Origin of the sequence: Pseudomonas bharatica CSV86, from assembly GCF_000319305.2 — a bacterium.
In the GTDB taxonomy this organism is placed as follows: domain Bacteria; phylum Pseudomonadota; class Gammaproteobacteria; order Pseudomonadales; family Pseudomonadaceae; genus Aquipseudomonas; species Aquipseudomonas bharatica.
The window spans coordinates 75,001-132,671 of sequence record NZ_AMWJ02000007.1; the positions used below are offsets into that span (position 1 = coordinate 75,001).

The 57,671-nt window shown below is 62.3% G+C and carries 48 protein-coding genes, 2 tRNA genes and 3 pseudogenes (2 of these 53 only partly in view); 20 read left to right on the plus strand and 33 right to left on the minus strand.

Annotation, left to right across the window (positions count from 1 at the left end):
• From msrP to mrcB, 8 genes are all read right to left on the minus strand, one after another.
• Positions 1–443: the 5' end (the start) of a protein-methionine-sulfoxide reductase catalytic subunit MsrP gene (gene msrP / locus CSV86_RS29855; protein WP_009398819.1), read on the minus strand. The gene continues 571 nt to the left of window position 1, outside the view; the window shows 443 of its 1,014 coding nt (coding positions 1–443); the start codon lies at positions 441–443; the stop codon falls past the left edge of the window.
• Between the two features lie 66 nt (positions 444–509).
• Positions 510–1,367: a CDP-diacylglycerol--serine O-phosphatidyltransferase gene (pssA, locus tag CSV86_RS29860; protein ID WP_009398818.1), complete on the minus strand. Its 858-nt coding sequence runs from the start codon at positions 1,365–1,367 to the stop codon at positions 510–512.
• Between the two features lie 147 nt (positions 1,368–1,514).
• On the minus strand, positions 1,515–2,531 hold the full coding sequence (gene ilvC / locus CSV86_RS29865; protein ID WP_009398817.1) for a ketol-acid reductoisomerase: 1,017 nt from the start codon (positions 2,529–2,531) through the stop codon (positions 1,515–1,517).
• 53 nt (positions 2,532–2,584) lie between these two features.
• Positions 2,585–3,076 (minus strand): acetolactate synthase small subunit, encoded by a 492-nt coding sequence (gene ilvN / locus CSV86_RS29870; protein WP_008096911.1) that lies wholly within the window; start codon positions 3,074–3,076, stop codon positions 2,585–2,587.
• 1 nt (position 3,077) lies between these two features.
• Positions 3,078–4,802 (minus strand): acetolactate synthase 3 large subunit, encoded by a 1,725-nt coding sequence (locus tag CSV86_RS29875; protein ID WP_009398816.1) that lies wholly within the window; start codon positions 4,800–4,802, stop codon positions 3,078–3,080.
• 412 nt (positions 4,803–5,214) lie between these two features.
• A complete protein-coding gene (locus CSV86_RS29880) occupies positions 5,215–5,544 on the minus strand; it encodes a YqcC family protein (protein ID WP_009398815.1) in 330 nt (109 codons plus the stop codon).
• Positions 5,544–6,287: a tetratricopeptide repeat protein gene (locus CSV86_RS29885; protein WP_009398813.1), complete on the minus strand. Its 744-nt coding sequence runs from the start codon at positions 6,285–6,287 to the stop codon at positions 5,544–5,546. Before CSV86_RS29885 ends, CSV86_RS29880 begins: the two co-directional genes overlap by 1 nt.
• 25 nt (positions 6,288–6,312) lie before the next feature.
• Complete coding sequence (gene mrcB, locus CSV86_RS29890; protein WP_009398810.1) at positions 6,313–8,634, minus strand: penicillin-binding protein 1B; 2,322 nt, start codon at positions 8,632–8,634, stop codon at positions 6,313–6,315.
• A 118-nt stretch (positions 8,635–8,752) separates the two neighbouring features.
• On the opposite strand from mrcB, the gene CSV86_RS29895 reads away from it, so the two are divergent.
• From CSV86_RS29895 to CSV86_RS29905, 3 genes are all read left to right on the plus strand, one after another.
• Positions 8,753–10,315 (plus strand): bifunctional aminoglycoside phosphotransferase/ATP-binding protein, encoded by a 1,563-nt coding sequence (locus CSV86_RS29895; RefSeq protein WP_009398809.1) that lies wholly within the window; start codon positions 8,753–8,755, stop codon positions 10,313–10,315.
• 119 nt (positions 10,316–10,434) lie between these two features.
• On the plus strand, positions 10,435–10,779 hold the full coding sequence (locus CSV86_RS29900) for a pentapeptide repeat-containing protein (protein ID WP_009398806.1): 345 nt from the start codon (positions 10,435–10,437) through the stop codon (positions 10,777–10,779).
• 161 nt (positions 10,780–10,940) lie between these two features.
• The gene (locus tag CSV86_RS29905; RefSeq protein WP_009398805.1) at positions 10,941–11,213 is read left to right on the plus strand and encodes a TfoX/Sxy family protein; all 273 of its coding nucleotides are present in this window, start codon (positions 10,941–10,943) and stop codon (positions 11,211–11,213) included.
• A 185-nt stretch (positions 11,214–11,398) separates the two neighbouring features.
• On the opposite strand, the gene CSV86_RS29910 is transcribed toward CSV86_RS29905, so the two are convergent.
• From CSV86_RS29910 to CSV86_RS29925, 4 genes and pseudogenes are all read right to left on the minus strand, one after another.
• A complete protein-coding gene (locus CSV86_RS29910; RefSeq protein ID WP_051032695.1) occupies positions 11,399–12,298 on the minus strand; it encodes a ChaN family lipoprotein in 900 nt (299 codons plus the stop codon).
• A gap of 9 nt (positions 12,299–12,307) precedes the next feature.
• Complete coding sequence (locus CSV86_RS29915) at positions 12,308–13,075, minus strand: heme ABC transporter ATP-binding protein (protein ID WP_009398801.1); 768 nt, start codon at positions 13,073–13,075, stop codon at positions 12,308–12,310.
• A complete protein-coding gene (locus CSV86_RS29920) occupies positions 13,075–14,058 on the minus strand; it encodes a FecCD family ABC transporter permease (RefSeq protein WP_170395333.1) in 984 nt (327 codons plus the stop codon). Before CSV86_RS29920 ends, CSV86_RS29915 begins: the two co-directional genes overlap by 1 nt.
• A gap of 50 nt (positions 14,059–14,108) precedes the next feature.
• Positions 14,109–14,986: pseudogene (locus tag CSV86_RS29925) on the minus strand (heme/hemin ABC transporter substrate-binding protein).
• A gap of 137 nt (positions 14,987–15,123) precedes the next feature.
• Between CSV86_RS29925 and CSV86_RS29930 the strand changes: the two are divergent.
• Positions 15,124–15,441, plus strand: coding sequence for a Rieske (2Fe-2S) protein (locus tag CSV86_RS29930; protein ID WP_037061568.1), 318 nt, complete (start codon positions 15,124–15,126; stop codon positions 15,439–15,441).
• Here CSV86_RS29930 and sfsA read toward each other — a convergent pair.
• Together sfsA and CSV86_RS29940 are read right to left on the minus strand one after the other, a co-directional pair.
• Entirely contained in the window at positions 15,431–16,144 is a 714-nt protein-coding gene (gene sfsA, locus CSV86_RS29935; protein ID WP_009403766.1) for a DNA/RNA nuclease SfsA, read from the minus strand. The two genes, CSV86_RS29930 and sfsA, sit on opposite strands and share 11 nt — an antisense overlap.
• Complete coding sequence (locus tag CSV86_RS29940; RefSeq protein ID WP_009403764.1) at positions 16,144–17,316, minus strand: pyridoxal phosphate-dependent aminotransferase; 1,173 nt, start codon at positions 17,314–17,316, stop codon at positions 16,144–16,146. Before CSV86_RS29940 ends, sfsA begins: the two co-directional genes overlap by 1 nt.
• A gap of 213 nt (positions 17,317–17,529) precedes the next feature.
• Between CSV86_RS29940 and dksA the strand changes: the two genes are divergently transcribed.
• The 15 genes and pseudogenes from dksA (at position 17,530) to CSV86_RS30015 (ending at position 38,840) form a co-directional block, all read left to right on the plus strand.
• Entirely contained in the window at positions 17,530–17,976 is a 447-nt protein-coding gene (gene dksA, locus CSV86_RS29945; protein ID WP_009403762.1) for an RNA polymerase-binding protein DksA, read from the plus strand.
• Between the two features lie 63 nt (positions 17,977–18,039).
• Positions 18,040–18,927: a tRNA glutamyl-Q(34) synthetase GluQRS gene (gene gluQRS / locus CSV86_RS29950; protein ID WP_009403760.1), complete on the plus strand. Its 888-nt coding sequence runs from the start codon at positions 18,040–18,042 to the stop codon at positions 18,925–18,927.
• A 152-nt stretch (positions 18,928–19,079) separates the two neighbouring features.
• Positions 19,080–19,256: a hypothetical protein gene (locus CSV86_RS29955; RefSeq protein ID WP_003250005.1), complete on the plus strand. Its 177-nt coding sequence runs from the start codon at positions 19,080–19,082 to the stop codon at positions 19,254–19,256.
• Positions 19,240–22,193 (plus strand): annotated as a pseudogene (locus CSV86_RS29960) (sensor histidine kinase). The gene CSV86_RS29955 and the pseudogene CSV86_RS29960 overlap by 17 nt, the downstream one beginning before the upstream one ends.
• Before the next feature lie 22 nt (positions 22,194–22,215).
• A complete protein-coding gene (locus CSV86_RS29965) occupies positions 22,216–23,655 on the plus strand; it encodes a sigma-54-dependent transcriptional regulator (RefSeq protein ID WP_009403753.1) in 1,440 nt (479 codons plus the stop codon).
• A 726-nt stretch (positions 23,656–24,381) separates the two neighbouring features.
• The gene (locus CSV86_RS29970) at positions 24,382–25,770 is read left to right on the plus strand and encodes a polynucleotide adenylyltransferase PcnB (RefSeq protein ID WP_009403751.1); all 1,389 of its coding nucleotides are present in this window, start codon (positions 24,382–24,384) and stop codon (positions 25,768–25,770) included.
• Positions 25,767–26,246 carry a 2-amino-4-hydroxy-6-hydroxymethyldihydropteridine diphosphokinase gene (folK, locus tag CSV86_RS29975; protein WP_009403749.1) on the plus strand — a complete coding sequence of 160 codons (480 nt, stop codon included), beginning with the start codon at positions 25,767–25,769 and terminating at the stop codon, positions 26,244–26,246. The genes CSV86_RS29970 and folK overlap by 4 nt, the downstream gene beginning before the upstream one ends.
• 605 nt (positions 26,247–26,851) lie before the next feature.
• Positions 26,852–27,652, plus strand: a complete 801-nt coding sequence (gene panB / locus CSV86_RS29980) for a 3-methyl-2-oxobutanoate hydroxymethyltransferase (protein ID WP_009404315.1) — start codon at positions 26,852–26,854, stop codon at positions 27,650–27,652.
• Entirely contained in the window at positions 27,649–28,506 is an 858-nt protein-coding gene (panC, locus tag CSV86_RS29985; protein WP_009404313.1) for a pantoate--beta-alanine ligase, read from the plus strand. The genes panB and panC overlap by 4 nt, the downstream gene beginning before the upstream one ends.
• A 166-nt stretch (positions 28,507–28,672) precedes the next feature.
• On the plus strand, positions 28,673–30,337 hold the full coding sequence (gene pgi, locus CSV86_RS29990; RefSeq protein WP_009404312.1) for a glucose-6-phosphate isomerase: 1,665 nt from the start codon (positions 28,673–28,675) through the stop codon (positions 30,335–30,337).
• A gap of 131 nt (positions 30,338–30,468) precedes the next feature.
• Positions 30,469–32,403, plus strand: coding sequence for an acetate--CoA ligase (gene acs / locus CSV86_RS29995; protein ID WP_009404311.1), 1,935 nt, complete (start codon positions 30,469–30,471; stop codon positions 32,401–32,403).
• A 58-nt stretch (positions 32,404–32,461) separates the two neighbouring features.
• On the plus strand, positions 32,462–33,334 hold the full coding sequence (locus CSV86_RS30000; protein WP_009404309.1) for an oxygenase MpaB family protein: 873 nt from the start codon (positions 32,462–32,464) through the stop codon (positions 33,332–33,334).
• Between the two features lie 205 nt (positions 33,335–33,539).
• Positions 33,540–34,718, plus strand: coding sequence for an acetyl-CoA C-acetyltransferase (locus tag CSV86_RS30005; protein WP_009404308.1), 1,179 nt, complete (start codon positions 33,540–33,542; stop codon positions 34,716–34,718).
• A gap of 78 nt (positions 34,719–34,796) precedes the next feature.
• Positions 34,797–35,813, plus strand: a complete 1,017-nt coding sequence (locus CSV86_RS30010) for a class I SAM-dependent rRNA methyltransferase (protein WP_009404307.1) — start codon at positions 34,797–34,799, stop codon at positions 35,811–35,813.
• A gap of 99 nt (positions 35,814–35,912) precedes the next feature.
• Complete coding sequence (locus CSV86_RS30015) at positions 35,913–38,840, plus strand: DUF748 domain-containing protein (protein WP_009404306.1); 2,928 nt, start codon at positions 35,913–35,915, stop codon at positions 38,838–38,840.
• Between the two features lie 112 nt (positions 38,841–38,952).
• On the opposite strand, the gene CSV86_RS30020 is transcribed toward CSV86_RS30015, so the two are convergent.
• From CSV86_RS30020 to rlmE, 16 genes and pseudogenes are all read right to left on the minus strand, one after another.
• Positions 38,953–39,306, minus strand: coding sequence for a BON domain-containing protein (locus CSV86_RS30020; RefSeq protein WP_009404305.1), 354 nt, complete (start codon positions 39,304–39,306; stop codon positions 38,953–38,955).
• A gap of 371 nt (positions 39,307–39,677) precedes the next feature.
• The gene (pnp, locus tag CSV86_RS30025) at positions 39,678–41,783 is read right to left on the minus strand and encodes a polyribonucleotide nucleotidyltransferase (RefSeq protein ID WP_009404304.1); all 2,106 of its coding nucleotides are present in this window, start codon (positions 41,781–41,783) and stop codon (positions 39,678–39,680) included.
• Positions 41,784–42,036: 253 nt separating this feature from the next.
• On the minus strand, positions 42,037–42,306 hold the full coding sequence (rpsO, locus tag CSV86_RS30030) for a 30S ribosomal protein S15 (protein WP_009404303.1): 270 nt from the start codon (positions 42,304–42,306) through the stop codon (positions 42,037–42,039).
• A gap of 148 nt (positions 42,307–42,454) precedes the next feature.
• Positions 42,455–43,372, minus strand: a complete 918-nt coding sequence (truB, locus tag CSV86_RS30035; RefSeq protein WP_009404302.1) for a tRNA pseudouridine(55) synthase TruB — start codon at positions 43,370–43,372, stop codon at positions 42,455–42,457.
• A gap of 3 nt (positions 43,373–43,375) precedes the next feature.
• A complete protein-coding gene (gene rbfA / locus CSV86_RS30040) occupies positions 43,376–43,777 on the minus strand; it encodes a 30S ribosome-binding factor RbfA (protein ID WP_009404301.1) in 402 nt (133 codons plus the stop codon).
• Positions 43,778–43,899: 122 nt separating this feature from the next.
• The gene (gene infB, locus CSV86_RS30045; RefSeq protein ID WP_009404300.1) at positions 43,900–46,419 is read right to left on the minus strand and encodes a translation initiation factor IF-2; all 2,520 of its coding nucleotides are present in this window, start codon (positions 46,417–46,419) and stop codon (positions 43,900–43,902) included.
• A gap of 26 nt (positions 46,420–46,445) precedes the next feature.
• Positions 46,446–47,927, minus strand: coding sequence for a transcription termination factor NusA (gene nusA / locus CSV86_RS30050; RefSeq protein WP_009404299.1), 1,482 nt, complete (start codon positions 47,925–47,927; stop codon positions 46,446–46,448).
• Positions 47,928–47,985: 58 nt separating this feature from the next.
• On the minus strand, positions 47,986–48,444 hold the full coding sequence (gene rimP / locus CSV86_RS30055) for a ribosome maturation factor RimP (RefSeq protein ID WP_009404298.1): 459 nt from the start codon (positions 48,442–48,444) through the stop codon (positions 47,986–47,988).
• 129 nt (positions 48,445–48,573) lie between these two features.
• Positions 48,574–48,650 (minus strand) — tRNA-Met (locus tag CSV86_RS30060).
• Between the two features lie 96 nt (positions 48,651–48,746).
• Positions 48,747–48,832, minus strand: a tRNA-Leu gene (locus CSV86_RS30065).
• A 19-nt stretch (positions 48,833–48,851) separates the two neighbouring features.
• Entirely contained in the window at positions 48,852–49,247 is a 396-nt protein-coding gene (gene secG / locus CSV86_RS30070; RefSeq protein WP_009404297.1) for a preprotein translocase subunit SecG, read from the minus strand.
• Positions 49,248–49,250: 3 nt separating this feature from the next.
• A pseudogene (tpiA, locus tag CSV86_RS30075) lies at positions 49,251–50,005 on the minus strand (triose-phosphate isomerase).
• Positions 50,006–50,071: 66 nt separating this feature from the next.
• The gene (gene glmM, locus CSV86_RS30080; protein ID WP_009404295.1) at positions 50,072–51,412 is read right to left on the minus strand and encodes a phosphoglucosamine mutase; all 1,341 of its coding nucleotides are present in this window, start codon (positions 51,410–51,412) and stop codon (positions 50,072–50,074) included.
• A 17-nt stretch (positions 51,413–51,429) separates the two neighbouring features.
• Positions 51,430–52,281, minus strand: a complete 852-nt coding sequence (folP, locus tag CSV86_RS30085; RefSeq protein ID WP_009404294.1) for a dihydropteroate synthase — start codon at positions 52,279–52,281, stop codon at positions 51,430–51,432.
• Between the two features lie 8 nt (positions 52,282–52,289).
• Entirely contained in the window at positions 52,290–54,197 is a 1,908-nt protein-coding gene (gene ftsH, locus CSV86_RS30090; RefSeq protein ID WP_009404293.1) for an ATP-dependent zinc metalloprotease FtsH, read from the minus strand.
• Between the two features lie 203 nt (positions 54,198–54,400).
• A complete protein-coding gene (gene rlmE / locus CSV86_RS30095; RefSeq protein ID WP_009404292.1) occupies positions 54,401–55,027 on the minus strand; it encodes a 23S rRNA (uridine(2552)-2'-O)-methyltransferase RlmE in 627 nt (208 codons plus the stop codon).
• 103 nt (positions 55,028–55,130) lie between these two features.
• Between rlmE and yhbY the strand changes: the two genes are divergently transcribed.
• On the plus strand, positions 55,131–55,439 hold the full coding sequence (yhbY, locus tag CSV86_RS30100) for a ribosome assembly RNA-binding protein YhbY (protein ID WP_009404291.1): 309 nt from the start codon (positions 55,131–55,133) through the stop codon (positions 55,437–55,439).
• A gap of 25 nt (positions 55,440–55,464) precedes the next feature.
• Here yhbY and CSV86_RS30105 read toward each other — a convergent pair whose 3' ends face one another.
• The 3 genes in view from CSV86_RS30105 to carB are tightly spaced (each overlapping or abutting the next) and all read right to left on the minus strand, a layout consistent with a single transcriptional unit that may run on beyond the window.
• Entirely contained in the window at positions 55,465–55,902 is a 438-nt protein-coding gene (locus CSV86_RS30105) for a hypothetical protein (RefSeq protein ID WP_051032725.1), read from the minus strand.
• Complete coding sequence (greA, locus tag CSV86_RS30110) at positions 55,880–56,362, minus strand: transcription elongation factor GreA (protein WP_037061676.1); 483 nt, start codon at positions 56,360–56,362, stop codon at positions 55,880–55,882. The genes CSV86_RS30105 and greA overlap by 23 nt, the downstream gene beginning before the upstream one ends.
• Positions 56,359–57,671, minus strand: partial view of a carbamoyl-phosphate synthase large subunit gene (gene carB, locus CSV86_RS30115; RefSeq protein ID WP_009404288.1) — the 3' portion only. Its footprint extends 1,909 nt past the window's final position; 1,313 of the gene's 3,222 nt are visible here — the last part of the coding sequence; its start codon lies beyond the right edge, outside the window; its stop codon occupies positions 56,359–56,361. The genes greA and carB overlap by 4 nt, the downstream gene beginning before the upstream one ends.

The following is a 57,671-nucleotide window of genomic DNA, read 5'->3' on the forward strand; positions in this document are numbered from 1 at the left end:
TAGATACGTTCCTCCAGTTGATATGGCTTCATGAAATCTTCGAGTGCATAGCGCCCCGGCTTGCCCACCTCGCCATCGATCACCACGGTCCAGGGCGACGTCGGAAGGCTCCCGGCGTTTTCCGCCGGATCCCCCTTGTCGGTACCGAACTCATAGAAGTTGTTGTAGTGGGTCGCATCCTTGAACGGGGTGATCGCCTCGCCCTGCACATTCACTGCCTGCCAGCGCACTCCCGGCAGCTTTTCGGTGAACCAGGCAGGCGGCGAGCCCGCCTCGACATCGGCATAGCGGGAGGCCTCGGCTGCGCGCGCCCAAGCCGGCAGCCCGGCGATCGCCAGACCGGCCATGGAGGCACCCAGAAGGGAACGACGGGAAAGGTAAAGCGACTCGGGCGTGACTTCCGACTCGGAAGAGTCGGAAGCCCGGGGGAACTTGATCAGCATGATGACTCCGCAGAACCGCTGGACAGATGCAGCAGTAGACTACGGAGTCCTGAAAATATTGCAGCCCTACTCGACGTTTTTCCGCCGACGCATACGTAACAAATATTGCGCCGGACCAGAGGCCGCATAGGCAAGGAACACCAGCAGGAGGATGCGCGGCGGATCGCTGAAGACAACCGCAAACACCAGCACCACGGCAAGGATGGCCACGAACGGCACACGCCCCTTCAGGTCCAGTTCCTTGAAGCTGTTGTACTTGATGTTGCTGACCATCAGCATGCCCGCGCCGGCTACCAGCAAGGCCACCAGGAACGAGAGCTTGGAACCCTGGATGCCGAAATCGCTGAATGCCCAGACGGTACCCGCCACCACACCTGCCGCAGCCGGGCTGGCCAGGCCGATGAAGTAGCGCTTGTCGGCCTTGCCGACCTGGGTGTTGAAGCGCGCCAGACGCAATGCTGCGCCAGCGACATAGATGAAGGCGACCATCCAGCCGACCTTGCCCATGTCACCCAGTGCCCAGCCAAAGGCCAGCAATGCCGGCGCAACGCCAAAGGCAACCATGTCGGACAGGGAGTCGTACTCGGCACCGAAAGCGCTCTGGGTATTGGTCATGCGCGCAACACGGCCATCCAGGCCATCAAGCACCATGGCCACGAAAATGGCGATGGCGGCGAAGGCGAAGTACTTGCTCGCCTCCTTCGGGTCACCGGCACTCAAGGCGCTCTGGGCGCTCATCGAGTTGATGATGGAATAGAAACCGGCGAACAGGTTCGCGGTAGTGAACAGGTTAGGCAGCAGATAGATGCCGCGGTGACGGACTTTGCGTCCTTCGGCGTCATGTCCTTCTTCGACATGCTCATCGATCGGTAGCAGGCTTTCGGCGTCAGAGGCCTTGTTCGGCTCTTCGGGACGTTCGCTCATTGAGATTACCTTGCAACGGTTTGGAAAGTTTCGACAAAGGTTCGCGGCGAGGGTTCGCCGACAAACGGATGGAAAGCTTATACCAGAAGCTGACCCCCAAAATGAAAAAACGCGGCCGAAGCCGCGTTTTCATTCGCTCGAAACCAATCAGTTCTTGGTTTTGTCGACGATCTTGTTCGCCGAGATCCAAGGCATCATCGAACGCAGTTGCTCGCCGATAATCTCGATGCCGTGGGCAGCGTTGTTGCGGCGCTTGGCGGTCATCGATGGGTAGTTGGTAGCACCTTCGGAGATGAACATCTTCGCGTACTCGCCGTCCTGGATGCGCTTCAGAGCGTTGCGCATGGCCTTGCGGGATTCTTCGTTGATGACTTCCGGACCGGTGACGTACTCACCGTACTCGGCGTTGTTGGAGATCGAGTAGTTCATGTTGGCGATACCGCCTTCGTACATGAGGTCGACGATCAGTTTCAGTTCGTGCAGGCACTCGAAGTAGGCCATTTCCGGCGCGTAGCCAGCTTCGACCAGGGTTTCGAAACCGGCCTTGACCAGCTCGACGGTACCGCCGCACAGAACGGCCTGCTCACCGAACAGGTCGGTTTCGGTCTCGTCCTTGAAGGTGGTTTCGATGATGCCGGTACGGCCGCCACCAACGCCAGCGGCGTAGGACAGGGCGACGTTCTTGGCGTTGCCCGAAGCGTCCTGGTAAACGGCGATCAGGTCAGGGATACCACCGCCCTTGACGAACTCGGAGCGAACGGTGTGGCCTGGAGCCTTCGGCGCGATCATGATCACGTCCAGGTCGGCGCGAGGAACGACCTGGTTGTAGTGGATCGAGAAGCCGTGGGAGAAGGCCAGGGTAGCGCCCTTCTTGATGTTCGGCTCGATTTCGTTCTTGTACAGGGTGCCCTGGAATTCGTCCGGGGTCAGGATCATGACCAGGTCGGCAGCGGCGACGGCGGTAGCGACGTCAGCAACTTTCAGGCCGTGGGCTTCAGCCTTGGCAACGGTAGCCGAACCCTTACGCAGACCGACGGTGACATCCACACCGGAGTCCTTCAGGTTGCACGCCTGGGCGTGACCCTGGGAGCCGTAACCGATGATGGCAACCTTCTTGCCCTGGATGATCGACAGATCGCAGTCTTTATCGTAGAAAACTTTCATGAAATACCCCTGTTATCTCGGCCTTGTTCAGGCCATTCGCTAATTTCGTAGAGTTAGATGCTCAGCACTTTGTCGCCACGGGCAATCCCGGTGACACCGCTACGCACGGTTTCCAGGATGGACGCAGTGCCGATAGCCTGAATGAAGCTGTCGAGCTTGTCGCTGGTGCCGCTCAGCTGCACGGTGTACACACTGGCGCTGACGTCGACGATCTGCCCACGGAAGATATCGGTGGTGCGCTTGATCTCGGCACGCTGGGCGCCAGTGGCCTTCACCTTGACCAGCATCAGTTCGCGCTCGATATGAGCACTTTCCGACAGGTCGACCAGCTTGACCACCTCAACCAGTTTGTTCAGGTTCTTGGTGATCTGCTCGATCACCTCATCATGGCCGACAGTGGTCAGCGTCAGACGCGACAGGGTCGGGTCTTCGGTTGGCGCCACGGTCAGGCTTTCGATGTTGTAGTTGCGTTGCGAGAACAAGCCGACGACGCGGGACAGGGCACCGGGTTCGTTTTCCAACAGCAGGGAAATAATGTGCCGCATATCAGGTCCGCTCCGTCTTGCTCAGCCACATGTCGCGCATCGAACCATCCTTGATCTGCATCGGATAGACGTGCTCGCTGTTATCGACCTGGATATCGATGAACACCAGGCGATCCTTGAGGGCAAAGGCTTCTTCGAGCTTGGGCTTGAGGTCCTTCAGGCTGGTGATGCGGATACCCACATGACCATAGGCCTCGGCCAGCTTGACGAAGTCAGGCAGCGATTCCATGTACGAATGGGAGTGACGGCTGTTGTAGGACATGTCCTGCCACTGGCGAACCATCCCCAGCACACCGTTGTTCAGGTTGACGATCTTCACCGGCAGGTCGTACTGCAGGCAGGTCGACAGCTCCTGGATGTTCATCTGGATGCTGCCTTCGCCGGTAACGCAGGCTACGTCTGCTTCCGGGAAGTTCAGCTTGACGCCCATGGCCGCCGGGAAACCGAAGCCCATGGTGCCCAGGCCGCCGGAGTTGATCCAGCGGTTCGGCTTGTTGAAGCGGTAGTACTGCGCCGCGAACATCTGGTGCTGGCCCACGTCGGAGGTGACGAAAGCATCGCCCTTGGTGACTTCGCACAGGGTCTCGATCACGGTCTGTGGCTTGATGACGCTGCCGTCGCCCTTGTCGTAAGGGAACAGGCCGCGGTCGCCGCGCCACTCTTCGATCTGTTTCCACCATGCATCCATCGCCGCCTTTTCAGGCTTCTCGCCGATCTCGCGAACTGCAGCGAGCATTTCGGTGAGGACGCTTTCCACCGGTCCAACGATAGGTACGTCGGCCTTGATCATCTTGGAGATCGAAGCCGGGTCGATATCGATGTGGATGATCTTGGCACTCGGGCAGAACTTGGCCGGGCCATTGACCACGCGGTCGTCGAAGCGTGCGCCGACAGCCAGGATCACGTCGGCATGGTGCATCGCCACGTTGGCGGTGTAGCTGCCGTGCATGCCGAGCATGCCGAGGAACTGGCGGTCGGTGCCAGGATAGCCACCGAGGCCCATCAGGGTGTTGGTAACCGGGACGTTCAGCAGTTGCGCCAGCTCGGTCAGCGCCTCGGAGCCGCCGCCAAGGATCACGCCGCCACCGGCGTAGATGATCGGGCGCTTGGCAGCGATGATCATCTCGGCAGCCTTGCGGATCTGGCCGGAGTGACCACGCACGGCAGGGCTGTAGGAACGCAGCTTGACCTTCTTCGGATAGACGTACTCGAACTTTTCAGCCGGGTTGGTCATGTCCTTCGGAATGTCCACGACCACAGGGCCGGGACGGCCGGATTGGGCCAGGTAGAAGGCTTTTTTCAGGACTTCGGGGATTTCCGAGGCGTGCTTGATCATGAAGCTGTGCTTCACGATCGGCCGGGAAATACCGATCATGTCGGTTTCCTGGAAGGCATCGGTACCGACCATGGTGCTGGGCACCTGGCCGGACAGGATGACCATCGGGATGGAGTCCATGTAGGCGGTGGCAATGCCGGTGATGGCATTGGTAGCGCCAGGGCCGGAAGTTACCAGTACCACGCCGGCCTTGCCGGTGGCACGGGCATAGCCGTCCGCCATATGGGTAGCAGCCTGCTCGTGGCGAACCAGGATGTGGTTCACTTCCGGTTCCTTGAACAGGGCATCGTAAACATGAAGGAGAGCACCGCCAGGGTACCCATAGATGTGCTTAACGCCTTCGTCACGCAAGAAGCGGACGACCATTTCAGCGCCGGATAAAAGCTCCACGTTGTTCACCTCTAAAACGCCAGAATACCGTTCGCTCCGGAACGGGTCTTAATAGGTTTACTGCCAAGCAGAGCATGAGCGACGAAAATGCCACTACGTCAGCACTGACTGAGCAAGTATTGGGAGCGCCCCAAAGTGTTGCGGGGTCTTCCCACCCAGCGCGAGGTAACGCGTTGCGGGGTGTAACAGGTCGGCGCGGGTGTGCGCCTCATGATCTGCTTAGCGGGTCTGCTTCTGGCAGTCCCCCTACAGCGGACTTCGGATTGTTGTGATTCGAACTGCGCAAGTCAAGTGACTTAGCGGTTTAAATTCCGCCGCAGCGCCTTTGCCAGCCGGGCGGAAACGTTTGCCCGGCCTTGCCTGCAACGAAACGGGGCCGCAAAAGCGGCCCCGGACGATAACGGCAGGCAAATCAGGCAGATGGATTGATCAATTGGTCAAACTCGGCCAATAGCTTGCGCAATTGACGGCTTTCTTCCGGACGGTCCACATAGACCGTCTCGGCCATGACCAGGATCCCCGACGCGTTAGGCAGCGGTAGCCCCCGCTCGAGGATCTCCTTCATGCGCGGCAGGAAGATCCACTGCAGCCACTGATCGAACGCCATGGTGTCGACCGCGAACGGCACGGTGCTGGACAGTGCTTCGACGCTGGGGGACTCATCGCTCCACCAGCCCTGCAGATGCAGTTCACGTTCGATCAACAGCAGATGGTCGGCGATATCGAGAATGCGCGGATCCATCACTGCGGCGCCTGGGCTTTCTGCCGGGCCAGGGCGGCACCCGCAGCGTCACCCTGCTTGTCGCGAGCCTGGGCGATGATGTTCCACAGCCCGGCCTGCAGGTCGGGACGACCGTTCGCATAGGTCATTGCACGACGCGCCAGTTGCTCGGACTGGGCGGCATCCCCCTGGGCCAGGCGCACCTGGGCCAGTCGATAAAGCACCTGGGGTTCACGCGGCGCGATGCGCTGGGCACGCTCCAGGCTGGACGAGGCACCGTTGTAGTCGCCACTGCCCTGCTGTTGCTGGGCAGTGGTCAGCAGCGCGAGCACCGGACCGTCCAACTGCTCGTCGGCCGACAGGCCACCCGAACTGGTATTGGCCCGCGGAATACCGGTCGGCGCCGACGGCATCGTATAGGTGCTGGTACTTCCTTGCGGAGTGTACGGCTGCGAAGTCGACGGCCCCGGGACGATCGGCCCGGTGCTGATTCCGGCCGGCGCGGTGGACGCCGGGAAGGTCTGGATAGGCGCCGCGCCGCTGCCTTGCGGGATCATCACGGTCACGCCGCTGTCCTGCGGCACCGACTGGGCCTGGCTGGTACCGCTGCGCACAGGCGCGGTGTTGCCGCGGTTGGCCTGGACACGCTCGCTATTGGATACCCGGGTACCGGAATCCACCACCGGGATCGAACCACGCTGCACGGTGGCGCAGCCGTTTAGCAAGGCCAGCGCCGTCAGGGCTGGAAACCACCATTTTTTCACGTCAGGTCCTCTTGGCTCTCGCCGATCAATTCATCCAGCCCTTGACCCAGTCCATGACTGACTCGGCCGGGTTCTGTTCACCGCCACAGGCCGCACCTGCAGCCGGCTCGCTTCCGCGAATATAAGGCATCTGCACCGCGCCAGGGCAGCTCGCATCGGAGCCCTGGCCGGTATGCGGATCGACCCAGGCCTGCACCACGTTGTCCGGCTGCGGCATGTCCAGCGGCAGCGGGTCGGCTTTGCGCATGAAGCTGGTCCACACCTGCAGGGCACCGGTGGCACCGGTGAACGGCGTCTTGCCGTTGTCGTCACGACCGAGCCAGACAACCGCCAGCAGGTCCTGGCTGAAACCAGCGAACCAACTGTCCCGCGAGTCGTTACTGGTACCCGTCTTGCCCGCCAGGTTCAGCGACGCCGGCAGCACACTGTAGACCGAGCGCCCGGTACCTTCGCGCATCACCCGCTGCATGGCGTTCTGCACCAGATAGATGGAGCCCGGATCGAAACGCTGCTGGATCTGGAACGGATAACGCTTGAGCGGCTCGCCTTCGGCGGTCAGCACGCTGCGGATACCGCGCATCGGTGTATTGAAGCCACCGTTGGCCAGGGTCTGGTACATGGTCGCCACCTGCATCGGTGACATTCCGCCAGCGCCCAGGAGCATGGACGGGAAGGCCGGCCAGTCGACCTCGACACCCAGGCGCCCGATGGTTTTGAGCACATTCGGCACACCCAGTTCCAGGCCCAGCTTGGCCGTGGACAGGTTGTAGGAATTTGCCAGCCCCTGGTACAGGTAGATGGTGCCATGGGCGCGGCGGTCGTAGTTCTGCGGTTTCCACACCTGGCCATCGGCGCCCTTGACCGAGAAAGGCTCATCCTGGACCCAGCTTGTCAGGGTGTACTGGCTGGGTTTCTCCAGCGCCGTCAGGTAGACCGCCGGCTTGACCAGGGAGCCGATCGGGCGCACTGCGTCGATAGCCCGGTTGAAGCCGGCGAAACCGGCCTGCCGGCTGCCGATCAGGGCCTGCACTTCACCGGTTTCAGGGTTGGTCACGACCATCGCCGCTTCCACCTCATCGGCACCCTTGCGACCCGCGAGACGCTTGAAGGTATCGGCCATGGACGACTCGGCCTTCATCTGCAGGATCGGGTCGAAACTGGTGAAAATGCGCAGGCCTTCTTCGGTAAGGTCTTCGTCGCGATAGTCCTGGCGCAGCTGGCGCTTGACCAGATCGAGGAAGCCGGGGAACGAGCTGTCCGCCAGGCTGCCGCGCTTGGTCACGCCCAGCGGCATTTTCTTCGCGGCCTCCACCGCTTCTGGCGTTGCCACGCCCTGCTCCGCCAGCAGATCGAGGACAAGGTTGCGCCGCTGCAGGGCACGCTCGGGATAACGGCGCGGATTGTAGTAGGACGGCCCCTTGACCATACCCACCAGCAAAGCCACCTGGTGCAGCTTCAGCTCCGACAGCGGCTGGCTGAAGAAGAACTGGCTGGCCAGTCCGAAGCCATGCACGGCACGCTGGCCATCCTGGCCGACGAAGACCTCGTTGAGGTAGGCCTCGAGGATTTCCTGCTTGTCGTAGTGCATTTCCAGCAGCACCGCCATCATGGCTTCGGTGAGCTTGCGGCTGAGGCTGCGTTCGTTGGTCAGGAAGAAGTTCTTGACCAACTGCTGGGTCAGGGTACTGCCGCCCTGGCGCATGGCCCCGGAAGACGTATTGACCCAGACGGCCCGGGCAATGGACTTGGGCGACACACCGAAGTGGTGATAGAAGTCGCGGTCTTCAACGGCCACCAGGGTTTCCAGCAGGTACGGCGGCACCTGGTCCAGCTTGATCAGGATGCGGTCTTCGAGATTCTTCGGATACAGGCCCCCGATCAGCAACGGTTCCAGGCGCACCACTGCCAGCTTGGCGTCGTTGGCCGCACTGAGGCCGGCCACGTAGTCGCCGGAGAAACGCACGCGGACCTTCTGTGCCGGCTCCATGCCCTCATAGAACTGGAAGCCGCGGGTGTTCAGGTCGACGGTATTGCCGTTCACCGCTGCCGCGCCCGGGCCGTTGGCCACGCTTTCACGGCGATAGCCAAGGGCGTCGAGTTCAACCAGGAAATCGTCCCTGCTCAGCTTCTGGCCAACGAAAAGCTCCAGCGGCCGCGCGTAGACCTTGGCCGGAATGGTCCAGCGCTTGCCGGAGAATTTCTCCTGGACGACGGCATCGAGATAGACGGCGAAGCCGGCCAGCACCACAAGACCGACCAGGCTGAGCTTGATGACCCAGCCGAGCCAGGCGCGGGAGCGGCTGGACGCTTGTTTTTTGGGGGTACGGGAAGATCGGGTACGTGTCATGGGCGCGGATTATACGCACTTTATCGTTCATCGACAGACGCCCCCCGGCGGTTTCCAGACGGCATGCTTGCCGCCATAATGGCCGATTAGAATCCCATTTTCCCCGGAAGGATCGCCCGTGAGCCAAGCCTTGATCGCAGCCCTGCAGAACCCAGCCCTGTACCCGCATCCAGTGAAGGATTTCCGGGTTATCGAGACGCATATTTCCTGGGTCGTGCTCACTGGCGATTACGCCTACAAGATCAAGAAGCCGATGAATTTCGGCTTTCTCGATTTCACCGAGCTGTCCAGTCGCGAGCACTTCTGCAACGAAGAACTGCGCCTCAACAAGCGCCTGACCGATGGCCTGTACCTGGATGTCCTGCCCATCACCGGCAGCGCCGAGGCTCCGCAGCTCGGCGGCGAAGGCGAAGCGATCGAGTTCGCCCTGAAGATGCGCCAGTTTCCCCAGGAGCAGATGCTCAGCACCCTCCAGGCCAACGGCGAGCTGACTGCCGCGCATATCGACCAGATGGCCAGGCAGATTGCCGAATTCCACCTCCAGGCCCCGCGCGTTGCCGTCGAACACCCGCTGGGCACACCGGAAAGCGTGATGGCGCCGGTGGAACAGAACTTCGAACAGATCCGCCCGTTCCTCAGCGACAAGGCTGACCTGCAACAGCTCGATGCACTGCAGGCCTGGGCCCGCAGCAATTTCGACCGCCTGCACCCGCTGCTGGAAGCGCGCAAGGCACAAGGGTTCATCCGTGAGTGCCACGGCGATATCCACCTGGGCAACGCAACCGTCATCGACGGCAAGGTGGTGATCTTCGATTGCATCGAATTCAACGAGCCATTCCGCCTGACCGACGTCTACGCCGACACGGCCTTCCTGGCAATGGACCTCGAAGACCGTGGCCTGAAGTGCCTGGCGCGGCGCTTCATCAGCCAGTACCTGGAATTGACCGGCGATTACGCAGGCCTGGAACTGCTCAACTTCTACAAGGCCTACCGCGCCCTGGTCCGGGCCAAGGTCGCCCTGTTCAGCATGCCGGCAGATGCCGACGGCGTGCAGCGTGCCACGACCCTGCGTCAGTACCGCAACTACGCCAACCTGGCCGAAAGCTACAGCGCCATTCCTTCGCGGTTGCTGGCCATCACCCACGGCGTTTCCGCAGTCGGCAAAAGCCATGTGGCCATGCGCCTGGTCGAAGCGCTCGGTGCCATCCGCCTGCGCTCGGACGTGGAGCGCAAGCGCATGTTCGGAGAGCAGGCCGGCGAGGCGACTGGCGAACTGCAAGCCGGCATCTATAGCAGCGACGCCAGCCAGGCCACGTATGAGCGCCTGCACCAACTGGCTGCGATGATCCTGCGCGCCGGCTTCCCGGTGGTGATCGATGCCACGTACCTGAAGCAGCCGCAGCGCGCTGCCGCAGCCGACGTCGCCAGCGAGACCGGGGTGCCCTTCCTTATCCTCGACTGCAACGCCCCGGATGCGGTGATCGCCAGCTGGCTGGCGCAGCGCCAGGCGGACCGGACCGACCCTTCCGACGCGACCCTGGAAGTCATCGCCGCACAGCAGGTCAGCCGCGACCCACTGAATGCCGAAGAGCAACTGCACAGCAAGCGCGTGGAAACCAACGAAAGCGACAGCCTCGACAAGCTCATCGAGCAGATCCGTCAGCGCCTGCCCGGCTTGTAATCCTGCATAGGCGTGAAGCAGTCCACACTTCACGCCTCTGCTCCGGGGCTTTCCGGAGAGCGTGACACTATAATGCCAGTATCCGGCCACCTCCTTCGGCTGATCACGAGGCGCTCATCATGAATCAACCACGGCTACTGGACAGTTCGCTGTTTGCATTGATTCGCAACGAGGACATCACGGGTTTCAACCGCGAAAAACCCAAGGACGCCAGCATCGATTTCCGCGGGGGTGACTTCCGCGGGCTTGACCTGCGTGACCTCGACACCAGCGGCATCGATTTCCGCGACGCCTACTTCCGCGCTGCCGACCTGCGCGGCCTTGACTTGCGGGATGTTCCCCTCGAAGGCGCCAGCCTGGCCCACGCGCAGATCTCGGGCACCTATTTCCCGGCTGATCTGAGCGCCGACGAGATCCTCATGTCGGTGAAGTACGGTACCCGCATGCGTTATCGTCCGCGCTAGGCTCTGTTCGGAAAGCCTTGGGCCCTCCTCGACGCCCGACCTGGGCGACATTCCCAACGGCACTGGCAAATAGCCGCGTTATTGCCAAGTGCCGCTACACTGCTGAGTGATATTCCGCGACTTCCTCCACCAGACCCGTTCAGCCGGCGCAAGGAGGCTTGATGAACGATGAACTCCAGCACCTGAAGAATCTTGGCAAGACCTCGGCACAGTGGCTGCACGCGGTAGGTATCCACAGCGCATCCGACCTGCGTCGCCTTGGCGCGGTGGATGCCTATCGGGCGGTACGCACACGGGGCTTCCGGGCATCGAAGGTGCTGCTTTACGCCATTGAAGGCGCGTTGCTGGATGTGCACTGGAACGATATTCCCGCAGAACGCAAGGAGGCGCTGAATCAGCAATTGGATGCGACCAGCCTGCGGAAAAAAAACTGAGTTTTTTCGGATTGGTCCGTTGACATAGAAATGAGAATCGTTATGATTACCGCAACTGGTCGCGAGACTGGTTGGATAAACTGAAAGCCCCTGGTTCGGACTCTCAGATTATCTCCTCATCAGGCTAATCACGGTTATTGACCCGGCACTTTGCCGGGTCTTTTTTTGCCTGCTCGATCGTGAACTCAGCGCAGATCGGCGCAGTAGTCCTTCTTCGACAGAGCCGCCGTGTACCAGACGAAATCGGCCATCTGCGGGCTCACGTCCTCGCCCACCTGCGCCAGCATCAGCACCAGCGTACCCTGCTCCGCACCGAGATCAGCCAGGTGCAGCGGCACACCGACATCCTTGCGCACATGGTAGCCACCGGCCAGGAGCAGGCTCGGTGCGGGGGCAGCAAGCAGACGTTCGGCCATGCGCCGGTCACGCTGCTGTTGCACCGCAACCATGGACGGCAACTGGCTTTCCGGGAGCATGCCGCAGTGACCGTCGCGCACTTCCTCCATCAGCGCATCACGCACCGCCGCAGTGGTAGAGCGCGGGCCACCGAGGTCTGGCGGATTGCGATAGATCGCCGCCATTTCCCCGCGGTCGAGATTGGCCGCCAGAACCGGGTAGCCCTGGGCAAAGGCTTCACGAACGATCGGCGCGTAGAACGTCCAGTCCCAGCCCTGGCGCCAGTCGATGGCCTTGGCCAGGTCGCTCGGCAAAGGCTGTTGCTGACGGACCAGGTCGACCTTGACCTGCTGCGCCGGCTCGAGCATTTCCAGCAACAGGCTGCCTTGCGCCCGTCGCTGGTTCAGCGCCTGCAACAGCCAACGTTGCAAGGCATGATGATCGGGGTTGTCGTGCTGCTCACCGACCAGGACCCGCGGTACCCCCGCCAGGCGCTGGAGTAATTGCTCCGGGGTCAACGCCTTGCCACTGGCCGTCTCTCGAATCACCCCCAGTTCCGCATGCCCGCGCCCCTCGGGGCTTTGCCAGGCCGGAAGCGGCGGCAACGCAGGCGACGCAGGCATGGACTGACATCCCGCCAGCCCTCCGGCCAACAATACAACCACGCCAAGCACGCGGGACAGGGACATGGACGACTCCTATCGGGCAATGATGAGCGGATGCCCCCGCTCGGGATGAGGCTGCACCAGCACGTCGAGACCGAACACGGCCTTCAGCGCGTCCGGCTGCAGCACCACCTGGGGTGTGTCGAGGGCACGGGGCCGACCGTTCTGCAGGAGCAGGATGCGATCACAATAGCGTGCAGCCAGGTTCAGGTCATGAAGGATAACCAGTACCGCCCCGCCGCGATCGGCGAAACCGCGCACGGCTTGAAGCGTCGTGTGCTGGTGCAGGGGATCGAGCGCAGAGGTCGGCTCATCGAGCAACAGGGTTCGCCCCTGTTCACCAGGCCAAAGCTGCGCCAGTACACGGGCCAGATGCACGCGCTGGCGTTCGCCACCGGACAGCGCCAGGTAGCTGCGTTCGGCAAGATGCAACGCGTCCGCGGCCTGCAGCGCCTCGATCACGATCTCCCGATCACGGGCCTGCCCCGTACGATGGGGCAGACGGCCCATCCCCACCACCTCCTCGACGCGAAACGCAAAGCCCAGGCTGGAGACCTGCGGCAACACCGCCAGGCACCGGGCCCTCTCCGGCCCCGGCCAGTCGGCCAGCGGGCGCTCATGCAGAAGGACCCGGCCACGATGAGGCGCCAGCTCACCGCACAGGGCACCCAGCAAGGTGCTCTTTCCCGCGCCATTTGGCCCAAGCACACCCAGCACCTGCCCCGGTGTCACATCGAGGGTGATGCCGTCGAGGACGCTCGTGTGCCCGCGAATGACCTGCAGATCCCGGACCTGAAGCATCAGGCGCGCCCTCGCAGCAGCAGATACAAAAAGAATGGTGCTCCGATGAAGGCGGTAACGATACCGATCGGCAACTCGGCCGGCGCCAGCACCAGGCGTGCGGCCAGATCGGCGAACAGCAGCAGCGAGGCACCCGCCAGCAGCGAGGCCGGCAGCAGGACCCGGTGGTCAGGCCCGGCCAGCAAGCGGATCAGATGGGGCACAACAAGGCCGATGAAGCCGATCAGGCCGGCCGCCGCCACCGCCGCGCCAACGCCCAGGGCAGTACAGAAGACCAGTTCGCGCTTGAGCTTTTCTACCTCGAAGCCCAGGTGGCGCGCCTCGGACTCGCCCAGCAGCATGGCATTGAGCGCCTCGGCGCGGCGCGGCAGCCACAGCGCCACGCCGGCCGCCACCAGCACCAGCGGCCACAGGCGCTGGTAACTGGCGCCGTTGAGGCTGCCCAGGTTCCAGAAGGTCAGGGTGCGCAGGGTGGCATCGTCGGCCAGATAGGTGAACAGGCCCACCGCAGAGCTGGCCAGGGCAGTCAGGGCAATACCGGCGAGCAGCATGGTGGCAACGCTGGTCTGGCCGTCCTTGCGGCCGAGGCGGTAGACCAGCGCGGTTACACCCAACCCGCCGAGGAAGGCGCAGAGTGACAACAGATAGGGCGCAAAGGCTTCCGGGATGCCGCCCACCCAGGCACTGCCAACGATGGCAATCGCCGCTCCCAGCGCCGCGCCACTGGACACCCCGACCAGCCCCGGGTCCGCCAGCGGATTGCGAAACAACCCCTGCATCGCCACTCCGGCGAGCGCCAGCACTGCACCCACCGCTAGCCCGAGCAGGGTACGCGGAAGACGGATCTGCCCAAGGATCAGTTCCGCCTGTTCCAGGCCCGCGCCGTTCACGGGCAGGCCGAGCAGGCGCAGGCCGGCCCGCAGGGTGTCCATCATTGGCAGGCTGACCGGCCCGAGGGCCAGCGACAACCAGACTGCCAGCAGACACGCCAGGCCCAGTACGACAAACAGCGTGCGCGGCGTTACCAGTCGGATCATCGCGCGAGCTCGGCCCTGGCCGACGGATAGAAGGCCTGGGCCAGCGCCTGCAGGCTGGCCGGCAGACGCGGCCCGAGGCCTCCGACCAGCAGCGTCGGGTCAAGAGCGATCAAGCGCTTCATGCGCACCGCACGCGACGATGCCAGGGCCGGGTTTTCCTTGATAAGCGCCTCTAGCGCAGCATCACCGCTCAACGCGCGGTCGGCGAACACCACCACCTGGGGATTCAGCGCGGCCAGGGTCTCGGTAGAGAAGTTCTTGTAGCCGTCGTTGGTCGCCAGGTTGCGTCCTCCGGCCTGCTCGATCAGCCAGTCGCCCGCAGTTCCCCTGCCGGCGATCATCGGCCTGGCGCCCGCATGGCCGACCAGCAGGATGACCCCCGGGGCATCTTCGGCAGCCCGGGCCGCGCTGATCTTCACCTGCAATGCAGCGAGCTGCCGGCGGTAATCGACGAAACGCTGTTCGGCCTGCTCAGGCTTGCCCAGCAACCGCCCCAGGTGCTTGAGATTGTCATGCACGGCATCCAGGTCGGCCTCGCTGGAAAACAGCTCGACCTGCACGCCGGCGCTGCGGATCTGCGCGAGCACCGGGGCGGGCCCATTTCGGCGGTGCCTGCCAGCAAGTCGGGACGCAGGCTCAAAACGCCCTCGGCTGAAAGCTGGCGTTGATAACCGATGCTCGGCAGCGCCTTCAAGGATTCAGGGTGCTGGCTGGTGGTATCGACCCCGACCAGGCGGGACTGCGCGCCGAGCTCGACAATCCACTCACTCAGCGCACCACCGGCGCTGACCCAGCGTTGCGGCGGTTCCCCGGCTTGCACCGGGTTGAACACAAGCCCGAGGCAAAGGGCGACCAGGCTGGCATATCGGCGCATAAGGCAGCTTCCTGTTGATGAGGTTGGGAGTGGGATCACGGACAGGGTATAAAGACGCCCGACGCGGCCCGAGCCGGTAATTTGATAATTATTTGCATTTAGGCGTCAAGCCGACCGAATCCGTCACGGAGTTTCCCATGCACCTTCTATGTAGCGGCGTCGAACTGAGCGAAGGCCAGAGCCGTGGCTTCAACCATGAAGGCGTCGAGCTGCTGGGTGTTCGCCGCCACGGTCAGGTTTATCTATACCGCAATCGCTGCCCTCACCGTGGTATTGCGCTGAACTGGCAGCCGGACGGGTTCCTCGACAGCAGCGCCAGCCTGATCGCCTGCGCCCATCATGGCGCCCTGTTCCTGATCGAAAGCGGCGAATGCGTTGCCGGCCCCTGCGCCGGCGATGCCCTGGAAGCCCTGGACTGCCACGAGGACAACCAGGGCATCTGGCTCAGGGATTGAGCAGTACCGGCAAGGGCCGGTCGATGCGCACCTGGCGGTTGTCCAGCGTGACACCGTAGGCCAGCACCTCGACGCCATCGAGCACGGCCGCGCGCAAGGCGATGGCGTAGCCGGGGTCGATTTCCTCCGCCGGGCGTACCGCATCGACACCGGCCAGGTTCACGCAGTAAAGCTGCACGGCCCTCACGCCCTGACGAGCCAGCGCCGCCAGTTCGCGCAGGTGTTTGGCACCGCGCTGGGTCACAGCGTCAGGAAAGGCCGCGATGGTCGAGCCATCGAAGCCTAGGGTCACGCTTTTAACCTCGACGTAAGCCAATCCGGTGTCGTAGGTCAATTGGAAGTCGATACGGCTCTTTTCTTCGCCATAGGGCACCTCGCGGCGCAGGGCGGTGAAGCCGGCCAGCTCGCTGATCACTCCGGCGCGCAGCGCTTCCTCGACAATGGCGTTGGCCCGCCCGGTATTCACACAAGCCAGGCGGCCCTGGGGTGTCTCGCTGATTTCCCAGGTGCCCGGCAACTTGCGCTTGGGATCGCCGGAGCGGCTGAACCAGACCTGGCCACCCTCCTTCATGCAATTGAGCATCGACCCGGTATTCGGACAATGGATGGTCATCTGCTCGCCGCTGGGCAATTCGATATCAGCGAGAAAGCGCTTGTAGCGTTTGAGCAGTCGCGCCTGCTCGAGCAACGGGGAAAACTCCATCAGCCTTGCCAGTTCCGCAAGCCCCGGGCAATCCGCTCCACCGCCTCGTGCAAGCGCGGCAGGCTCTGGGTATAGGCGAAACGCACATGGTGGCTGGCCTGATGGCGACCGAAGTCGATACCCGGGGTAAAGGCGATATGCTCGGTTTCGAGGAAGTGCCGGCAGAAAGCGAATGCATCGCCGCCGAACTTGCTGATATCGGCGTAAAGATAGAAAGCGCCCTGCGGCTCCACGGTGATGCCGAAGCCCAGCTCCCGCAGCGCCGGCAGGAGGAAATCACGACGGCGGGCAAATTCGGCGCGGCGCTCTTCGAGGATTTCGATGGTGCGCGGTTCGAAGCAGGCCAGAGCGGCATGCTGGGCCATGCTGGGTGCACTGATGTAGAGGTTCTGCGCCAGCTTCTCCAGCTCCGGAATCGCCGCAGGCGGCGCCACCAGCCAACCGAGACGCCAGCCGGTCATGCCGAAATATTTTGAGAAACTATTCAGGATGAAAGCCTGGTCGTCGACCTCCAGCGCGCTCGGAGCATCCATGCCGTAGGTCAGGCCGTGATAGATCTCGTCCACCACCAGATGACCATTGTGCGCACGGGTAGCGCGGGACAGGCCGGCCAGCGCTTCGCGGTCGAGCACGGTACCGGTCGGGTTGGCCGGCGAGGCCACCAGGGCGCCAACCGTATCGTGGTCCCAGTAACGCTCCACCAGGTCGGCATTGAGCTGGTAGTTCACCTCTGGACCTACTGGCACCAGTTGCGCACCGCCCTCGACCAAGCGCAGGAAATGACGGTTGCACGGATACCCAGGATCGGCCAGCAGCCAATGCTTGCCCGGATCCACCAGCAGGCTGCTGGCCAGCAGCAGCGCGCCGGAGCCACCAGGGGTGATGAGAATCCGCTGCGGATCGATGTTCAGCCCATAGCGCTGCCCGTAGAACCCGGCGATCGCTTCGCGCAGTGCCGGCAGCCCGCGCGCGGCGGTGTAACGGGTGTGGCCGGCAGCCAGCGCCGCCTGCCCGGCTTCGACGATGGGCGCAGCGGTGGTGAAGTCCGGCTCGCCGATCTCCAGGTGGATGACGTCGTTGCCGGCGGCCTGCAATTCATTGGCCCGTGCCAGCAGGGCCATCACGTGAAAGGGTTCGATGGCGCGACTGCGCGCACTGTAGGGCTGAGCCATTGGCCTTCTCTCAATCGGGACTAGACTGATGATTCTAACCGCGCGCCGCGGTGAACGTATGGATAAACCCCGCTGTCCTACCGGAGATAACCGGGAGTAGCGCACCCCGATCCTATCTGGTAAGTTCGGCGGCTCGCAGTCGCAGGGCCGGCGGTCGCCGGATATGGAAACATGCCTGCGCATTGGATCAGATGAGTGAGAGGCGGTCTATTCATGTCCACCGTAGAAAAGCAAAAAGCCGGTCATTCCATGTACGGTGTCGATGCCTATGTGGAGACCAAGGGTGAGGAGTACATGGGTGAAGCCATGAAGGCTCACTTCACCAAACTGCTCGGCGCCTGGAAAGGGGAACTGATGCAGAGCGTGGACCGCACCGTGGACCACATGAAGGACGAAGCCGCCAACTTCCCCGACCCGGCCGACCGTGCCAGCCAGGAAGAAGAATTCGCCCTGGAGCTGCGTAACCGCGACCGCGAGCGCAAGCTGATCAAGAAAATCGACAAGACCCTGCAGAAAATCCAGGACGGTGACTACGGCTGGTGTGAGAAGTGCGGCATCGAAATCGGCCTGCGCCGCCTGGAAGCCCGCCCCACCGCAGACCTGTGCTTCGATTGCAAGGAACTCGACGAGAAGAAGGAAAAGCAGGTCGGCAAAGGCTGATCCTGACTCCTGCAGACGGGGCGCATCATGCGCCCCGTTTCATTTATACAGCCCGCACCGATCATGACCGACTCCCGCTATATCGGGCGCTTCGCCCCCACTCCCAGTGGTTTCCTGCATTTGGGCTCGCTGGTCGCGGCCCTCGCCTCCTGGCTCGATGCCCGGGCCGTCGGCGGCCAGTGGCTGTTGCGCATGGAAGATATCGACCCGCCGCGCGAGGCACCCGGCGCGCAAAAAGCGATTCTCGACACCCTGGAAAGCTACGGCCTGGAATGGGATGGCGAGGTGGTCTACCAGCACGACCGCCACGGCGCCTACGCCGAAGTGATCGATCGCCTGTTCCGCCAGGGCCTGGCCTACGCCTGTACCTGCTCGCGCAAGCAGCTGGAAGGTTATAACGGCATCTATCCGGGGCTATGCCGCAATCTCGGACACGCTCAGGAAGATGCAGCGATTCGTATCCGCGTACCGGAACTGACCTACAGCTTCAACGACCGTGTACAAGGACACTTTCAGCAACATCTGGGCAAGGAAGTGGGTGACTTCGTCATCCGCCGCCGCGATGGTCTCTATGCTTATCAATTGGCGGTGGTCCTGGACGATGCCTGGCAGGGCGTAACCGATATCGTTCGCGGTGCCGACCTGCTGGACAACACACCGCGCCAGCTTTATCTCCAGGAGTTGCTGGGGCTGTCACAACCACGCTACCTGCACGTCCCGCTTATCGTCCAGCCAGACGGGCACAAGCTGGGCAAGTCCTACCGTTCGGCACCACTGCCGGCGGAACAGGCCGCACCACTGATCCTGCGAGCCTTGCGCGCATTGGGCCAGCCTACCGACGCCGCCATGGCCGCAGCCCGCCCCGCCGAGGTACTGGCGCACGCCGCCCGGCACTGGAATGCACAAGCGATTCCGCGCAGCCTGGCCCTCGCCGAGGCGGAACTGCACTGAGTGCTTGCCGGAGATCGAAAAGGCCAATAGATTCAAAACCTTGGGTATTGTCCGCCGGCCCGTTTGCAGGCGCCGGCCCTTCCGTTACCATCAGCCGCGTTTTGCGCCAATAATAAATCCACTTCGCAGCGCGCAATTCCTACGAGGCCAGCATGTACATCTATCGTTTGGTCCTGCTTCTGGTCGTGGGGATCTACCTGTTCTCCCCGGCCATCATGGACTGGTGGATCGAGCCGACCGGTGCCTGGTATCGCCCTTACCTGCTCTGGCTGATCCTGATCGTCGTGACCTTTATCCTGCAGAGCCAACGTGATGCCGATGAGCTTTAGCCTGACCCAGATGATCCTGATCAGCGCCGCCTACCTGCTGGTGCTGTTCGGCGTGGCCTGGATCAGCGAACGCGGCATGATCCCCCGGGCGATCATCCGTCATCCACTGACCTACACCCTGTCACTTGGTGTCTACGCAAGCGCCTGGGCCTTCTATGGCACGGTCGGCCTGGCCTACCAATACGGCTATGGTTTCCTTGCCTGCTACCTCGGCGTGTCCGGCGCCTTCCTGCTCGCGCCGGTGCTGCTCTACCCGATCCTCAAGATCACCCGCACCTACCAGCTCTCGTCCCTGGCCGACCTGATCGCCTTCCGCTTCCGCAGCACCTGGGCAGGTGCGCTGACCACGGTGTTCATGCTGATCGGTGTCCTGCCGTTGCTGGCCCTGCAGATCCAGGCGGTGGCCGACTCCATCAGCATCCTTACCGGCGAACCGGTCAAGAGCCGGGTGGCCCTGGCCTTTTGCGCGATGATCACGCTGTTCACCATCTTCTTCGGCTCGCGGCACATCGCGACCCGCGAGAAGCACGAGGGGCTGGTCTTCGCCATAGCCTTCGAATCCGTGGTCAAGCTCCTGGCGCTTGGCGGGATTGGTCTGTATGCGCTGTACGGCGTGTTCGGCGGCCCGCATCAGCTGGAGGTCTGGCTACTGCAGAACCAGACCGCCCTCGCCGCCCTGCACACGCCATTGCAAGAGGGCCCCTGGCGCACACTGCTGCTGGTGTTCTTCGCTTCGGCCATCGTGATGCCGCACATGTATCACATGGCCTTTACCGAAAATCTCAACCCGCGCTCGCTGGTCAGCGCCAGTTGGGGCCTGCCGCTGTTCCTGCTGCTGATGAGCCTGGCGGTGCCGCTGATCCTCTGGGCCGGCCTCAAGCTGGGCGCCAGCACCAATCCGGAGTTCTTCACCCTTGGCCTGGGTATCGCCGCCAACAGCCAGGCCCTGGCCCTGCTGGCCTATATAGGCGGGCTATCGGCTGCCAGCGGATTGATCATCGTGACCACGCTGGCGCTTTCGGGAATGGCCTTGAACCACCTGGTGCTGCCCCTCTACCAGCCGCCCGCCGAAGGCAATATCTATCGCTGGCTGAAATGGACCCGGCGCGCCCTGATCGTCGCCATCATCGCGGCCGGCTTCGGTTTCTACCTGTTGCTCGGGGCGCAACAGGACCTCGCCAACCTCGGCATCGTTGCCTTCGTTGCCACCCTGCAGTTCCTGCCAGGCGTGCTCTCGGTGCTGTATTGGCCGACCGCCAACCGGCGCGGCTTCATCGCCGGGCTGCTGGCCGGTATCACGGTATGGATGGTGACCATGCTGCTGCCGCTGGTCGGCAACCTGCAGGGCTTCTACATCCCGTTGCTGAACATGATCTACGTGCTCGACGACACCAGTTGGCACATGGCCGCAATCGCCTCGCTGGCCGCCAACGTATTGCTGTTCACCCTGATCTCCCTGTTCACCAACGCCAGCTCCGAAGAGGTCGGCGCTGCCGAAGCCTGTGCGGTGGATAACGTCCGACGCCCGCAACGGCGCGAGCTGCACGCCGCTTCGCCGCAGGAGTTCGCCACGCAACTGGCCAAGCCACTGGGAGCCAAGGCCGCGCAAAAGGAGGTCGAGCAGGCGCTGCGCGACCTCTACCTGCCCTTCGATGAACGCCGCCCTTACGCGCTGCGCCGCCTGCGCGACCGCATCGAGGCCAACCTGTCGGGCCTGATGGGGCCGAGCGTGGCCCAGGACATGGTGGAAACCTTCCTGCCCTACAAGTCCGGCAGCGAAAACTACGTGACCGAGGACATCCATTTCATCGAAAGCCGCCTTGAGGACTATCACTCGCGCCTGACCGGCCTGGCCGCCGAACTCGATGCCCTGCGCCGCTATCACCGGCAGACCCTGCAGGAACTGCCGATGGGCGTCTGCTCCCTGGCCAAGGACCAGGAGATCCTCATGTGGAACAGGGCCATGGAGGAGCTGACCGGGATTCCCGCCAAGCGCGTGGTCGGTTCGCGCCTGAGCACCATCGTCGAGCCATGGCGGGGGCTGCTGCTGGGCTTCATCAACGTGCCCGACGAGCACCTGCACAAGCAACGCCTGGCGCTGGATGGCCAGACCCGCTGGCTGAACCTGCACAAGGCGGCCATCGACGAACCCTTGGCCCCGGCAATAGCGGCCTGGTACTGCTGGTGGAAGACCTCACCGAAACCCAGATGCTCGAAGACAAGCTGGTGCACTCCGAACGCCTGGCCAGCATCGGTCGCCTGGCGGCCGGGGTAGCCCACGAGATCGGCAATCCGGTGACCGGCATCGCCTGCCTGGCGCAGAACCTGCGTGAAGAGCGCGAGGAAGACGGGGAAATCACCGAGCTGAGCAGCCAGATCCTCGAACAGACCAAGCGCATCTCGCGCATCGTCCAGTCGCTGATGAGCTTCGCCCATGCCGGCAGCCACCAGCACAGCGACGAGCCGGTGTGCCTGGCCGAAGTGGCACAGGACGCCATTGGTCTGCTGGCACTGAACCGGCGCAACTTCGAGGTACAGTTCTTCAACCTGTGCGACCCGGAGCACTGGGTCGAAGGCGACCCCCAGCGCCTCGCCCAAGTACTGATCAATCTGCTCTCCAACGCCCGCGACGCCTCGCCCGCCGGAGCGGCGGTGCGCGTGCGCAGCGAGGCCAGCGAACATACCGTGGACCTGATCGTCGAGGACGAAGGCAGCGGCATTCCGAAAAACATCATGGACCGCCTGTTCGAACCCTTCTTCACCACCAAGGATCCGGGCGAAGGAACCGGGCTGGGGCTCGCTCTGGTCTATTCCATCGTGGAAGAGCATTATGGACAGATCACCATCGACAGCCCGGCCGATACCAAGAGCCAACGTGGCACGCGCATCCGTGTGACCTTGCCACGACATGTCGAAGCGACGTCCGCTGTGAACTGAGACCGTCGAGAGAATTGAATCAATGCCTCATATTCTGATCGTCGAAGACGAAACCATCATCCGTTCCGCCCTCCGCCGCCTGCTGGAACGCAACCAGTACCAGGTCAGCGAGGCCGGGTCGGTGCAGGAAGCCCAGGAGCGGTTCAGCATCGCCACCTTCGACCTGATCGTCAGCGACCTGCGTTTGCCGGGTGCCCCCGGTACCGAGCTGATAAAGCTGGGCCAGGGCACACCGGTGCTGATCATGACCAGCTATGCCAGCCTGCGCTCGGCGGTCGACTCGATGAAGATGGGCGCGGTGGACTACATCGCCAAGCCGTTCGACCACGATGAAATGCTCCAGGCCGTCGCCCGTATCCTGCGCGACCGGCAGAATGCGCCGGCGGCGCCGGTGGAACGCAGCAACGCCAAGGCGCCTGCCGCGGACAAGGCGGCTGGCACGGCCAATGCCAACGGCGAAATCGACATCATCGGTTCCTGCGCCCCCATGCAGGACCTGTACAGCAAGATCCGCAAGGTGGCGCCCACCGATTCCAATGTCCTGATCCAGGGCGAATCCGGCACCGGCAAGGAGCTGGTGGCCCGTGCCCTGCACAATCTCTCGCGTCGGGCCAAGGCGCCGATGATCTCGGTGAACTGCGCGGCGATCCCGGAAACCCTGATCGAATCCGAGCTGTTCGGCCACGAGAAGGGCGCGTTCACCGGCGCCAGTGCCGGCCGCGCCGGCCTGGTGGAAGCTGCCGATGGTGGCACCCTGTTCCTCGACGAGATCGGCGAACTGCCACTGGAAGCCCAAGCCCGCCTGCTGCGTGTACTGCAGGAAGGCGAGATCCGCCGGGTCGGTTCGGTACAGTCGCAGAAAGTCGATGTCCGCCTGATTGCCGCCACCCACCGCGACCTGAAGAACCTGGCCAAGGTCGGTCAGTTCCGCGAGGACCTTTACTATCGCCTGCACGTCATCGCCCTCAAACTGCCCGCCCTGCGCGAACGCGGCGCCGACGTCAACGAGATCGCCAATGCCTTCCTCGCCCGCCAGGCGGCCCGAATCGGACGCAACGACCTGAAGTTCGCCCACGATGCCGAGCAGGCGATCCGTCATTACTCCTGGCCGGGGAACGTACGTGAACTGGAAAACGCAGTGGAGCGTGCGGTGATTCTTTCCGAGAGCCCGGAGATTTCCGCAGACCTGCTGGGCATCGATATCGAACTGGGTGACCTGGAAGACGACGACGCCTTCGACACCCTTCCGGCCATCGCCAGCCAGGCCAACGCCGCCAGCCATGAGCCTACCGAGGACCTGTCGCTGGAGGACTATTTCCAGCACTTCGTTCTCGAACACCAGGACCACATGACCGAAACCGAGCTGGCACGCAAGCTCGGGGTAAGCCGCAAATGCCTGTGGGAACGCCGCCAGCGCCTGGGCATTCCAAGGCGCAAGAGCGGGGCCACCAGCGAAAGCTGACGGGAGGGTGCGACACGGTGTCACCCTCATTCGGTAACACCGCGTTTCTGCCAAAAACTGTTACCTCACGGCGACGCCGTAACAGAAACCGGGGCTTACGGTAACGAAACCCCGGTTTTTTACGCCTCGATAATGCCCCACGACCGTGCCAACCCCTTGTTTTACTGGGCTTTGCAAAAGTTGGCACGGCACCTGCTATATGTTCGGTACAAGAACAATAACAAGCACTGCAAAACACAATAAAAATAAGACGAATCGGCTCACGCACAATAAGAACAAGACGGCGGAGGCGCAGCTAACTGATTCTTTTGGAGAGGAGTTGTGTTTGGGGCTTGCCCCACAACCAGGTAGAGAACAACAAAAACTGCACTCAAGCAGAACCTGAACTGGTTGGATCGAAAGGTCATCGCAACGTCAGCGACCAAAGCAATCCGTTTGCTCTTGTACTCCCGGTTAGGGAGACAGTCCACAGGCCCCAGGGCATTCAGTGGATCAGGGCATGAACAAAAACAAGAAGCCCGACAAAAAAACAATAAGAGCACGCAACTACTTCTTGGGGAGCTTCGGCTCCCCTTGTAGTTTCCGCCTTCTGGCACTCCCTCTGCGCAGCATTACCAGCCCATTTCTCGGGTGCCTACACCCTTTTCCGACTAAATGCTAGAATCCGTGCCCATCATGCGGCCATTCTTCCTTTCTGGCCGAAAATTCCTTCAAACAGTGCATCCCATGCTGAAGAAGCTGTTCCAGTCTTTCCGTCCCCCGGCGCGCGTCCAGCACCACAAGCGCACCACGCCCGAGGTGATCAACCATTCGCAGCACTCGCTGCAACGTCATCAATTCAGCCGTCACGCGGTGAACATCGTCGAGCGCCTGCAAAGCGCCGGTTACCAGGCCTACCTGGTCGGTGGCTGCGTACGTGACCTGCTCCTGGGCATCACCCCCAAGGATTTCGACGTCGCCACCAGCGCCACGCCCGAGCAAATCCGTGCCGAGTTCCGCAACGCACGCATCATCGGCCGGCGCTTCAAGCTGGTTCATGTGCATTTCGGTCGCGAAATCATCGAAGTCGCGACCTTCCGTGCCAACCATCCGACTGACGAAGAAGAAAACAGTCACCAGTCGTCCCGCAACGAAAGCGGACGGATCCTGCGTGACAACGTCTACGGCACGCTGGAGGACGACGCCCAGCGCCGTGACTTCACGATCAACGCGCTGTACTACGATCCGGTCAGCGAGCGCATCCTCGACTACGCCAACGGCGTGCACGATGTGCGCAACCGCCTGGTCCGCCTGATCGGCGATCCGACCCAGCGTTACCAGGAAGACCCGGTGCGCATGCTGCGCGCCGTGCGCTTCGCTGCCAAGCTCAACTTCGGCATCGAAAAGCATACCGTGCTGCCGATCCGCGAACTGGCGCCGATGCTGCGGGAAATCCCGGCGGCGCGGCTGTTCGAGGAGTCGCTGAAGCTATTCCTGTCCGGCCATGCAGCCGACACCTTCGAGATGCTGGTCGACCTGCAACTGTTCGACCCGCTGTTCCCTGCCAGTGCCGAGGCCCTCGAAGAGCAGCCGACCTACACCCACACGCTGATCAGCAACGCGCTGATCAACACAGACCTGCGAGTGAAACAAGGCAAGCCGGTCACCCCGGCCTTCCTTTTCGCCGCCCTGCTCTGGCCTGCCCTGCCAGCACGCGCCCTGCAGCTGCAGGGCCGCGGCATGCCGCCGATCCCGGCAATGAACGAAGCGGCCCACCAGCTGATCTTCGAACAGTGCCAGCGCATCGCCATTCCCAAGCGCTTCACCCTGCCAATCCGTGAAATCTGGGATATGCAGGAACGCCTGCCGCGTCGCAGCGGCAAACGTGCCGACCTGCTCCTGGACAATCCGCGTTTCCGTGCCGGTTATGACTTCCTGCTGCTGCGCGAAAGCGCCGGCGAAGACACCGATGACCTCGGCCAGTGGTGGACCGATTACCAGGAATGCAATGAAAGCGAGCGCCGCGACATGATCCGCGACCTCGGCGGCCGCGAAGACGGCAGCGGTGCCGGCCCGCGCAAACGCAAGCGCAGCCCGGGCAAGCGACGTCGCGCCGACGGTGGCGCTGGCGAATGACCCAGCGCGCCTACATCGGCCTGGGCAGCAACCTGGCCAACCCCCAGGCGCAACTGCGCAGTGCCCTCGACGCGCTGGCGCAGTTGCCGGATACGCGACTGGCGGGCGTCTCGTCCTTCTATGCCAGCGATTCCCTGTCCCCGGGCCAGCCGCGCTACACCAACGCCGTGGCCGCGCTGGACACCAGCCTCGCCCCCCTCGACCTGCTCGACGCCCTGCAAGGCATCGAGGCCGACCAGGGCCGCGAGCGCAAGGAGCGCTGGGGCCCGCGCACGCTCGACCTGGACATCCTGCTTTATGCCGATCAGGTGATTGATGAGCCTCGCCTGAAAGTGCCGCACTACCACATGCACGCCCGCCCCTTCGTGCTCTATCCCCTTGCCGAACTGGTGCCAGAAGACTTCCGTCTGGCGGACCAACGCACCCTTGCATCACTGTTGGCAGATTGCCCGTTCGTCGGGCTGGAGCGGCTGTAGCAGGGCTTGGCTGAAAGCTGCGTCCTGGCGTGCATGTGCTTGCCTGGAGCTCTGTGGCGCTCAGGCGGCGCATCGCTGTGCATGACGATACTTTTTTAGCGCCCTCGAGATCGAGCGCCGCCCGCGCGGCGCATCGCTGGCAAGCCAGCTCCCACATTTGTTGCAACGTACCTATGCCTGTCAGGCCATAGTGATCGCCTTGTTTGTAAGGCGCGATACCGTGTCGTGCCCAACGGCCTCCCCACGGTGGATCATCGAACATCCAAAAACTGACAGCGGGGATCTCACAGGCCATGGCGCGTTGCAACAAATGTGGGAGCTGGCTTGCCAGCGATGCGCCGCGCGGGCGGCGCTCGGTCTTGAGGGCACTGAAGATGTTCCGACATGCGCTCCCACCGGTAACGCCAGTAACAATGCGGTAACACCGTAATTGACTTCCCCCGCGCGCTCACGACTATAGGCGTCCCGTGGCACGACCGTGCCGTATACAAGGCCGGGAACGGATTTGACCCAAACACCACACTCGATGATGTGCCGTTCCAGAAGATGAATACATGCGTTGTACGCAGTGGTTTTTCACAGCGCCTGAACGAGGATTGCTTTTCATGCCAGACGTAACCCTGACCACTCTCCAGGCCCTCAAGGCCAAGGGTGAAAAAATCGCCATGCTGACCTGCTACGACGCGACCTTCGCCCAGGCGGCGGCCCGTGCCGGCGTCGAGATCCTGCTGGTTGGCGACTCCCTGGGGATGGTCCTGCAGGGCCACGACAGCACCCTGCCGGTGACCAATGCGGAAATGGCCTACCACGTCGCCAGCGTCAAGCGCGGCAACGAAGGTGCGCTGATCCTCGCCGACCTGCCATTCATGGCCTATGCCACCGCCGACCAGGCCTTCGCCAATTGCGCCGAGCTGATGCGTGCCGGCGCGCACATGGTCAAGCTCGAAGGCGCGGCCTGGCTGGGCGAGACCGTACGCCAGCTGGCCGATCGCGGCGTGCCGGTGTGCATGCACCTGGGCCTTACCCCGCAGGCGGTCAACATCCTCGGTGGCTACAAGGTCCAGGGGCGTCAGGAAAACCAGGCACGCCAGATGCGCGCGGACGCCATCGCCCTGGAGCAGGCCGGTGCCGCAATGTTGCTGCTGGAATGCGTACCAAGCGAGCTGGCTGCGGAAATCACCCAGGCGGTGAGCATCCCGGTGATCGGCATTGGCGCCGGCAGCGCCACCGACGGCCAGGTCCTTGTCCTGCACGACATGCTGGGCCTGTCGCTGAGCGGTCGTGCGCCGAAGTTCGTGAAGAACTTCATGGCCGGCCAGCCGGACATCCAGAGCGCCTTGCAAGCCTACGTGCAAGCGGTCAAGGACGTCAGCTTCCCCGGCAGCGAACACGGGTTCAGCGCATGAATACCGTCAAGACCGTCCTTGAACTGCGCGCCGCCGTCGCCCGTGCCCGCGGCGAAGGCAAGCGCATCGCCTTCGTGCCGACCATGGGCAACCTGCACAGCGGCCATTCCGCGCTGGTGACCAAGGCCGCCCAGCGCGCTGATTTCGTGGTTGCCAGCATCTTCGTCAACCCGTTGCAGTTCGGCGCCGGTGAAGACCTCGACAAATATCCACGAACCCTCGCCGCCGACCAGGAAAAGCTCCTCGAGGCCGGCTGCAACCTGCTGTTCGCCCCGACCGTGGACGAAATGTACCCGGACGGCATGGCCGTGCAGACCCGGGTCAGCGTCCCGCAACTGTCCGAAGGGCTTTGTGGCGCCAGCCGCCCGGGCCATTTCGAAGGCGTGGCGACCGTGGTCAGCAAGCTGTTCAACATGGTCCAGCCGGACATCGCAGTGTTCGGCCAGAAGGACTTCCAGCAACTGGCGGTAATCCGCGCCATGGTCCGCGACCTGAACATGCCGATCCAGATCATCGGCGAGCCGACCGTACGGGCCGAGGATGGCCTGGCGCTGTCGTCGCGCAACGGTTACCTGAATGCCGAGCAGCGTGCCATCGCCCCCGTGGTCTATCGCACCCTGAGCCAATTGGCCGATGGTATCCGCCAGGGCCGTCGCGATTTCCCGGCACTGATCGCCGAGGGTCGGCAGGCGCTGATCGACGCCGGCCTCAAGCCCGACTACCTGGAAGTCCGTCACGCCGTCGACCTGCGCCCCGCCCTCGCCAACGACCACGATCTGGTCATTCTGGTCGCCGCCTATCTTGGCCCTACCCGCCTGATCGATAACCTGCACCTCAATCTCGAAGCCAACTAAGCTCTCGGGACACACCGGGCCAGGACGCCCGGTGAACAGGCTGTAGCGAAATGACATATCTCAATGGCTTTTACCGGCCCGTCGCGAAATAATCCGCGACGGGCCGGTAACGGCTACACGTTCTCCGTGTCCAAGGCAGTTCAAGCAATCAAGGAACCCTGCAGCGATGGCGTATTACCGTACTCCTCATGATGTCACCGCACTGCCAGCCTGGCAGGCACTCCAGCAACACCGCGAAACCATGCAGGATTTCAGCATGCGCGAGGCCTTCAACGCCGACCCGCAGCGATTCAACCAGTTTTCCCTGAGCAGTTGTGGCCTGTTCCTCGACTACTCGAAAAACCTGATCAATGCCGAGACCCGCGACAAGCTGGTCGGGCTGGCCAATGAAGTGGGCCTGCAGCAAGCCATCCAGGCACTGTTCGCCGGCGAGATCGTCAACGCCTCCGAAGGCCGTCCGGCACTGCACACCGCGCTGCGCCGTCCGGTGGGCGACAAACTGAGCGTCAATGGCGTCAACGTGATGCCGGACGTGCATAAAGTGCTCAACCAGGTTACCGAGCTGGTCGGCAAGATCCACGATGGCCTGTGGCGCGGCTACAGCGAGAAGCCGATCACCGACGTGGTCAACATCGGCATCGGCGGCTCCTTCCTCGGCCCGGAACTGGTTTCCGAGGCCTTGCTGCCCTATGCCCAGCGCGGCGTGCGTTGCCACTACCTGGCAAATATCGACGGCAGCGAGTTCCATGAGCTGTCGGCCAACCTGCGCGCCGAAACCACGCTGTTCATCGTTTCCTCGAAATCCTTCAACACCCTGGAAACCTTGAAGAACGCCCAGGCCGCTCGCGCCTGGTACCTGGCCCAGGGCGGTTCGGAAGCCGAGCTGTACCGCCACTTCATCGCCGTGTCGAGCAACAAGGCGGCGGCCGTCGCCTTCGGCATCCGCGAAGAGAACATCTTCCCGATGTGGGACTGGGTCGGCGGACGTTATTCGCTGTGGTCGGCCATCGGCCTGCCGATCGCCCTGGCCATCGGCACCGCCAACTTCAAGGAACTGCTGTCCGGTGCCTACACCATGGACCAGCATTTCCAGAATGCCCCGTTCGAGCAGAACATGCCGGTGCTGCTGGCCTTGCTCGGTATCTGGTACGGCAACTTCTGGGGGGCGCAAAGCCATGCGATCCTGCCGTACGACCACTACCTGCGCAACATCACCAAGCACCTGCAGCAGTTGGACATGGAGTCCAATGGCAAGCACGTGCGCCAGGACGGCACACCGGTCACCCATGACACCGGCCCGGTGATCTGGGGCGGCGTCGGCTGCAATGGCCAGCACGCCTACCATCAGTTGCTGCACCAGGGCACCCAGTTGATCCCGGCGGACTTCATCGTCCCGGTGGTGAGCTTCAACCCGGTCGCCGACCATCATCAGTGGCTGTACGCCAACTGCCTGTCGCAGAGCCAGGCGCTGATGCTCGGCAAGACCCGCGCCGAAGCCGAGGCCGAGCTGCGCGACAAGGGCATGAGCGAAACCGATGTGCAAAGGCTGGCGCCGCACAAGGTGATCCCGGGCAATCGCCCGAGCAACACCCTGGTGGTCGAACGCATCAGCCCGCGCCGTCTTGGCGCCCTGGTTGCAATGTACGAGCACAAGGTTTTCGTGCAAAGCGTGATCTGGGGTATCAACGCCTTCGACCAGTGGGGCGTGGAACTGGGCAAGGAGCTCGGCAAGGGCGTCTACCAGCGCCTGATCGGCGGTATCGAGGAGCCGGCAGAAGACGCTTCGACCCAGGGGCTGATCAACTACTTCCGCGGCCGTCACCGCGGCTGACCCCCGGTCGCCGCCCCCGGGCATGGCCGGGGCAGCGGCTACACTGTCCTCACCCCCGGCTGCCTTCGAAAGGCTTCCCCGCGTCGTCGACGAAGGCAACGCCGTCCATAACAACAGGACAGGTCGTGCCCATGTTCGATATCAGTCGATTCCCCCATGCCGATGCCGTCAGCCGTGCCGCCGAGCTGAGCCAGGGCGACTATGATCGCCTTTATCGCCAATCCATCGAGCACCCCGAGCAATTCTGGACCGAACAGGCCCGCCGGCTGGACTGGATCAGCCCGTGGAGCACCGTGCAGGACTGCGATATCCGCAGCGGCAAGGCGATTTGGTTCAAGAACGCCCGGCTCAACGTCAGCTACAACTGCCTCGACCGTCACCTTGAGGAACATGGCGACAGGCCGGCGATCATCTGGGAAAGCGACGACCCCTCGCGTTCGGCCACCCTCACCTACCGCCAGGTCCACCAGCAGGTGTGCCGCCTGGCCAATGTGCTCAAGCAGCGCGGCGTGAAGAAAGGCGACCGGGTGTGCATCTATATGCCGATGATTCCGGAGGCGACCTTCGCCATGCTGGCCTGTGCACGGATCGGCGCGATCCATTCCGTGATATTCGGCGGATTCTCACCGGATGCCCTGCGCGACCGCATTCTCGATGCCGACTGCCGCACCGTGATTACCGCTGACGAAGGCGTACGCGGTGGCAAGACCGTCCCGCTCAAGCAGAACGTCGACAAGGCCCTGGCCAGTTGCCCGAATGTCAGCAGCGTCGTGGTGGTACGGCGTACCGGTGGCAAGGTGGACTGGAGCGAACCGCGCGACCTCTGGTACCACGACGCAACGGCCGGTGCCGGCGACGACTGCCCACCGGAGCCGATGGATGCCGAGGATCCGCTGTTCATCCTCTATACCTCCGGCAGCACCGGCAAGCCCAAGGGGGTGTTGCACACCAGTGCCGGTTATCTGCTGCAGGCGACGATGACCTTCAAGGTGGTATTCGATTACCGCGACGGCGAGGTGTTCTGGTGCAGCGCCGATGTCGGCTGGGTCACCGGGCACAGCTATATCGTCTACGGGCCGCTGGCCAACGGTGCTACCAGCCTGATGTTCGAGGGTGTGCCGAACTACCCGGACGCCTCACGTTTCTGGCAAGTGGTGGACAAGCACCAGGTCAACATCTTCTATACCGCGCCGACGGCCCTGCGCGCCCTGATGCGCGAAGGCCAGGGGCCACTGCAGGGCACCTCGCGCAAAAGCCTGCGCCTGCTCGGCAGCGTTGGCGAGCCGATCAATCCGGAAGCCTGGGAGTGGTATTTCAATGCCGTGGGCGAGCAGCGCTGCCCTATCGTCGACACCTGGTGGCAGACCGAAACCGGCGGCATCATGCTCACCCCGCTGATCAGCAACCGGCATATCAAGCCCGGGTGCGCGACCCGACCCATGTTCGGCGTACAGCCGGTACTGCTCGACGAGCAAGGCAAGCTGATCGAAGGCCCCGGCGCCGGGCTGCTGGCGATCAAGGCCAGCTGGCCGGCACAGATCCGCAGCGTATATGGCGATCACCAGCGGATGATCGACACCTACTTCAAACCTTTCCCCGGCTATTACTTCACCGGCGACGGCGCGCGCCGCGACGAGCAGGGCGACCTGTGGATAACCGGGCGGATCGACGACGTGATCAACGTTTCCGGGCACCGCATCGGTACGGCCGAGGTGGAAAGCGCGCTGGTCCTGCATGACAGCATCGCCGAGGCCGCCGTGGTGGGTTATCCCCATGATCTCAAGGGCCTGGGCATCTACGCCTTTGTCACGCCGATGAACGGGGTCGAACCGGACGAAGCGCTGAAGAAGGAGCTGCTGGCGCTGGTGAGCAAGGAGATCGGCAGCTTCGCCAAGCCGGAACTGATCCAGTGGGCACCGGCGCTGCCCAAGACTCGCTCGGGCAAGATCATGCGGCGGATATTGCGCAAGATTGCCTGCAACGAGCTGGAGAACCTGGGGGATACCTCGACGCTGGCGGATCCTTCGGTGGTGCAGGGGTTGATCGATAAGCGCCTGAATACCTGATATACCGGGTATTTTGGGGTCGCTTTGCGGCCCCAGCGACCTGAGCCCAAAGGTATTCATGGAAGCCCTACGCCGCCGCATCGAAACCCAGCTCCTCAGCCTCACCGGCCTGTCCCTCGGCCAACTCGACCTGGAAAACCCCAAGGGCGACCCCGGCCTGTTCGGCCCGCAGAGCCTCAGTTGGCAGGTACACGGCGATTTCCCCAGCATGCTGGCAGGCGGAATCAGCGCCTTGCTCCTGCAAATGCTTCACCCACTGGCCCTGGCCGGGGTCTGGGATCATTCCAACTTCCGCGAAGACATGCTCGGCAGGCTGCGCCGCACCAGCCAGTTCATCTCCGGCACCACCTTTGGCGCAACCAACGATGCCGAATGGCTGATCGAACGGGTCAAGACCATCCACCTGCAGGTCGCCGGCAACGCTGCCGATGGAACCCCCTACGCCGCCAGTGACCCGGACCTGCTGACCTGGGTGCATGTCGCCGAGGTACGCAGCTTCCTCGCCGCCCACCTGCGTTACCGCAACCGCCACATGGCCGATGCGGCGCAGGATGCCTACTACAGCGAAATCGCCCTGATCGCCGAGCGGCTGGGAGCGCGGGATGTGCCCAGGTCGCGGCAGGAGGTGGCGGATTATCTGCGCCGGGTGCGCCCGCAACTGGTTTGCGACGAGCGCAGCCGCGAGGTGGTGCAGGTGCTACTGAATGCCCCGGCGCCAAGCCGGATAGCCCGGCCAGTGGGGAACCTGATGATGCAGGCGGGGATCGGCCTGCTGCCCGATTGGGCCGGCGACATGCTCGGGTTGAGGCTGGGCCCGGTGAAGCAGCGGGTGGTCGATCTGGGCATGAATGCGCTGGTCGGGCCGGTGTTGCGCTGGGCGATGCGGGATGGCTCGGTGCATCGGGCGCGGCGGCGGATGGGTCTGCAGTGACTTGATGGCCTCATCGCTGGCAAGCCAGCTCCCACAGTGTCCGCGTCGAACATAAGTCCTGTGGTCAACACAAAACCCTGTGGGAGCTGGCTTGCCAGCGATGAGGCCATCAAAGTCACCACTGCCCCGACCTGCCCATCTGTGCCACTATGCGCGAGCCCACCGCAGACTCAACGTCAAAACGAACAAGACAGAGGACTAGAGCATGCAAGATGTCGTAATCGTCGCCGCCACCCGTACTGCGGTCGGCAGCTTCCAGGGCGCGCTGGCGAATATTCCCGCCGTCGATCTCGGCGCCGCCGTGATCCGTCAACTGCTGGCCCAGACCGGCCTGGACGGCGCCCAGGTCGACGAAGTGATCCTTGGCCAGGTATTGACCGCCGGTGCCGGCCAGAACCCGGCGCGCCAGGCCGCGATCAAGGCCGGCCTGCCCCACGCAGTCCCCGCCATGACCCTGAACAAGGTCTGCGGCTCCGGCCTCAAGGCCCTGCACCTGGCGACCCAGGCGATCCGCTGCGGCGATGCCGAGGTCATCATCGCCGGCGGCCAGGAGAACATGAGCCTGGCCAACTACGTCATGCCCGGTGCCCGCACCGGCCTGCGCATGGGCCACGCGAGCCTGATCGACAGCATGATCAGCGACGGCCTGTGGGATGCCTTCAACGACTATCACATGGGCATCACCGCCGAGAACCTGGTGGAAAAGTACGGGATCAGCCGTGAAGACCAGGATGCCTTCGCCGCCGCCTCCCAGCAGAAGGCTGCCGCCGCCATCGAAAGCCGGCGCTTCGTCGAGGAAATCACGCCGATCCTGATCCCGCAGCGCAAGGGTGATCCGGTTGCATTCGCCACCGACGAGCAACCCCGCGCCGGCACTACGGCCGAGGCCCTGGCCAAGCTCAAGCCGGCGTTCAAGAAGGACGGCACCGTTACCGCCGGCAACGCTTCTTCACTGAACGACGGCGCGGCCGCCGTGATGCTGATGAGCGCGGCCAAGGCCGAGGCGCTGAACCTGCCGGTGTTGGCGCGAATCAAGGCCTATGCCAATGCCGGTGTCGATCCGGCGATCATGGGCATCGGGCCGGTCAGCGCCACCCGCCGCTGCCTGGAGAAGGCCGGCTGGAGCCTGGACCAGCTCGACCTGATCGAAGCCAACGAGGCCTTTGCCGCCCAGGCCCTGTCGGTGGGCAAGGAGCTGCAATGGGATGCCTCGAAGGTCAACGTCAACGGCGGAGCCATCGCCCTTGGCCATCCGATCGGCGCGTCCGGCTGCCGCGTGCTGGTGACCCTGCTGCATGAAATGATCAAGCGCGATGCCAGGAAAGGCCTCGCTACCCTGTGCATCGGTGGTGGCCAAGGCGTGGCCCTGGCGATCGAACGCTGATCGACGCGGGGAGGGGCTGCCCGGCCCCTCCCCGTTGCGCAACTGGTAAACTGCACGCCCGCAACCAAGGCCACGTGCATGTCTTCCTTGAACCAGGCGCTGCGCGCCGCCCTCGACAACCGTCAATCCCTTCTCGCCGAACTGCATGCCCAGGGCACCGACTGCTATCGCCTGTTCCACGGCAGCCAGGAAGGCGCCCCCGGCCTCACCGCCGACCGCTATGGCCCACAGTTGCTGGTGCAGAGCTTCCACCAGACCGTGGAGCGGAACGACCTGCTGGACCTGCACGCGACCATCGAGAAGTTCCTCGGCCAGCAGTTGCACCTGGTCTATAACGACCGCTCCCGGGGCAATAGCCGGGTGGATCGCCATGACACCGTCCATGAGGCCAGCGACGAGGCGCTGGCCGATATGGTCGGCCACGAGTGGGGCCTGAACTACCGGGTGCGCGGCCGCCACGCCGGCCAGGACCCGCTGCTGTTCCTCGACCTGCGCAACGCCCGCGGCTGGGTCAGGCAGCATAGCGCTGGCAAGCGCGTGCTCAACCTGTTCGCCTACACCTGTGGCGTCGGTCTTGCCGCTGCGGCGGGCGGCGCCCGTGAGGTATGCAACCTGGACTTCGCTGAAGGCAACCTGGCCGTGGGCCGGGAGAATGGCGCGCTCAATCCGCAGGTAACACCGATGGAGTTCGTCCAGTCCGATTACTTCCCGGCCATTCGCCAACTGGCAGGATTGCCGGTCAGCCAGCGCCGTGGACAGAAACTGCCCTCTTACCCGCGTCTGCAGGCACGCCAGTACGACTTGGTATTCCTCGACCCGCCGGCCTGGGCCAAGAGCGCCTTCGGCACCGTGGACCTGTTGCGCGACTACCAGAGCCTGCTCAAGCCGGCACTGCTGACTACTGCGCAGGACGGCGTGCTGATCTGCAATAACAACCTGGCCAAGGTCGACATGGACGATTGGCGTGAATTGGTATTGCGCTGTGCCGAAAAGGCCGGACGCCCGGTGCGGGAATGGCAGGTGATCACCCCGGCAGCCGACTTCCCCTCCTTGGACGCCCGCCCGCCGCTGAAAACCCTGGTGTTGCATCTTTAAAGATTTGTATGGCGTGGCTGTCGGATCGCTCCGACAGCCTTCGGAACTCCATTTACCTGCCATACTCTAAGCGTCCCGCTCTCCACGCAGATGCCGCACATGCCCAAAGGATTGAAACGCGCCCTCGGCGCCTTGTTGGTTGCGCTTGCCCTGTACAGCCTTCTCGGCTTCTTCATCCTCCCCGGCGTTGCCCTGCGAATTGCCAACCAGCAGTTGGCGCAGTACGCCACCGTTCCCGCCCACCTACAGCGCATCGAACTCAACCCGTTCAGCCTTGAGTTGACTGTTTGGGGCCTGCAGATCGGCGAGCCGGGCAAGGAACAACTCGGCTTCGAGAAGCTTTATGCCAACCTGCAACTGGATAGCCTATGGACCAAGGCCTTGCACCTGGAGCGGGTCGAGCTGGTCAAGCCACGTACCGAGGTACTGTTCGCCAAGGATGGACAACTCAACCTGGTCAATCTGTTCAAGCTCCCTCCCAGCGAATCCAAGCCCGAGGAACCGGCCAGCGAACCGTTTCCACTGCGCATCGGCAGCATCCGCCTGAGCGACGGCTACCTGCATTTCGAGGATGCCCGCCCGAGCGAGCCGATCGAATTCCTCTACGATGCGATGAACCTGGAGTTGAAGAACCTCAGCACGTTGCCTGACGACAACACCGACATGACGTTGGTAGCTACCGGCCCCAACGGTGGCCAGATCGACTGGACCGGCACCTTCAGCCTGTCGCCGATCGCCTCCAAGGGCTCGCTGAAAGTCAGCGATGCCAAGATGAAAGCCTTCTGGCCCTACGTTCGCGATGCCGCACCGCTGGTGCTCGAGGATGGCACCTGGAACCTGCAAAGCGACTACAACTTCAGCCTCGGCAAGCAGACCGAGCTGCTGCTGGAGAACGTGGCGCTGAGCGTGTCTTCCTTCGCCATCAAGGCCCCGGACGACCGGCCGCTGGCACGCTTGGCCAGGCTGGATGTCAGCGAAACCTCCATCGACCTGGCCAAGCAACTGGTCACCGTCGGCAAGATCCGCAGTGAGCAGCTGGAAACCTGGGCCGCCCTGGAGGCCGATGGGCAATTGGACTGGCAGAAACTGTTCGCCAGCCAGCCGCCCAAGGCCACCGAAAAGCAAAAGGCCGAGCCCGCCGCCGCCGAACCTACGCCGAAAGAACAGGCCGTGGAGGACAAACCCTGGCAGGTGCTGCTCAAGGACACCCAGGTGCGCAACTACCGGGTTCACCTCGCTGACCGTACCCGGAAAGAGCCGGTCTCCCTGGATGTGGGCCCGCTGAACGCCGACCTGCAGAACTTCGACAGCCTCAACCAGTCGCCCTTCACGCTCAGGCTCGATAGCGGCGTCGGCAAGCAGGGCAAGCTGCAAGCAGCCGGCGAGGTCAACCTGGCCCCCGTGAAGGCGAAGCTGAAAGTCAGCACCCAGGACATCGACCTGCGCATTGCCCAGGCCTACATCAGCCCGTTCATCCGCCTGGAATTGCGCAGCGGCATGCTCGGTGCCGATCTCGACCTCGATCTGAAGAGCACGGAGCCGCTGGCCTTCACCGTCGCCGGCAAGGCCCGCGTCAACCAGATGCACACCCTCGACACCATCAAGGACCGCGACTTCGTCAAATGGCAACAACTTGACCTGAGCGGTATCGACTACCGTCACGGCGACGCGCTGAGCATCGGCCGGGTCGATCTGCAACAGCCCTACGCGCGCTTCATGATCAACGAGGACCGTACCACCAACATCGACGACCTGCTGATTCCGCAGCCCGCCGGCAAAGAGACCACGCCCCAGGCCAGGACTGCGGCCAGCAACGAGAAGCCGCTGGGCATACGCATTGGCCAGATCACCATTAATGACGGCTCGGCAAACTTTGCCGACTTTAGCCTGACGCCGAACTTCGCCACCGCCATCCAGCAGCTCAATGGCCAGATCGGGACCATCGACAACCGCCAGCCGGTTCCGGCCAAGGTCGATGTGAAAGGCAAGGTCGACCGCTATGCGCCGGTAACCATCAAGGGCGCGCTCAATCCCTTCAACCCGCTGGCCAGCCTGGATATTGCCACCAGCTTCAAGCGGGTCGAGCTGACCACCCTGACCCCTTACTCCGGCAAGTTCGCCGGGTATCGCATTCGCAAGGGCCGGCTCAACCTCGATCTGCACTACCTGATTACCAACGGCCAGCTCAAGGCCGAAAACAAGGTGGTAGTGGAGCAACTGCAATTGGGTGAGAAAGTCGACAGCCCGGATGCCGTGGACCTGCCAATCCGCCTGGCGATCGCCCTGCTGAAGGACACCGAAGGCAAGATCTCCATCGAATTGCCGGTCACCGGCGATCTCAACAACCCGCAGTTCAGCGTAATGCCGATTGTCTGGCAGACGTTGCGCAACCTGGTTTTGCGCGCGGTACAGGCGCCGTTCAAGCTGATCGGCGGGCTGATCGCCGGCGGCGGTTCCGAAGACCTTGGCACCGTCGCCTTCACCCCCGGCTCCAGCGATCTGACTGCGGACGCCCAAGGCTCGCTGGACAAGCTCGCCGCCGCCCTGCAGCAGCGCCCGACCCTGCGTCTGGAAATCGAAGGCACCAGCGCCCAGAGCAGCGATGGCCCGCTGATCGCCGGGCAGCGCCTGGAAAGGGAATACCAGAGCACTTATTACAAGATGCTGCAGCGACGTGGCGACAAGGTACCAGCCCAGGCCTCGATGCTTCAGGTGCCGGAAGATGACAAGCCGGCCATGCTCGAGGGCATCTACCGCTCCCGCCTGAAACAACAGCCACCCAAGGAATGGGAGCAACTGGACACCAAGCAGCGCATTGCCAACATGCGTGACGCGGTGCTGATGAGCTGGGCGGAAAGCAGCGTTCTGCTTCGTCAACTGGGCCAGGCGCGGGCCAGCAGCATCAAGGACTATCTGGTGGACAAGGGCAAGCTGGAGGATGACCGCGTCTATTTCATCGATGCCAGCCTGGGCGAAGCCGAATCCGACGGGCGGGTCATCACTCCATTGCATCTCGACGCAGAGTGATTTTCCGCCAGCCAAAAAAGTGAGCCCCGGCGCATGGCCGGGGCTCGGGGCGCCCAAATCCTTTTGGGCTGTCGCATGAACCGTCAGGATCAGCGAGCGGAACAAACCATTATCAGTTGGTTTTCAGGCCATCAGCCGAAACAGCCTGTACGCCTTTGATTTTCTTGGCGATGGCAACGGCGGTGTCTTTCTGCGCCGAAGTCACGGCCACGTCGGAGGACAGCGATACCACACCCTTGTTGGTCTCGACCTTGATGTCGGTACCTGGAATACCTTTCTCGGTGACCAGGTCGGCTTTGACCTTGGTGGTGATCCAGGTGTCGGAAGTGGCTTCCTTCGCTTTGGTCACTTCACCGGCTGCGAGCATCATCGGAGCCTGGGTGGACTGTTGAGCAGCGAAGGCGACATTGCCCAGGGTCAGGGTCAGGGCAGTAGCGGTGGCAGCAGCGATAGCGAACTTCTTCATACGAGACACTCCTGTTTTTCGAAAGGGCCTGCGCCGACATGTCCTGGCGGCAGGTGTACCTGAGTTATTGCAGGGGCTGTGCCAGTTTTTTATCCAAATAAAATCGTTTAAAAACAGTAACTTACGAATTAAGAGGTTTCGCTGGATCGTGCAATTTGCAAAGTGGGCTGCCGTTTCGCTTGCAAGATGCAAGTTACCAAACCCGAAAGCACAACACCGACCCTGTGGGAGCTGGCTTGCCAGCGATTGCTGCAGTGAATTCACCATAGCAATCGCTGGCAAGCCAGCTCCCACAGGGGTTGGTGCAAGCATTCAGAATGCATAAAAAAAGGGCCCCGAAGGGCCCTTCATTCAGCTAAGGTCGCGAGGACTCAGACGCCCGATGCCTTGGCAGCAGCAACGTCCTTGATCGACAGCTTGATACGGCCGCGGTTGTCCACGTCCAGTACCAGCACTTCGACTTCCTGGCCTTCCTTCAGCACGTCGGTGACCTTCTCGACACGAGCGTCGCTCAGCATCGAGATATGCACCAGGCCGTCCTTGCCCGGCAGGATGTTGACGAAGGCACCGAAGTCGACGATGCGCTCTACCTTGCCGACGTAGATCTTGCCGATCTCGGCCTCGGCGGTGATGCTCAGTACGCGCTGGCGTGCAGCTTCAGCGGCGTCCTTGGTTTCACCGAAGATCTTGATCGAGCCGTCGTCCTCGATATCGATCGAAGCCTTGGTTTCTTCGCAGATGGCACGGATGGTCGCGCCGCCTTTGCCGATGACGTCGCGGATCTTGTCGGTGTCGATCTTCATCGCGATCATGGTCGGCGCGTTTTCCGACAGCTCGCTGCGGGACTGGGCGATGACCTGGTTCATCTGGCCGAGGATGTTCAGGCGCGCTTCAAGGGCCTGGCCCAGGGCGATTTCCATGATCTCTTCGGTGATGCCGTTGATCTTGATGTCCATCTGCAGCGCGGTGACGCCCTTGGCGGTACCGGCGACCTTGAAGTCCATGTCGCCCAGGTGGTCTTCGTCACCCAGGATGTCGGTCAGGATGGCGAACTTCTCGCCTTCCTTCACCAGGCCCATGGCGATACCGGCAACCGGCGCCTTCATCGGTACACCGGCGTCCATCAGGGCCAGGGAAGCACCGCAGACCGAAGCCATGGAGCTGGAGCCGTTGGATTCGGTGATTTCCGATACGACGCGGATGGTGTACGGGAACTCGTCGGCAGCCGGCAGCATGGCCTGGACCGAACGACGGGCCAGACGGCCGTGACCGATTTCGCGACGGCCAGCACCGCCCATGCGACCACACTCGCCCACCGAGAACGGAGGGAAATTGTAGTGCAGCATGAAGGGGTCTTTCTTCTCGCCTTCCAGGGTGTCCAGCAACTGTGCGTCACGGGCAGTACCCAGGGTTGCAACGACCAGGGCCTGGGTCTCGCCACGGGTGAACAGTGCGGAACCGTGGGTCTTCGGCAGAACACCGACTTCGATGTTCAGCGGGCGAACGGTCTTGGTGTCGCGGCCGTCGATACGTGGCTTGCCGTTGACGATGTTTTCGCGAACGGTGCGGTATTCGATCTCGCCGAAGATGTCCTTCACTTCACCAGCGCCAGGCTGGCCTTCTTCGCCGGAGAACCTGGCGACCGCCTGGTCGCGCAGCTCGCCCAGGCGGGCGTAACGGTCGGCCTTGACGGTGATGGTGTAGGCCTGGGAAACGGCTTCGCCGAACTCGGCACGAACGGCGTTCAGCAGTTCGGTGTTGGCAACCGCTGGCTTCCAGTCCCAGGTCGGCTTGGCGGCTTCGGCGGCGAATTCCTTGACGGCCTGGATCACGGCCTGGAATTCGTCGTGGGCGAACAGCACGGCGCCCAGCATCTGGTCTTCGGTCAGTTCCTTGGCTTCCGATTCAACCATCAGTACGGCGTCGGAAGTACCGGCCACGACCATGTCCAGGCTGGAGGCAGCAAGTTGCTCGTAGGTCGGGTTCAGCAGGTAACCGGTGCTTTCGTGGAAGGCAACGCGGGCGGCGCCGATCGGGCCTTCGAACGGGATGCCGGAAACGGCCAGCGCAGCCGAGGTACCGATCATCGCAGCGATGTCCGGATCGGTCTTCTTGCTGGTGGAGACGACGGTGCAGACGACCTGCACTTCGTTCATGAAGCCTTCGGGGAACAGCGGACGGATCGGACGATCGATCAGGCGCGAGGTCAGGGTCTCTTTCTCGGAAGGACGGCCTTCACGCTTGAAGAAGCCACCAGGGATCTTGCCGGCGGCGTAGGTCTTTTCCTGATAATGGACGGACAGCGGGAAGAAGCCCTTGCCCGGGTCGGCCTGCTTGGCACCGACAACGGTGACCAGCACGGTGACATCATTGTCGACGGTGACCAGTACGGCACCGGACGCTTGACGGGCGATACGGCCCGTTTCGAGGGTTACGGTCGATTGACCGAACTGGAATTTCTTGATTACCGGGTTCACGGTTTCCTACCTTCTCTTCAGTTGCACTTGGGGGAACTGGTTTCTTGCGAATTCTTGGGCAGAACGGGGAATCGGCCCCATTGACCGTCCAGATAAAACTAGAGGTTGGGAGCCTGCCCTGCCATCGCGCTAAGCGCTCCGGCGGAACAGCCAACCAACCTCTCGGATACGCGGGGTGCGTTCGCGTGCCGGGGAGCCGAAGCCCCCGGCTGACGACCGCAGTACGCCGCGCACACCACTGGTCGGGCCGCTATTAGCGACGCAGACCCAGACGACCGATCAGGGCGCTGTAACGAGTGGTGTCTTTGCCTTTCAGGTAGTCCAGCAGCTTGCGACGCTGGTTAACCATGCGGATCAGGCCACGACGGGAGTGGTGGTCTTTACCGTTGGCCTTGAAGTGGCCTTGCAGCTTGTTGATGTTGGCGGTCAGCAGGGCAACCTGCACTTCCGGGCTACCGGTGTCGCCGGCGGCTTGCTGATAGTCGGCAACGATCTGAGCTTTTTCTTCAACGCTGAGTGCCATTTGGCTTTCTCCAAATCAACGGAAACCCGAAGGTTCCCAACAGGCCAGGGACAAGCCCTGTATTAAGAAAATGAGGTGTGACCATGCCTGTTGACAGCCACCCTCGTGTCCCCAGTACCAGGCCAAGGCCCTGCACTGACGGTTTCGATCATTCCGACCGAATCAGTCGACGCGGCGCGATGCGCCCGTCTTCGCTCACTTCACCGATACCGATGAAGCGACCGTTGTGATCCTGAACGCGGACCATGCCGAATTTCGGCGCGTCCGGCGAACGTACCGGCTGACCATGCAACCAGTAGAAAGCACTGTGCTCGGAGAACTGCAGCAACGGCCAGTCCTGCAGACCGCTGTCGGAAGGCATCAGGAAGCGATCGATCGCTTCGTTGCCACCTTCGGCGTGGGCCGCCTCGAGTTCTTCGAGGGTCACGGTCTGGGCCAGCTCGAACGGTCCGGCCTGGGTCCTGCGCAGTTCCGCGACATAAGCACCGCAGCCCAGTACCTCGCCGATGTCCTCGACCAAGGTGCGAATATACGTGCCTTTGCTGCAGCCGACCGACAGGCGAACCCGGGTGCCTTCGCACTCCAGCAGTTCCAAGCGGGTAATAGTAACAGAACGCGCTTCACGCTCCACTACTTCCCCTGCACGGGCCAGTTTGTACAGCGGCTGGCCATCACGCTTGAGAGCCGAGTACATCGGCGGTATCTGGCTGATTTCACCACGGAATCGTGGCAGAACCGCTTCAATGTCCGCGCGACCAACGGTCACATCGCGGGTGCGCAGCACTTCGCCTTCGGCATCCGCAGTACTGGTGGTCTGACCCAGTTGCATGACCGTCTCATAGCCTTTGTCGGAATCGAGCAGGTACTGGGAGAACTTGGTGGCTTCGCCAAAGCACAGCGGCAGAACGCCACTAGCCAGCGGATCGAGGCTGCCGGTGTGTCCGGCCTTCTCGGCGTTGAGCAGCCAGCGGACCTTCTGCAACGCGGCGTTGGACGTGAACCCCAACGGTTTGTCGAGCAGGATGATGCCGCTGACGTTACGGCGGATGCGTTTGACCTGGGCCACCGGTTACTCCTTGTCGCTGTCCGGAGCGTCGGCGCTCTGGTGCAGGCTGTCCTCGGCAACGGCGCGCTCGATCAGGGCCGACAGGTGGGCACCGCGGCTGACGCTTTCGTCATAGTGGAAATGCAGTTGCGGCACGCTGCGCAGCTTCATTTCGCGACCAAGCTGCATGCGCAGGAAGCCGGCGGCGGAATTGAGGACCTTCAGGCTTTGCTGGATCGCATCGTCGCCTTCCTGGCCCATGACGGTGATGAACACCTTGGCATGGCCGACATCGCGACTGACATCGACGGCGGTGATGGTAACCAGGCCGACGCGCGGGTCTTTCACTTCACGACGAATCAGCTGGGCCAGCTCGCGCTGCATCTGATCGCCGATACGTTGGGTACGGCTATATTCTTTTGCCATGTCTTGCTACCTGTAACTAAAGCGGCAAACGCCCGGCCAGGCATGAAGCCTGACCGGGCGTTGCGTTCAGAGCATCCAGCGGGGCCATGCGGCCACCTGCCTGGCGCTTCCAAGCTCGCGCATCAGAGCGTACGAGCCACCTGGACTTTCTCGAAGACCTCGATCTTGTCGCCGATCTTGACGTCGTTGTAGCTCTTGACGCCAATACCGCACTCCATGCCGTTACGGACTTCGGACGCGTCGTCCTTGAAGCGACGCAGCGATTCCAGCTCGCCTTCGAAGATGACCACGTCTTCGCGCAGTACACGGATCGGGCGGTTACGGTAGACCGTACCTTCCACGACCATGCAACCGGCGATGGCGCCGAACTTCGGCGAACGGAATACGTCACGCACTTCGGCGACACCCAGGATGTTCTCGCGAACATCGCTGCCGAGCATGCCGGTCAGGGCCTTCTTGACGTCTTCGATGATGTCGTAGATCACGTTGTAGTAACGCATATCCAGACCTTCCTGCTCGACGATCTTGCGCGCACCGGCATCGGCACGCACGTTGAAGCCGAACAGGACCGCATTCGAAGCCAGCGCCAGGTTGGCGTCGCTCTCGGTGATACCACCGACACCGCCGGCGACCACGCGAACCTGTACTTCGTCGTTGCCCAGGCCACCGAGGGAGCCCTGCAGGGCTTCGAGAGAACCACGAACGTCGGCCTTGAGGACGATGTTGAGGGTCTTCTTCTCTTCCTGGCCCATGCTTTCGAAGATGTTTTCCAGCTTGCCGGCATGAGCACGAGCCAGTTTGACTTCGCGGAACTTGCCTTGGCGGAACAGCGCGACTTCACGGGCCTTCTTCTCGTCAGCCACCACGCTCAGTTCGTCACCGGCATCCGGAGTGCCGTCCAGGCCGAGGATCTCGACAGGGATCGACGGGCCGGCTTCCTTAACAGGCTTGCCGTTCTCGTCGAGCATGGCGCGAACGCGACCGTAGTTGGAGCCGCAGAGGACCATGTCGCCCTGACGCAGGGTACCGTCCTGAACCAGCACGGTAGCGACCGGGCCGCGGCCCTTGTCCAGACGCGATTCGACCACGACACCACGACCTGGAGCGGTAGGCATCGCCTTGAGCTCGAGGATCTCGGCCTGCAGCAGAACGGCTTCGAGCAGTTCGTCGACACCGGTACCCATCTTCGCCGAAACCTTGACGAACGGAGTGTCGCCACCCCAGTCCTCGGAGGTCACGCCGTGAACGGCCAGTTCGTTGCGGATGCGATCGAGGTCGGCACCCGGCTTGTCGATCTTGTTCACCGCAACCACCAGCGGTACGCCGGCAGCCTTGGCGTGCTGGACGGCTTCGACGGTCTGCGGCATCACGCCGTCGTCCGCCGCAACCACCAGGATCACGATGTCGGTAGCCTTGGCACCACGGGCACGCATGGCGGTAAACGCGGCGTGGCCCGGGGTGTCGAGGAAGGTGACCATGCCGCGGTCGGTTTCCACGTGGTAGGCACCGATGTGCTGGGTGATACCACCAGCCTCGCCGGCAGCGACCTTCGCACGACGGATGTAGTCGAGCAGCGAGGTCTTGCCGTGGTCGACGTGGCCCATGACGGTCACGACCGGTGCACGGGAAACGCTCTCGCCTTCGAACTTCAGCGATTCGGCCAGGGAGTCTTCCAGGGCGGTGTCACTGATCAGGGTGACCTTGTGACCCAGCTCTTCGGCGACCAGTTGAGCGGTCTCCTGGTCGAGCACCTGGTTGATGGTCACCGGAGTGCCCAGCTTGAACATGAACTTGACGACTTCAGCGGCCTTGACCGACATCTGTTGCGCCAGTTCGGAAACAGTAATGGTCTCGCCGATGGTCACGTCGCGGATAACCGGACCGGTCGGGCTCTGGAAACCGTGGGCGTTGCGCTTCTTCGGCTTGGCCTTGCCGCGGCCGCCACGACGGAAGCCATCGCTTTCCTCGTCGGTGGTACGTGGGGCAGCACGAGGGGTCGGAGCTTTCTCTTTCTCCTTGACCTTGACCGAAACACGCGGCGCTTCGTTGCGGCGCTCGCCACCACGACGGTCGTCGTCACGGGTGCGGTCGTTGCGACGGTTGTCGTCTTTTTTGCGCTCGGCGGTCGGAGCCGGAGCAGCAGCTTCGACAGCTGCCGGGGCAGGCGCCGGAGCGGCTGGCTGGGCGGCCGGAGCTGGCGCTGCGGGCGCTGCAGCCTTGTCGGCAGCCGCCTGGCGACGAGCCTCTTCCTCGGCGCGTTGACGCGCTTCGGCCTCGGACTTCTCGCGGGCTGCGTTTTCGACGGCGCGGCGCTCTTCCAGCTCGCGTTTCTGCTCGGCCTGGATCTCTTCCGGGCTGCGCTGGACGAAAACCTTCTTCTTGCGTACTTCTACGCTGATGCTCTTGCTGCCGGCAACACGCAGGGTGCTGGTGGTCTTGCGCTGCAAGGTGATCTTGCGCGGTTCTTCCACTTTCGCCTTGTGACTGCTTTTCAAATGGGTCAGCAGAGCCTGCTTTTCACTATCGCTCACCAGCTGACCGGCGTCGGTGTGCGGCAGACCTGCCTCACGCATCTGCTGCAGCAGGCGCTCTACCGGTGCAGCGACCTCTTGGGCCAATTCTTTCACCGTGACTTGCGTCATGCACTTCTCTCCTCAGGCCAGCCTGCTTACTCGAACCAGTGGGCTCGGGCGGCCATGATCAACTTGCCGGCACGCTCTTCGTCGATGCCGTCGATGTCGAGCAGGTCGTCAATCGACTGCTCGGCCAGGTCTTCGCGGTTAACCACGCCGCGCACCGCCAGTTCCGCTGCCAGGTCGTTGTCCATGCCCTCGAGGGAGAGCAGGTCTTCGGCCGGGTGGGCGTCTGCCAGTTTTTCCTCGGTAGCGATGGCTTTGGTCAACAGGCGGTCCTTGGCCCGAGCGCGAAGCTCGTTGACGATTTCCTCGTCGAAGCCATCGATGTTGAGCATTTCTTCCAGCGGTACGTAGGCAATTTCTTCGAGGCTGGTGAAGCCCTCGTCAACCAGCACCTGGGCCAGTTCCTCGTCGACTTCCAGCTCTTCGATGAAGTTGCGCAGGATGTCGCCAGTCTCGGCTTGCTGCTTGGCCTGGATGTCCGATTCGGTCATCACGTTCAGGGTCCAGCCGGTCAGTTGGCTCGCCAGGCGCACGTTCTGGCCACCTCGGCCAATGGCCTGGGCCAGGTTGTCGGCAGCCACGGCGATGTCCATCGCGTGGGCGTCTTCATCAACGATGATCGCCGCCACTTCGGCAGGCGACATGGCATTGATGACGAACTGCGCCGGGTTGTCGTCCCAAAGCACGATGTCGACCCGCTCGCCACCCAGTTCGCCGGAAACGGCCTGGACGCGCGAACCGCGCATGCCGATGCAGGCGCCTTGCGGGTCGATACGCTTGTCCTTGGAGCGGACGGCGATCTTGGCACGGGAGCCCGGGTCGCGGGACGCGCCCATCACTTCGATCAGGCCCTCGGCGATTTCCGGCACTTCGATGCGGAACAGTTCGATCAGCATCTGCGGCGCGGTACGCGACAGGATCAACTGCGGGCCGCGGTTCTCGGTGCGGATCTCCTTGAGCAGCGCACGAACGCGAACGCCGACGCGGAAGGTCTCGCGGGAAATGATGTCTTCGCGAGCCAGCAGGGCTTCGGCGTTGTTACCCAGGTCAACGATGACGTTGTCGCGGGTCACCTTCTTCACGGTGCCGGAGATGATTTCGCCCAGGCGCTCGCGATAAGCGTCGACGACCTGTGCACGCTCGGCTTCGCGAACCTTCTGCACGATGACCTGCTTGGCGGTCTGGGCTGCGATACGACCGAACTCGATGGACTCGATCTTCTCTTCGATGATGTCGCCCGCCACTGCGCCCGGCTTTTTAGCCTGGGCCTGGTCTACCGCCAGCTCGATGGCCGGATCGTCGAGGTCTTCGTCCTCGACCACGGTCCAGCGACGGAAGGTCTCGTAGTTACCGGTGTGGCGGTTGATTTCCACACGCAGGTCGACTTCGTCTTCAAAACGTTTTTTGGTTGCAGTGGCCAGGGCCACCTCCAGCGCTTCGAAAATCACGCCCGCCGGTACACCCTTTTCATTGGATACCGACTCAACAACCAGCAGTACTTCTTTGCTCATCGTACGCCTCGCCTTTCGCAAGCCATTGGAACCGCGTCAACCGCAGCTCCGGCATGTCTCAGTCAAAACTGGGAATAATGTTGGCCTTGTCGATCGAGTCGATGGGCAGCAGGAATTCGTGATTGTCCACCTGGACCACGACATCCTGCTCCTCAACACCACGGATCAGGCCTTGAAAGTTACGACGACCTTCGAAGGGCGTACGCAGCTTGATCTTCACTTGTTCGCCGGCATGCGAAGCAAACTGTTCAAGGGTGAACAGTGGGCGATCCATGCCAGGAGAGGAGACTTCCAGGGTGTATTCGGTGCTGATGGGATCTTCAACGTCCAGAATACCGCTGACCTGGCGACTGACGACTTCGCAGTCATCCACCAGGATGCCGTCCTCTTTGTCGATATAGATACGCAGTACCGAATGCTTGCCCTGGGAAATGAACTCGATCCCCCAGCATTGATAGCCAAGCGCTTCGACTACCGGGGCCAACAAGGCCTGCAACTGTTCTAGCTTGCTCGACACCTGAACCCCCTCGTGCATGCTGTGCAAATAAAAAATGGGCAAGCGCCCATCGTGAAATGCGCCGTGGAATGTGGCGCCTGAGAACTGTTTAGCTAACAAAAAGCCCCTGAAAAGGGGCTCCGCTAAAACTGGTTGCGGGGGCTGGATTTGAACCAACGACCTTCGGGTTATGAGCCCGACGAGCTACCAGACTGCTCCACCCCGCGACAAAGCTGGGGCGAAAGTATACGACCGAACCCCGGGAGGGTCAATCAACCTCCACCTGCAAGAAAGCCCGCTAGTGCGGGCTCCCATGCTTCAATTGGTACCGAGAAGGGGACTCGAACCCCTACACCCTATGGGCACAACCACCTCAAGGTTGCGTGTCTACCAATTCCACCACCTCGGCAATACTACTTTGAAACCCGTTACTTCTGCTCTGGAGCCTGAGGAACATCGCTATTGTTGCCAGCTTCGTTCTTCTGTTGCTGTTGCCCCTGGAGCACCGGTACATCATCTGTTGCCGGTTTGTTTTGCTGCACTTCCAGAACCGCTGGATCTGGCAAACCTGCTTGAGTCAGCTGATGAGCTTTCTCTTTAGCAAAGTATCCTAACCCAAGAGCAGTTAAGAAGAAAGAGGCAGCTAGTATAGCAGTAAACTTACTCAAAAAGGTAGCGGAACCTTGGCTTCCGAACACAGTATTTGAAGCACCTGCGCCGAAAGATGCACCCGCTTCCGCACCTTTACCCTGTTGCAGCAGAACCAGTACTACCAAGCCCAGTGCGCCCAACAGATGAAGAACGACAATAACTGTTTCCAGCATTTTTCAGTTTCCTGCGGCGCGACAAATTGCACCGAATTCGTCTGCGTTCAGGGAAGCCCCACCAATCAGCCCCCATCGATATCCGGCATGCCGAACAGCTCAGCCGCATTGGCCGCCTTCACGCTGCCGCCGTATAGAAGCCGCGTATTTTGCGCAACTTCCGGATCCTTCGCCGCCAACTGGTCGCGGATGGCTTTATGCACATCCTGCGCCTGTTGCGGAGTGGCCGTCAGGCCAGTGCCGATGGCCCATACAGGCTCATAAGCGATAATCGCATCTGCAAAAGCAGAAATACCCAGTTGGTTGATGATGCTGTCCAACTGACGCCCCACAACCTCGAGCGTTTTGTTCGCTTCACGCTCTTCGAGGGTTTCCCCTACACAGAACACTGGCTTCAAGCCACAGGACTGTGCCGCTGCGAACTTCCGGATCAGGGTCGAGTCCTGCTCGCCCAGGATCTGCCGCCGCTCCGAGTGACCAATCAACACCAGCTTGCAACCGGCATCGACCAACTGACTCGGCGCCACCTCTCCGGTCAGAGCCCCTTGCTGGGACTCCACCGCAGCGTTCTGCGCACCTACCACGATCGATTTGCCTTCCAGCCCCTCGATCACCTGGCTGATGAACAGACTCGGTGGGAACACCGCGACATCAACACCGCTCGGCAGGATCTGATTGCTCAAGCCCTTGATCAGCTCAGCGACGCTGGCGCGGGTACCGTGCATTTTCCAGTTACCAGCTACCATTGGGCGACGCATGCTTTACCTCGTGGGTCAAAGTGGGCGCAGATGTTACCCAACCAATTCATCACTGGCAAGCGTAAATCAAACGCAAACTTCACTTACCAGTTTTGCCAGGGCTTCGGCATGGCCACGCACCTGGGATTCGTCGTCACCTTCGACCATTACGCGCACCAGAGGCTCTGTTCCGGACTTGCGCAGCAACACGCGGCCACGCCCGGCCATCTCCTCGGTGACACGCTCGCAAGCAGCCTTCACGTCAGGATGCTCCAGCGGGTCGACCTTGCTGGCGCCGAAACGCACGTTGATCAACACCTGCGGACATTTGCGCACGGCCTGGCGGGCTTGTGCCAGGGTCTCGCCGCGACGTTTGAGGGCCATCAGCACCTGCAATGCCGCGATGATCGCATCGCCGGTGGTGGTGTGGCTGCAGCACACGACATGCCCGGAGTTCTCGCCGCCGATGATCCAGTCGCGCTCGAGCAGCTCGGACATGACATAGCGGTCGCCGACCTTGGCACGTACGAACGGAATGTCGAGGTCCTTCAAGGCCAGCTCCAGGCCAAGGTTGCTCATCAGCGTCCCGACCACGCCACCTTGCAACTTGCCGCGCTCCTGCAGATCACGAGCGATGATGAACAGCAGTTCGTCACCATCGACGATGGCACCGGTGTGATCCACCATCAGCACGCGGTCACCGTCACCATCGAAAGCAATGCCGAGGTCGGCATGCCCGACCAGGACCGCCGCCTGCAATGACTCGATGTGCGTGGAGCCGCAGTTTTCGTTGATATTCAACCCATCGGGCTGGTTGGCAAGCACCGTGACATCGGCGCCCAGTTCCCGGAACACGCTGGGCGCTACCTTGTAGGTTGCGCCATGGGCACAGTCGATGGCCAGCTTGAGCCCGGAAAAGTCAGTACTGCTCGGCACGCTGCTCTTGCAGAACTCGATGTAGCGGCCCGCCGCGTCGTTGATCCGCGAAACCTTGCCCAGCTTGCTGGACTCGACCACGGTCATCGGCTGGTCGAGCAACTCCTCGATCATCAGTTCGACCTCATCCGGCAGCTTGGTGCCCTGCCCGGAGAAAAACTTGATGCCGTTGTCGTCGTGCGGATTGTGCGACGCGCTGATCACGATACCGGCTTCGGCGTGGAAGGTCCGGGTCAGATAGGCAATGGCCGGGGTCGGCATCGGGCCCAGCAGCAGGACGTCCGCCCCGGCAGCGGACAGCCCGGCTTCCAGCGCCGATTCGAACATGTACCCGGAAATGCGCGTGTCCTTGCCCACCAGCACCCGGCAGTTGCCCTGCTTGCGGAACGCCATGCCCGCCGCCCAGCCAAGCTTGAGCATGAAATCAGGAGTGATCGGGTATTCCCCGACGCGGCCGCGAATGCCGTCGGTACCAAAATATTTTCTGCTCATAAATGCTCCGTCATTCTTTATTCGGCGTCTTGTACTGCGGCGATCATCCGTACGACATCGACGGTTTCAGCGACATCATGGACACGCAGGATCGCGGCCCCTTTTGTCATCGCCAAGGCAGCCAGCGCCAGGCTACCGTACATCCGCTCGTTTACTGGCCGGTTGAGGGTCAGGCCGATCATGCTCTTGCGTGAAACGCCCACCAACAGCGGGCGCCCCAGGCGCTGCAAGCTGTCCATGTGCTTGAACAGACTAAGATTATGCTCCAGGGTTTTGGCAAAGCCGAAGCCCGGATCAAGAATAATGCGTTCCGCCTCGATGCCGACCGCCGCACAGGCAGCCATACGCGCTTCAAGATAGCGCCCGACCTCGGCAGTCACGTCTTCGTAATGCGGGTCGTCCTGCATGTTTCCGGGTTCGCCGCGCATATGCATCAGGCATACCGGCAAGCCGGTGGCCGCCGCCGCATCCAGGGCGCCATCCCGTGACAGCGAGCGGACATCGTTGATCAACCCCGCCCCCAGCCGCGCCGACTCGCGAATGACCGCCGGCGTGGATGTGTCCACGGAGATCACCACATCCAGCTCGCGATTGAGCGCTTCGACGATGGGCGCAACGCGTTCCAGCTCTTCGAGCGCCGTCACCACCCGCGCACCTGGCCGAGTGGACTCGCCACCGACGTCGATAAGCGTGGCTCCTGCCGCAACCATTTCCTCGGCATGACGCAAGGCCGCATCACGCTGGGTGAAGCGGCCGCCATCGGAGAAGGAATCCGGAGTGATATTGAGGATACCCATGACATGGGTACGGGAAAGGTCGAGAACCCGGTTGCCGCAAGGCAACCGGGTTGGGTACTGCTGTGAAGTCATGTCAACCCTTAGTGTTGCGCAGCCGGACCACCGATAGGGGACTCGGGACGGTCGCCCTGGGATGCAGCGGTGCCCGAAGTACCGGAATCGTTGTCCCAGTCCCGCGGCTCGCGCGGTGTACGACCTGCCATGATGTCGTCGATCTGGTCGGCGTCGATGGTTTCGTACTTCATCAGCGCATCGGCCATGGCGTCGAGCTTGTCACGGTTGTCCGTGAGAATCTGCTTGGCAGTGGCATAGCACTGGTCGATGATGCTGCGCACCTCGGAGTCAATCAGCTTGGCGGTCTCGCCCGACACATTGGTGTGCTGGCCACTGGAGCCTCGGCCCAGGAACACTTCGCCCTCTTCCTCGGCGTACATCAGCGGCCCGAGCTTTTCCGACAGCCCCCACTTGGTCACCATGTTCCGTGCGATCTGGCTGGCACGCATGATGTCGTTGGAGGCGCCGGTGGTCACACCGTCGAAGCCCAGGGTCATCTCTTCGGCGATACGGCCGCCGTACAGCGAGCAGATCTGGCTGATCAGCGCGCGCTTGGACAGGCTGTAGCGGTCTTCTTCCGGCAGGAACATGGTCACGCCCAGCGCACGACCGCGCGGGATGATCGAAACCTTGTACACCGGATCATGCTCGGGAACGATGCGACCGACGATGGCGTGGCCCGCCTCGTGGTAGGCAGTGTTCTGTTTCTCTTTCTCCGACATGACCATGGTCTTGCGCTCGGCGCCCATCATGATCTTGTCCTTGGCCAGCTCGAACTCCTTCATCTCCACCACGCGCTTGCCACCGCGGGCGGCAAAGAGCGAGGCCTCGTTGACCAGGTTGGCCAGGTCGGCACCGGAGAAGCCAGGTGTACCGCGCGCGATGACCGCCGGGTTGACGTTGTCGCCGATCGGCACCTTGCGCATATGGACCTTGAGGATCTGTTCGCGACCGCGAATATCCGGCAGACCGACCACCACCTGGCGGTCGAAGCGACCGGGACGCAGCAGCGCCGGGTCAAGCACGTCAGGACGGTTGGTGGCAGCGATGACGATGATGCCATCGTTCATTTCGAAGCCGTCCATCTCTACCAGCAACTGGTTGAGGGTCTGCTCGCGCTCGTCGTGACCGCCGCCCATGCCGGCGCCGCGATGGCGACCCACGGCGTCGATCTCGTCGATGAAGATGATGCACGGTGCGTGCTTCTTGGCCTGTTCGAACATGTCGCGCACACGGCTGGCACCGACACCGACGAACATTTCCACGAAGTCCGAACCGGAAATGGTGAAGAACGGCACCTTGGCCTCACCTGCGATAGCCTTGGCCAGCAGGGTCTTGCCGGTACCCGGAGGGCCGACCATCAGTACACCGCGTGGGATACGACCACCCAGGCGCTGGAACTTGCCCGGATCACGCAGGAACTCGACCAGCTCGCCAACTTCTTCCTTGGCTTCGTCGCAACCGGCGACGTCGGCCAGGGTCGTCTTGACCTGGTCTTCGGACAAGAGGCGCGCCTTGCTCTTGCCGAAGCTCATCGGGCCACCCTTGCCGCCGGCACCGCCCTGCATCTGGCGCATGAAGAACATGAACACCGCGATGATCACCAGGATCGGGAAGCTGGCTACGAGCAACTGGGTCCAGATGCTCTGCTGCTCGGGTTGACGACCTTCGATCACCACGTGATTGTCGACCAGGTCGCCAATCAGGCCGTTGTCCTGGATCGCCGGACGGATGGTCTTGAAGGTATCGCCGTCGCTGCGCTTGCCGGTAATGACAGCACCGTCGACCGTGACGCGCTCGACCTTGCCATCCTTGACTTGCTGGATGAAGTCGGAATAGTTGAGGGTCTGCGGCTCATTCGGGCTGGAGAAGTTGTTCATCACCGTCACCAGGACCGCCGCGATGATCAACCACAGGATCAAATTCTTTGCCATATCGTTCAATTCGCTACCCTCTGAAGCAGGTTTAGGCGCAACCGTGCCTCGCATGATAATCAGCGGCTTAACTTACTACATTACCTACAACGGCTGTTGGCGCCGTCTGTAACCCTTTGTGAATCCAGACTACACGATATTCATCCACACCACGCGGGGAGACCGATTGGAAAATACTATCGGCGCCGCGCAAAGCCGCCGCGTTATTCGCCGCGGTAGCCTCTTGCCAGGAGGTACTGCTCGCGCGAGCGATCTCGTGAAGACGACGGCTTGCGCATCTGGACCTTGTCGAATTTCTGACGAACGTCCTTCAAATAGGTATCGAAGCCTTCACCCTGGAAGATCTTGATCAGAAAATCCCCACCTGGACGCAGGACGCGACTGGCCAGATCAAGGGCCAGCTCACAAAGGAACATCGCCCGCGGCATATCGACAGCAGGCGTACCACTCATGTTGGGGGCCATATCCGAAATCACAAGGTCCACCTGTGAATTACCTACGGCCTCGAGAATCTGCGCAAGCACTTCGTCCTGGGTGAAATCGCCCTGGATGAAGGTCACGTCGGGAATGCTGTCCATTTCCAGGATGTCGGAAGCGATCAGCCGACCTTGCCCGCCGATCAGCCGGCTGGTGACCTGGGACCAGCCACCCGGCGCGGCGCCGAGGTCGATCACGCTCATGCCCGGGCGGATCAAGCGGTCCTTTTCCTGGATTTCCAGCAGTTTGTAGCTCGCGCGCGAGCGGTAGCCGTCCTTTTGCGCCTGTTTGACGAAAGGATCGTTGAAATGCTCTCTCAGCCAGTTATGGCTGCTCTTGGAACGCTGCGCCACTGGGCACCTCGATGATTAAGCGTCGTGATTGACTGGGCGGAGCCACGGGCCCTCGGGTAAAATGGCCGCCATTTTTACAGAATCCAGACGAAAGGGTCCGATTATGCCGCTCAATAACGAGCAGAAGAAACAGTACAAATCCATTGGTCACGACCTGAAACCGGTCCTGATCGTGGCAGGCAATGGCTTGACCGAAGGTGTCCTCGCCGAACTCGAGCGTGCCCTGGTAGATCATGAACTGATCAAGGTGCAGGTCAAGCTCGAAGACCGGGAAGAGCGTCGGGCAGTCATGGATGAACTGAGCAAGATCGGCCGAGCCGAACAGGTACAGATCATCGGCAAGATGGTCCTGCTGTATCGCCGTAACCCGCAACCGAACAAGCAACTGTCCAATATCCACCGCTACAAGTGACGGTGACACCGGTCAGCGGCGCGTCCTAACGCGCCCTGGTCGGGACGGGCTGGGCCACCAGCGCAATGCCGCTGAGCCCCAGCACGACGAAGCAGAACACCTGCCAGCGCGCACCGGCGGAGAAGCCGTAGCGCAAGGTGTAATAGCCGATGCATGCGGTGAAACCGACCAGCAGCAACTTGCCGCTGAACAGCCGCCAGCACGCCGGCAATCCCTTCAGCCGCACCAGCACGGCCAATTGCGTCAACAATCCCAGCGCCGCCACGCCGATCAACCAGCGGTCGATCTGGATAGAGATGTCCTCTATCAGCAGGGGCGCCAGGCTGCTGACCTTCAACGCCGGCACCAGGCCGACATGAAACACCCAAAGGCCACCGACCCAGAACACCTGGGCCAGTTGCCAGAGGATGGCTTCGACGCAAGGCCCGGAGAGGCTGTCGTCAGATGTGCTTGACTTCGACAATCTCGTACTCGACCGTGCCGCTCGGGGTTTTCACCACGACCACATCGCCTTCTTCCTTGCCGATGATGGCGCGGGCGATCGGCGCGCTCGCAGAGAGCTTGCCTTTCTTGATATCAGCCTCGTCCTCGCCAACGATCTGGTAGGTCACCTGATCGCCGGTCTCGGTGTTTTCCAGATCCACGGTGGTACCGAAAATCACCTTGCCGGTATGGGCGATGGTGGTGACGTCGATCACCACCGAGTTCTGCAGACGGCCTTCGATGTCGCGGATCCGCGCCTCGACCATGCCCTGTTCTTCACGGGCGGCGTGGTATTCGGCGTTTTCCTTGAGATCGCCCAGCTCCCGCGCTTCACCGATCGCCTGGCTGAGGCGTGGGCGCTCGGTCTTGCTGAGGAAGGTCAGTTCGTCTTCCAGGGCGCGAGCGCCCTGGACGGTCATCGGGTACTTGGTAATGCTCATGCTTTGAGTCCTGCATGCAGATCCTGCAAGCGGCGAACGGTCTTTTCCGGACCGAACTTCAGCGCTTCGCAGATAGCTTCACCGGCCGCAATGGTGGTGGTGCAGTAGATCTTGTGCTGCAACGCATTGCGGCGAATCGAGTAGGAATCGGCGATCGACTGGCGACCTTCGGTGGTGTTGATGATCAGCGACACTTCGTCGTTCTTGATCATGTCGACCACGTGCGGACGACCTTCGGTCACCTTGTTCACGCGACGCACTTTCAGGCCGGCCGCCTCGATGATCTTCGCGGTTCCGGCAGTTGCGACCACTTCGAAGCCCAGGGCAATCAGGTCGCGGGCAACGCCGGCCACTTGCGGCTTGTCGTCGTCACGCACGCTGATGAACGCGGTACCGCCGGTCGGCAGCACTTCGCTGGCACCCATCTGGGCCTTGGCGAAGGCTTCACCGAAGCTGTCGCCGACACCCATGACTTCGCCGGTGGATTTCATCTCAGGGCCGAGGATCGGGTCAACCCCCGGGAACTTGGCGAACGGGAACACCGCTTCCTTGACGCTGTAGAAGTTAGGAATGATTTCCTTGGTGAAGCCCAGCTCTTTCAGGGTCTTGCCGGCCATGACACGGGCCGCGATCATCGCCAGCGAGGTGCCGATGCACTTCGAAACGAAAGGCACGGTCCGCGAAGCGCGCGGGTTGACTTCGATCACGTAGATCTTGTCGCCCTGCAGGGCCAGCTGCACGTTCATCAGGCCGACAACGCCCAGCTCCAGGGCCATCTTCTTGACCTGCTCGCGGACTTCGTCCTGCACATGGGCAGGCAGCGAGTACGGCGGCAGCGAGCATGCAGAGTCACCGGAGTGAACACCGGCCTGCTCGATGTGCTGCATGATCGCGCCGATGACCACGTCGGTGCCGTCGCAGACCGCATCCACGTCCATCTCGATGGCGCAGTTGAGGAAGTGGTCGAGCAGCACCGGGCTGTCGTTGGAGACCTGGACCGCTTCACGGAGGTAGCGCTTCAGCTCGTCCAGCTCGTAGACGATTTCCATGGCGCGGCCGCCCAGTACGTAGGACGGACGAACGACCAGCGGGTAGCCGATATCGCCAGCGGCGCGAATGGCTTCGTCTTCGCTGCGCACGGTGGCGTTTGGCGGCTGCAGCAGGTTCAGGCGCTGGACCATCTGCTGGAAGCGCTCGCGGTCTTCGGCACGGTCGATGGCGTCAGGGCTGGTACCGATGATCGGTACACCGGCCTCTTCCAGGGCGCGAGCCAGTTTCAGCGGGGTCTGGCCGCCGTAGTGGACGATGA

Coding starts and splice junctions, on each gene's coding strand:
- CSV86_RS29940 (WP_009403764.1), bottom strand. CDS start 17,316: ATGGCTCAGCCCTACAGTGCGCGCAGTCGCGCCATCGAACCCTTTCAC.
- CSV86_RS30010 (WP_009404307.1), top strand. CDS start 34,797: ATGTCTTCCTTGAACCAGGCGCTGCGCGCCGCCCTCGACAACCGTCAA.
- rpsO (WP_009404303.1), bottom strand. CDS start 42,306: ATGGCACTCAGCGTTGAAGAAAAAGCTCAGATCGTTGCCGACTATCAG.
- nusA (WP_009404299.1), bottom strand. CDS start 47,927: ATGAGCAAAGAAGTACTGCTGGTTGTTGAGTCGGTATCCAATGAAAAG.
- dksA (WP_009403762.1), top strand. CDS start 17,530: ATGTCCACCGTAGAAAAGCAAAAAGCCGGTCATTCCATGTACGGTGTC.
- sfsA (WP_009403766.1), bottom strand. CDS start 16,144: ATGGAGTTTTCCCCGTTGCTCGAGCAGGCGCGACTGCTCAAACGCTAC.
- ilvC (WP_009398817.1), bottom strand. CDS start 2,531: ATGAAAGTTTTCTACGATAAAGACTGCGATCTGTCGATCATCCAGGGC.
- CSV86_RS29900 (WP_009398806.1), top strand. CDS start 10,435: ATGAATCAACCACGGCTACTGGACAGTTCGCTGTTTGCATTGATTCGC.
- folP (WP_009404294.1), bottom strand. CDS start 52,281: ATGACTTCACAGCAGTACCCAACCCGGTTGCCTTGCGGCAACCGGGTT.
- CSV86_RS29965 (WP_009403753.1), top strand. CDS start 22,216: ATGCCTCATATTCTGATCGTCGAAGACGAAACCATCATCCGTTCCGCC.
- CSV86_RS29905 (WP_009398805.1), top strand. CDS start 10,941: ATGAACGATGAACTCCAGCACCTGAAGAATCTTGGCAAGACCTCGGCA.
- acs (WP_009404311.1), top strand. CDS start 30,469: ATGTTCGATATCAGTCGATTCCCCCATGCCGATGCCGTCAGCCGTGCC.
- gluQRS (WP_009403760.1), top strand. CDS start 18,040: ATGACCGACTCCCGCTATATCGGGCGCTTCGCCCCCACTCCCAGTGGT.
- panC (WP_009404313.1), top strand. CDS start 27,649: ATGAATACCGTCAAGACCGTCCTTGAACTGCGCGCCGCCGTCGCCCGT.
- CSV86_RS30005 (WP_009404308.1), top strand. CDS start 33,540: ATGCAAGATGTCGTAATCGTCGCCGCCACCCGTACTGCGGTCGGCAGC.
- panB (WP_009404315.1), top strand. CDS start 26,852: ATGCCAGACGTAACCCTGACCACTCTCCAGGCCCTCAAGGCCAAGGGT.
- folK (WP_009403749.1), top strand. CDS start 25,767: ATGACCCAGCGCGCCTACATCGGCCTGGGCAGCAACCTGGCCAACCCC.
- ftsH (WP_009404293.1), bottom strand. CDS start 54,197: ATGGCAAAGAATTTGATCCTGTGGTTGATCATCGCGGCGGTCCTGGTG.
- CSV86_RS30020 (WP_009404305.1), bottom strand. CDS start 39,306: ATGAAGAAGTTCGCTATCGCTGCTGCCACCGCTACTGCCCTGACCCTG.
- CSV86_RS30000 (WP_009404309.1), top strand. CDS start 32,462: ATGGAAGCCCTACGCCGCCGCATCGAAACCCAGCTCCTCAGCCTCACC.
- CSV86_RS29955 (WP_003250005.1), top strand. CDS start 19,080: ATGTACATCTATCGTTTGGTCCTGCTTCTGGTCGTGGGGATCTACCTG.
- secG (WP_009404297.1), bottom strand. CDS start 49,247: ATGCTGGAAACAGTTATTGTCGTTCTTCATCTGTTGGGCGCACTGGGC.
- CSV86_RS29910 (WP_051032695.1), bottom strand. CDS start 12,298: ATGTCCCTGTCCCGCGTGCTTGGCGTGGTTGTATTGTTGGCCGGAGGG.
- rbfA (WP_009404301.1), bottom strand. CDS start 43,777: ATGGCAAAAGAATATAGCCGTACCCAACGTATCGGCGATCAGATGCAG.
- yhbY (WP_009404291.1), top strand. CDS start 55,131: ATGCCGCTCAATAACGAGCAGAAGAAACAGTACAAATCCATTGGTCAC.
- CSV86_RS30015 (WP_009404306.1), top strand. CDS start 35,913: ATGCCCAAAGGATTGAAACGCGCCCTCGGCGCCTTGTTGGTTGCGCTT.
- greA (WP_037061676.1), bottom strand. CDS start 56,362: ATGAGCATTACCAAGTACCCGATGACCGTCCAGGGCGCTCGCGCCCTG.
- CSV86_RS29880 (WP_009398815.1), bottom strand. CDS start 5,544: ATGGATCCGCGCATTCTCGATATCGCCGACCATCTGCTGTTGATCGAA.
- CSV86_RS29915 (WP_009398801.1), bottom strand. CDS start 13,075: ATGCTTCAGGTCCGGGATCTGCAGGTCATTCGCGGGCACACGAGCGTC.
- mrcB (WP_009398810.1), bottom strand. CDS start 8,634: ATGACACGTACCCGATCTTCCCGTACCCCCAAAAAACAAGCGTCCAGC.
- ilvN (WP_008096911.1), bottom strand. CDS start 3,076: ATGCGGCACATTATTTCCCTGCTGTTGGAAAACGAACCCGGTGCCCTG.
- pgi (WP_009404312.1), top strand. CDS start 28,673: ATGGCGTATTACCGTACTCCTCATGATGTCACCGCACTGCCAGCCTGG.
- CSV86_RS29930 (WP_037061568.1), top strand. CDS start 15,124: ATGCACCTTCTATGTAGCGGCGTCGAACTGAGCGAAGGCCAGAGCCGT.
- pssA (WP_009398818.1), bottom strand. CDS start 1,367: ATGAGCGAACGTCCCGAAGAGCCGAACAAGGCCTCTGACGCCGAAAGC.
- CSV86_RS29970 (WP_009403751.1), top strand. CDS start 24,382: ATGCTGAAGAAGCTGTTCCAGTCTTTCCGTCCCCCGGCGCGCGTCCAG.
- glmM (WP_009404295.1), bottom strand. CDS start 51,412: ATGAGCAGAAAATATTTTGGTACCGACGGCATTCGCGGCCGCGTCGGG.
- infB (WP_009404300.1), bottom strand. CDS start 46,419: ATGACGCAAGTCACGGTGAAAGAATTGGCCCAAGAGGTCGCTGCACCG.